At 60.7% G+C, this 56,705-nt stretch carries 55 protein-coding genes and 2 pseudogenes (1 of these 57 running past the window's edge); 35 read left to right on the top strand and 22 right to left on the bottom strand.

The genetic code is table 11. The features are described from left to right. Together EKD05_RS07695 and EKD05_RS07690 are read right to left on the bottom strand one after the other, a co-directional pair. On the bottom strand, nt 1-1,170 hold the 5' portion of the coding sequence (locus EKD05_RS07695) for an alpha/beta fold hydrolase (protein WP_129671858.1). It extends 804 nt beyond the left edge of the window; the window shows 1,170 of its 1,974 coding nt (coding positions 1-1,170); the start codon lies at nt 1,168-1,170; its stop codon lies beyond the left edge, outside the window. Then, nucleotides 1,079-2,356 (bottom strand): serine hydrolase, encoded by a 1,278-nt coding sequence (locus EKD05_RS07690; RefSeq protein WP_165360637.1) that lies wholly within the window; start codon nt 2,354-2,356, stop codon nt 1,079-1,081. Before EKD05_RS07690 ends, EKD05_RS07695 begins: the two co-directional genes overlap by 92 nt. Nucleotides 2,357-2,368: 12 nt before the next feature. Here EKD05_RS07690 and EKD05_RS07685 point away from each other — a divergent pair, with 12 nt between their 5' ends. Continuing rightward, nucleotides 2,369-3,043, top strand: a complete 675-nt coding sequence (locus EKD05_RS07685) for a LuxR C-terminal-related transcriptional regulator (RefSeq protein ID WP_165360636.1) — start codon at nt 2,369-2,371, stop codon at nt 3,041-3,043. A gap of 46 nt (nt 3,044-3,089) precedes the next feature. Here the strand turns inward: EKD05_RS07685 and EKD05_RS07680 are convergent, their stop codons facing one another. The 5 genes from EKD05_RS07680 to EKD05_RS07660 form a co-directional block, all read right to left on the bottom strand. After that, on the bottom strand, nt 3,090-3,431 hold the full coding sequence (locus EKD05_RS07680; RefSeq protein ID WP_129671855.1) for a response regulator transcription factor: 342 nt from the start codon (nt 3,429-3,431) through the stop codon (nt 3,090-3,092). 12 nt (nt 3,432-3,443) lie between these two features. After that, entirely contained in the window at nt 3,444-3,749 is a 306-nt protein-coding gene (locus tag EKD05_RS07675; protein WP_165360635.1) for a response regulator transcription factor, read from the bottom strand. A 202-nt stretch (nt 3,750-3,951) separates the two neighbouring features. Further along, nucleotides 3,952-6,588, bottom strand: a complete 2,637-nt coding sequence (locus EKD05_RS07670; protein ID WP_165360634.1) for a histidine kinase — start codon at nt 6,586-6,588, stop codon at nt 3,952-3,954. 572 nt (nt 6,589-7,160) lie between these two features. After that, the gene (locus tag EKD05_RS07665) at nt 7,161-7,421 is read right to left on the bottom strand and encodes a GlsB/YeaQ/YmgE family stress response membrane protein (RefSeq protein WP_129671852.1); all 261 of its coding nucleotides are present in this window, start codon (nt 7,419-7,421) and stop codon (nt 7,161-7,163) included. A 16-nt stretch (nt 7,422-7,437) separates the two neighbouring features. Then, complete coding sequence (locus tag EKD05_RS07660) at nt 7,438-7,896, bottom strand: SRPBCC family protein (RefSeq protein WP_129671851.1); 459 nt, start codon at nt 7,894-7,896, stop codon at nt 7,438-7,440. Nucleotides 7,897-8,304: 408 nt separating this feature from the next. On the opposite strand from EKD05_RS07660, the gene EKD05_RS07655 reads away from it, so the two are divergent. Both EKD05_RS07655 and EKD05_RS07650 read left to right on the top strand, forming a co-directional pair. Beyond that, the gene (locus EKD05_RS07655; protein WP_129671850.1) at nt 8,305-9,027 is read left to right on the top strand and encodes an SDR family NAD(P)-dependent oxidoreductase; all 723 of its coding nucleotides are present in this window, start codon (nt 8,305-8,307) and stop codon (nt 9,025-9,027) included. 175 nt (nt 9,028-9,202) lie between these two features. Beyond that, a complete protein-coding gene (locus tag EKD05_RS07650; RefSeq protein ID WP_240695680.1) occupies nt 9,203-10,267 on the top strand; it encodes a sigma-70 family RNA polymerase sigma factor in 1,065 nt (354 codons plus the stop codon). Between the two features lie 358 nt (nt 10,268-10,625). Here the strand turns inward: EKD05_RS07650 and EKD05_RS07645 are convergent, their stop codons facing one another. The 3 genes from EKD05_RS07645 to tpx all read right to left on the bottom strand — a co-directional run bounded on the left by EKD05_RS07645 (nt 10,626) and on the right by tpx (nt 11,970). Beyond that, nucleotides 10,626-11,102 carry a Fur family transcriptional regulator gene (locus EKD05_RS07645; protein ID WP_129671849.1) on the bottom strand — a complete coding sequence of 159 codons (477 nt, stop codon included), beginning with the start codon at nt 11,100-11,102 and terminating at the stop codon, nt 10,626-10,628. Nucleotides 11,103-11,128: 26 nt separating this feature from the next. After that, nucleotides 11,129-11,374, bottom strand: coding sequence for an FmdB family zinc ribbon protein (locus EKD05_RS07640; RefSeq protein WP_129671848.1), 246 nt, complete (start codon nt 11,372-11,374; stop codon nt 11,129-11,131). Nucleotides 11,375-11,454: 80 nt separating this feature from the next. Further along, complete coding sequence (tpx, locus tag EKD05_RS07635; RefSeq protein WP_129671847.1) at nt 11,455-11,970, bottom strand: thiol peroxidase; 516 nt, start codon at nt 11,968-11,970, stop codon at nt 11,455-11,457. 342 nt (nt 11,971-12,312) lie between these two features. Here tpx and EKD05_RS07630 point away from each other — a divergent pair, with 342 nt between their 5' ends. Both EKD05_RS07630 and EKD05_RS07625 read left to right on the top strand, forming a co-directional pair. After that, complete coding sequence (locus EKD05_RS07630) at nt 12,313-12,942, top strand: molybdenum cofactor guanylyltransferase (protein WP_129671846.1); 630 nt, start codon at nt 12,313-12,315, stop codon at nt 12,940-12,942. A 404-nt stretch (nt 12,943-13,346) separates the two neighbouring features. Then, nucleotides 13,347-13,805: an arsenate reductase ArsC gene (locus tag EKD05_RS07625; protein ID WP_129671845.1), complete on the top strand. Its 459-nt coding sequence runs from the start codon at nt 13,347-13,349 to the stop codon at nt 13,803-13,805. A gap of 392 nt (nt 13,806-14,197) precedes the next feature. On the opposite strand, the gene EKD05_RS07620 is transcribed toward EKD05_RS07625, so the two are convergent. From EKD05_RS07620 to EKD05_RS07610, 3 genes are all read right to left on the bottom strand, one after another. Then, complete coding sequence (locus EKD05_RS07620; RefSeq protein ID WP_129671844.1) at nt 14,198-14,863, bottom strand: hemolysin III family protein; 666 nt, start codon at nt 14,861-14,863, stop codon at nt 14,198-14,200. 457 nt (nt 14,864-15,320) lie between these two features. Beyond that, nucleotides 15,321-15,623, bottom strand: a complete 303-nt coding sequence (locus EKD05_RS07615) for a DUF3240 family protein (protein WP_129671843.1) — start codon at nt 15,621-15,623, stop codon at nt 15,321-15,323. Nucleotides 15,624-15,743: 120 nt separating this feature from the next. Then, complete coding sequence (locus tag EKD05_RS07610; protein ID WP_129671842.1) at nt 15,744-16,778, bottom strand: sodium-dependent bicarbonate transport family permease; 1,035 nt, start codon at nt 16,776-16,778, stop codon at nt 15,744-15,746. Between the two features lie 55 nt (nt 16,779-16,833). Here EKD05_RS07610 and EKD05_RS27145 point away from each other — a divergent pair, with 55 nt between their 5' ends. Continuing rightward, a complete protein-coding gene (locus tag EKD05_RS27145) occupies nt 16,834-17,007 on the top strand; it encodes a DUF433 domain-containing protein (protein WP_370374887.1) in 174 nt (57 codons plus the stop codon). An 85-nt stretch (nt 17,008-17,092) separates the two neighbouring features. On the opposite strand, the gene EKD05_RS07600 is transcribed toward EKD05_RS27145, so the two are convergent. The 5 genes and pseudogenes from EKD05_RS07600 to EKD05_RS07580 all read right to left on the bottom strand — a co-directional run bounded on the left by EKD05_RS07600 (nt 17,093) and on the right by EKD05_RS07580 (nt 24,592). Next, complete coding sequence (locus EKD05_RS07600) at nt 17,093-18,283, bottom strand: GIY-YIG nuclease family protein (protein WP_129671841.1); 1,191 nt, start codon at nt 18,281-18,283, stop codon at nt 17,093-17,095. Then, nucleotides 18,276-20,336: a DEAD/DEAH box helicase gene (locus EKD05_RS07595; protein ID WP_129671840.1), complete on the bottom strand. Its 2,061-nt coding sequence runs from the start codon at nt 20,334-20,336 to the stop codon at nt 18,276-18,278. Before EKD05_RS07595 ends, EKD05_RS07600 begins: the two co-directional genes overlap by 8 nt. 52 nt (nt 20,337-20,388) lie before the next feature. Beyond that, nucleotides 20,389-21,130: pseudogene (locus EKD05_RS07590) on the bottom strand (macro domain-containing protein). Nucleotides 21,131-21,143: 13 nt separating this feature from the next. After that, nucleotides 21,144-21,794 (bottom strand): annotated as a pseudogene (locus tag EKD05_RS07585) (DUF4433 domain-containing protein). Beyond that, complete coding sequence (locus EKD05_RS07580; protein ID WP_129671839.1) at nt 21,791-24,592, bottom strand: DNA methyltransferase; 2,802 nt, start codon at nt 24,590-24,592, stop codon at nt 21,791-21,793. The pseudogene EKD05_RS07585 and the gene EKD05_RS07580 overlap by 4 nt, the downstream one beginning before the upstream one ends. Nucleotides 24,593-25,123: 531 nt before the next feature. Here EKD05_RS07580 and EKD05_RS07575 point away from each other — a divergent pair. Next, on the top strand, nt 25,124-25,576 hold the full coding sequence (locus EKD05_RS07575; protein ID WP_165360633.1) for a nitroreductase/quinone reductase family protein: 453 nt from the start codon (nt 25,124-25,126) through the stop codon (nt 25,574-25,576). Nucleotides 25,577-25,641: 65 nt separating this feature from the next. Here EKD05_RS07575 and EKD05_RS07570 read toward each other — a convergent pair whose 3' ends face one another. Together EKD05_RS07570 and EKD05_RS07565 are read right to left on the bottom strand one after the other, a co-directional pair. Further along, entirely contained in the window at nt 25,642-25,872 is a 231-nt protein-coding gene (locus tag EKD05_RS07570) for a hypothetical protein (RefSeq protein ID WP_129671837.1), read from the bottom strand. A 5-nt stretch (nt 25,873-25,877) separates the two neighbouring features. Then, nucleotides 25,878-26,165 carry a type II toxin-antitoxin system HigB family toxin gene (locus EKD05_RS07565; RefSeq protein ID WP_129671836.1) on the bottom strand — a complete coding sequence of 96 codons (288 nt, stop codon included), beginning with the start codon at nt 26,163-26,165 and terminating at the stop codon, nt 25,878-25,880. Nucleotides 26,166-27,143: 978 nt separating this feature from the next. Between EKD05_RS07565 and EKD05_RS07560 the strand changes: the two genes are divergently transcribed. After that, nucleotides 27,144-28,994, top strand: coding sequence for an APC family permease (locus EKD05_RS07560; protein WP_129671835.1), 1,851 nt, complete (start codon nt 27,144-27,146; stop codon nt 28,992-28,994). A gap of 118 nt (nt 28,995-29,112) precedes the next feature. On the opposite strand, the gene EKD05_RS07555 is transcribed toward EKD05_RS07560, so the two are convergent. Then, on the bottom strand, nt 29,113-31,887 hold the full coding sequence (locus EKD05_RS07555; protein ID WP_129671834.1) for a sensor histidine kinase KdpD: 2,775 nt from the start codon (nt 31,885-31,887) through the stop codon (nt 29,113-29,115). Between the two features lie 305 nt (nt 31,888-32,192). Here EKD05_RS07555 and kdpF point away from each other — a divergent pair, with 305 nt between their 5' ends. From kdpF to EKD05_RS07490, 13 genes are all read left to right on the top strand, one after another. Continuing rightward, nucleotides 32,193-32,282 (top strand): K(+)-transporting ATPase subunit F, encoded by a 90-nt coding sequence (kdpF, locus tag EKD05_RS07550; RefSeq protein ID WP_129671833.1) that lies wholly within the window; start codon nt 32,193-32,195, stop codon nt 32,280-32,282. Beyond that, complete coding sequence (gene kdpA, locus EKD05_RS07545; protein WP_129671832.1) at nt 32,282-34,057, top strand: potassium-transporting ATPase subunit KdpA; 1,776 nt, start codon at nt 32,282-32,284, stop codon at nt 34,055-34,057. Before kdpF ends, kdpA begins: the two co-directional genes overlap by 1 nt. A gap of 13 nt (nt 34,058-34,070) precedes the next feature. Then, nucleotides 34,071-36,143: a potassium-transporting ATPase subunit KdpB gene (kdpB, locus tag EKD05_RS07540; protein ID WP_129671831.1), complete on the top strand. Its 2,073-nt coding sequence runs from the start codon at nt 34,071-34,073 to the stop codon at nt 36,141-36,143. A gap of 32 nt (nt 36,144-36,175) precedes the next feature. Next, entirely contained in the window at nt 36,176-36,781 is a 606-nt protein-coding gene (gene kdpC / locus EKD05_RS07535; RefSeq protein ID WP_129671830.1) for a potassium-transporting ATPase subunit KdpC, read from the top strand. A 528-nt stretch (nt 36,782-37,309) separates the two neighbouring features. Then, entirely contained in the window at nt 37,310-38,008 is a 699-nt protein-coding gene (locus EKD05_RS07530; RefSeq protein ID WP_370374886.1) for a response regulator, read from the top strand. A 383-nt stretch (nt 38,009-38,391) separates the two neighbouring features. Then, nucleotides 38,392-38,730 carry a DUF4405 domain-containing protein gene (locus EKD05_RS07525; protein ID WP_129671828.1) on the top strand — a complete coding sequence of 113 codons (339 nt, stop codon included), beginning with the start codon at nt 38,392-38,394 and terminating at the stop codon, nt 38,728-38,730. 23 nt (nt 38,731-38,753) lie between these two features. Beyond that, entirely contained in the window at nt 38,754-39,308 is a 555-nt protein-coding gene (locus EKD05_RS07520) for a DUF3267 domain-containing protein (RefSeq protein WP_129671827.1), read from the top strand. A gap of 44 nt (nt 39,309-39,352) precedes the next feature. Continuing rightward, nucleotides 39,353-42,196 (top strand): cation-translocating P-type ATPase, encoded by a 2,844-nt coding sequence (locus EKD05_RS07515; RefSeq protein WP_129671826.1) that lies wholly within the window; start codon nt 39,353-39,355, stop codon nt 42,194-42,196. 350 nt (nt 42,197-42,546) lie between these two features. After that, nucleotides 42,547-42,729, top strand: a complete 183-nt coding sequence (locus tag EKD05_RS07510) for a hypothetical protein (RefSeq protein ID WP_129671825.1) — start codon at nt 42,547-42,549, stop codon at nt 42,727-42,729. A gap of 162 nt (nt 42,730-42,891) precedes the next feature. Continuing rightward, nucleotides 42,892-43,566 carry a GIN domain-containing protein gene (locus EKD05_RS07505; RefSeq protein ID WP_129671824.1) on the top strand — a complete coding sequence of 225 codons (675 nt, stop codon included), beginning with the start codon at nt 42,892-42,894 and terminating at the stop codon, nt 43,564-43,566. Continuing rightward, complete coding sequence (locus EKD05_RS07500; RefSeq protein WP_129671823.1) at nt 43,563-44,648, top strand: CPBP family intramembrane glutamic endopeptidase; 1,086 nt, start codon at nt 43,563-43,565, stop codon at nt 44,646-44,648. Before EKD05_RS07505 ends, EKD05_RS07500 begins: the two co-directional genes overlap by 4 nt. Before the next feature lie 172 nt (nt 44,649-44,820). Next, a complete protein-coding gene (locus EKD05_RS07495; protein ID WP_129671822.1) occupies nt 44,821-45,486 on the top strand; it encodes a BON domain-containing protein in 666 nt (221 codons plus the stop codon). Between the two features lie 211 nt (nt 45,487-45,697). Next, nucleotides 45,698-46,690 carry a 1-phosphofructokinase family hexose kinase gene (locus EKD05_RS07490; RefSeq protein ID WP_205703879.1) on the top strand — a complete coding sequence of 331 codons (993 nt, stop codon included), beginning with the start codon at nt 45,698-45,700 and terminating at the stop codon, nt 46,688-46,690. A gap of 166 nt (nt 46,691-46,856) precedes the next feature. On the opposite strand, the gene EKD05_RS07485 is transcribed toward EKD05_RS07490, so the two are convergent. Further along, nucleotides 46,857-47,597 carry a response regulator transcription factor gene (locus tag EKD05_RS07485; RefSeq protein WP_129671821.1) on the bottom strand — a complete coding sequence of 247 codons (741 nt, stop codon included), beginning with the start codon at nt 47,595-47,597 and terminating at the stop codon, nt 46,857-46,859. Between the two features lie 255 nt (nt 47,598-47,852). Here EKD05_RS07485 and EKD05_RS07480 point away from each other — a divergent pair, with 255 nt between their 5' ends. The 14 genes from EKD05_RS07480 to EKD05_RS07415 all read left to right on the top strand — a co-directional run bounded on the left by EKD05_RS07480 (nt 47,853) and on the right by EKD05_RS07415 (nt 56,533). Further along, a complete protein-coding gene (locus EKD05_RS07480; RefSeq protein WP_129671820.1) occupies nt 47,853-48,038 on the top strand; it encodes a hypothetical protein in 186 nt (61 codons plus the stop codon). Between the two features lie 51 nt (nt 48,039-48,089). Further along, nucleotides 48,090-48,476 (top strand): ester cyclase, encoded by a 387-nt coding sequence (locus tag EKD05_RS07475; RefSeq protein WP_129671819.1) that lies wholly within the window; start codon nt 48,090-48,092, stop codon nt 48,474-48,476. A gap of 156 nt (nt 48,477-48,632) precedes the next feature. Further along, on the top strand, nt 48,633-50,111 hold the full coding sequence (atpD, locus tag EKD05_RS07470) for a F0F1 ATP synthase subunit beta (RefSeq protein WP_129671818.1): 1,479 nt from the start codon (nt 48,633-48,635) through the stop codon (nt 50,109-50,111). Then, nucleotides 50,086-50,490 carry a F0F1 ATP synthase subunit epsilon gene (locus tag EKD05_RS07465; protein WP_205703878.1) on the top strand — a complete coding sequence of 135 codons (405 nt, stop codon included), beginning with the start codon at nt 50,086-50,088 and terminating at the stop codon, nt 50,488-50,490. Before atpD ends, EKD05_RS07465 begins: the two co-directional genes overlap by 26 nt. After that, entirely contained in the window at nt 50,483-50,824 is a 342-nt protein-coding gene (locus EKD05_RS07460; RefSeq protein WP_129671817.1) for an AtpZ/AtpI family protein, read from the top strand. The genes EKD05_RS07465 and EKD05_RS07460 overlap by 8 nt, the downstream gene beginning before the upstream one ends. After that, nucleotides 50,814-51,128, top strand: a complete 315-nt coding sequence (locus EKD05_RS07455; protein WP_205703877.1) for an ATP synthase subunit I — start codon at nt 50,814-50,816, stop codon at nt 51,126-51,128. The genes EKD05_RS07460 and EKD05_RS07455 overlap by 11 nt, the downstream gene beginning before the upstream one ends. Next, nucleotides 51,118-51,813: a F0F1 ATP synthase subunit A gene (locus EKD05_RS07450; RefSeq protein ID WP_129671816.1), complete on the top strand. Its 696-nt coding sequence runs from the start codon at nt 51,118-51,120 to the stop codon at nt 51,811-51,813. The genes EKD05_RS07455 and EKD05_RS07450 overlap by 11 nt, the downstream gene beginning before the upstream one ends. A gap of 30 nt (nt 51,814-51,843) precedes the next feature. Continuing rightward, entirely contained in the window at nt 51,844-52,125 is a 282-nt protein-coding gene (locus EKD05_RS07445) for a F0F1 ATP synthase subunit C (RefSeq protein ID WP_129671815.1), read from the top strand. Between the two features lie 3 nt (nt 52,126-52,128). Then, a complete protein-coding gene (locus EKD05_RS07440) occupies nt 52,129-52,938 on the top strand; it encodes a F0F1 ATP synthase subunit B (protein WP_129671814.1) in 810 nt (269 codons plus the stop codon). Between the two features lie 6 nt (nt 52,939-52,944). After that, nucleotides 52,945-54,498, top strand: coding sequence for an alternate F1F0 ATPase, F1 subunit alpha (locus EKD05_RS07435; RefSeq protein ID WP_370374884.1), 1,554 nt, complete (start codon nt 52,945-52,947; stop codon nt 54,496-54,498). Continuing rightward, nucleotides 54,495-55,400, top strand: coding sequence for a F0F1 ATP synthase subunit gamma (locus tag EKD05_RS07430; RefSeq protein ID WP_129671812.1), 906 nt, complete (start codon nt 54,495-54,497; stop codon nt 55,398-55,400). The genes EKD05_RS07435 and EKD05_RS07430 overlap by 4 nt, the downstream gene beginning before the upstream one ends. Before the next feature lie 64 nt (nt 55,401-55,464). After that, complete coding sequence (locus EKD05_RS07425) at nt 55,465-55,665, top strand: hypothetical protein (RefSeq protein ID WP_129671811.1); 201 nt, start codon at nt 55,465-55,467, stop codon at nt 55,663-55,665. 121 nt (nt 55,666-55,786) lie between these two features. Beyond that, nucleotides 55,787-56,062: a GlsB/YeaQ/YmgE family stress response membrane protein gene (locus EKD05_RS07420; RefSeq protein ID WP_129671810.1), complete on the top strand. Its 276-nt coding sequence runs from the start codon at nt 55,787-55,789 to the stop codon at nt 56,060-56,062. 171 nt (nt 56,063-56,233) lie between these two features. Beyond that, nucleotides 56,234-56,533, top strand: a complete 300-nt coding sequence (locus tag EKD05_RS07415) for a CsbD family protein (protein WP_129671809.1) — start codon at nt 56,234-56,236, stop codon at nt 56,531-56,533. The last annotated feature ends 172 nt before the right edge of the window (nt 56,534-56,705 follow it).

The raw sequence follows: 56,705 nt of genomic DNA, 5'->3' as shown, positions 1-56,705 counted from the left end.
GCCCCACTGCGCATCCAGCGCCCGATCTTCGATCCAACTCTTGCGCGCCAGCGTCGCGGCACCGTCCAGCACCACAGCTTCCAGGATATCGGGAAAGTCGCGCATGACGTGCTGGCCAAGCTGGGAGCCGTAGGAAGCGCCGTAGTAGATGATCTGGTCGTAGCCCAACGCCTCACGGACGGCATTCACGTCGGCGGCGTTCTCCACACTGTTGAAGTTGTCGAAGTTCAGTCCCTGTTCCTTGAATCGGTCGATGCAATCCTGAATGATTCCGGTTTCGTAGTCGACAGCATCGTCGCCGGTCAGTCCCTTCTCGTAGGCGGTCCACAGGGCAGAGTTAGCCTCTGGACAATTCAGGAAGGGATCGGTGTGCTCGGTGCCGCGCTGCTCGACGACCACGATGTCGCGCTCGGCCAGAATGCCGCCCAGCAGATCGGGCTGGAACAGGCTGAAGTATTCAGGGCTGGCCTCCGTCTGGCCAGGGCCGCCCGCCAGCATGAACAGAGGCGAGTTGGCGGTTCCCTGCCCGGAGTTGAGGCGCGTGATGCCCAGTTTCACCTCGCGGTCGCTGCCGCCGTTGCGCGATTCCGGCACCACCACGTAACCGCAGTCCAGGTTGAGATCGACCGGAAGACCCTCCGGGGGGTCGGCGAAGCATTTATCCAGCGGCTCGAAGCGCGGCAGGGCAGCTTGCCCGGCCTGCCCGGCCTGCCCGGTTGCTGCGGCCCCCGTTACGACGCCGGCGATTTGGGGCACGATGGTGCGAACGACATTGCTTGAGGCAGCGTTGCTCCACATCACGATGGTCACGTCCTTGTCGGGGACGTAACCGCCGTCACTCTCGAAGCCCAGGGTCTGGCCGCCGTGGCCCAGCACGCCGTTGTTGTCCAGCATGCCGTGCGCATAGATGGTGCCCGCCCCCAGTGCATCCACGCCGGCCGGAGCGTGCTGCTCCATCAGTTCAAGGGTCCCCGGCTGCGTGAAGAGCTGGCCGGCGAACAGGGCCTTGAGGAAGACGGCGAACTCTTCGGGTGTAGACACCACGGCGCCAGCCGACCAGCCCTGGCTGGCGTTCCATTCACTCGTGGTGTAGGCAAAGGGTGTGGTGTAGTAGGCCTGGGGCAGCGCACCCGCCTCTGGCTGGCCCGTCTGCAGGTAGGTCTGCTGCAAGGCCCAGCGGCTCGAAGACGCGCGCCTGCAGATTCTCCTCGTACGACCGGCCAGTGGCCTTTTCGATGATGAGGCCGAGCAGGATATAGCCGGTGTTGCTGTATTTCCATCGTCCTTCCGCGCCCGGCTCGAAGTCGCTAAGGCCCGAGTCGGCGACCACCTGCACCAATTCTTCCGGGGTGAAGGTGCGGGTGAGCATGGCCTTGTCCTTGGTGCCATTCTCAATCGTTGCGCCGTCCTCGGTCGGCAGGTCGAAGTAGTCGTGCAGACCGCTGGTGTGGGTCAGCAGCATGTCGATGGTGATCTGGTCGCCGTTGGGTAACGCGGCGGCCAGCTCAGGGAGCCACTTGCTCAGCAGATCACTGGTGGCAAGCACCCCTTCTTCCTGGAGTTGGAAGATCATGGCGGAAGTCATCATCTTCGTGTTGCTGCCGATCTGGTAGGGGGAATCGGTCGGCAGTGGCTCGCAGGTGGTCACGTCGGCAACCCCGGTGGACTTGAAGTAACGTCCCTCGGGCGTGATGATCAGCATGGAGGCGCCAGGCCCGGGGTGTGCCCCCTCCTGCACGAGACTTACCAATCCCTGGTCGAGCATGGCGCTGATCTCAGGGGCCAGCGTGTCCTCGACTGTGTTGATCGCAAGCGCCTGTTCGCCGCACAGATCGACGACCGTGGTGATCACGGCTTCAAACATCATCGTGCTACCTTCGGTTTTTGAAGGAGCGAACAGTTGGCCTTCGAGCGGAAGCACGCTTGCGGTGTCGCCCAGCAGTTGCAGGAACTGCTCACTGCGGGAATCGCCCGCACAGGCGGCCAGTGTTGCTGGCTCGATCGCGATGGAGACGTTCGCGCCATCCAGGGTGTAGGTGCCGGAGGCGTCGTTGCAGTCAGCCTTGATGTCGAGCGTGCCGTCTTCGTTGAAGGTCACCGTGTAGCTGGCGGGGTCTTCGACAGTGACTTGTTCGTCTGCGCTGCCGAACGAAGTCCACTTCCACGGGTTGGCCTTGATCCCGGCCACCATGGCCGCCAACTGGGCCGCTTCGGCTGCTGCTACAGCATCGGCATCCGGGACGTCAGCCGTCTCGCCGGCCGGGCCAAGCCGGATGACGCCCGCGTCATCTATCAGGTTGATGTACAACTGGTTGTCAACCATGAAATAATTGGCGGCGCTGCTCAAGAGCTGCACAAAGTATCTGCTGTGCCGGTGCTCCCCGGTACCCTGCGCCTGCGTGTCAGCCTTCAGATTACGCTGCTGCTGCGCACGCAGCGCTACGATGAGGCCTGGCACCTGGCGAGCGGCCTTGGCGTCGATCTAGAGAGCGACCCGGCCAGCAAGTCCCACAGCTTGCTCATACCATTTCTACAGGCCTATATCGCACGTGGCCTCAATCTGGCCGCCATAAGCCCGCTGCTCAAGCGGGGGCTCCAGTGGTACAGCCAGACTGGAGACTGCTTTAATGAGCTATGGTTGCTGACTTTTCGCGCCTGGCAGCAACTTAGGCTCGGCCGACGGCGCGATGCGCTCGTCGCGCTGGATCAGGCGCTCCAGTTGGCAAACGCGACCGGCTATACCCAGGTTGTCCGCGAGATCCCTGAACTCTTGCCGCTCGTCGACCAGGGCGTCGCTCAGTTGCTGCGCGTGCATGATAGCATCGGTTCCGACAGCACCGCGCCAACTGCGGCTTGGCTAACGCACCAAGAGCAGGCCGTGCTGCGCCTGCTCGCCGAGGACTACCGCTACGAGCAGATCGCCCACGTGTTGACGATCAGCGTCAACACGGTGCGAACCCACATCCGCAACTCCTATGCGAAACTGGGCGTGAACCGGCGGGCGGGGGCGATCGCCCGCGCCCGCAAACTGGGGTTGCTGTAGAGGCAGGGCGGATGCGTTGCAACCGCCCTTGGTTGTAAAACGATGCTCACTCCTCATCGCCCTTGCGCTCAACCAGGCCGCTGGCCCAGGCATGGGCAATGGCCTCGGAACGGCTGTCGACATTCAGCTTGCTCAGGATGGTCCTGATGTGGCCCTTGACGGTGGCCGGGCTAATGAAAAGTTGCTCGGCGATCTGGCCGTTCGAATGCCCGCGGGCCATCAGCTGCAGCACGCCCCGCTCGCGCTCGGTTAACTCTATCTGTGGCTGGCTAACACGCTGGATCTGCTCGACCAGCACCTGCATCGCCTCGGGCGCCAGAGTCGCCTTGCCCTGGAAGGCGCGCCGGATGGCCTCGGCCAGTTCGAGCGCTGAGACATTTTTGAGCACATAGCTGATCGCTCAGGCCTGCAGGGCGCGCTTGATCAGGTCGTGGTCGTCGAAGCTGCTCAGGGCGATGATCTTCACTGTTGGCAGGTGGCTGCGCAGGGCGGCCGCCACTTTGGGTCCATCCTGGTCGGGCAGGCGCATATCGAGCAGTACCACATCGGGAGCCTGGGCCACACAGAGATTGACTCCATCAACGCCGCTCTCGGCCTCGCCGAGCAGCGTGATGTCGGGGAAGGTTTTGAGCATAAAGGAGAGGCCCATGCGGGTCATGGCGTGATCGTCGATGATCACGACCCGGATCTTGCGCTCATCGCTCAAGGCTCCCTCCTTTCCAGAAAAGCACGACGCTGGTGCCTTCGTTGGGCGCATTGACGATGCTGAGTCGCACAGCTGCAAACCCCCAGGCAAGTTGCTTGAGAGTATAATCGGTCGTGTACGATCCAGGTAGCACTCACAGGGGAGCCTACCCCCACCCACAGGTGTGGACAAACTGCGCCCGTGGGCGGATGAGGGCGTAGGCTTACGCTACACCGGCACTGCCACACCAGATCAGCGTCACTTGGGTGCCCACGCCAGTCTGGCTGAGCAACTCAAGCTCGGCACCAATCGCCGTCGCACGCTCGCGCATGATCTCAAGCCCGAAACGGCCGACGCCGACCTGATCGATTGCGAAGCCACGCCCATTATCGCGCACCTGGATGTCGATCGTCCCCGACCAAGATACTTCGCTGTCGCCCACCAAAGGCGTGACCTCCATCCGCACATGGGCCGTACGGGCATAGGCGTGCTTGATCACATTGCTCAGACTCTCCTGGACGATCCGGTATAGTGCGATCTGCACCTCGGGCGGCAGCACCGGCGCCGGGTCGAGCTCGGTCTTGATCGTGATGCCGCGTCGTCCGCCGAATGCCTGGGCCAGATGGTTAATCGCCTGGTGCAGCGGGGCTGCGGCCAGCGCCGCCGGTCGCAACTCAATCAGCAGGGCGCGCATCTCGGCTAGGGCGCTGCGGGTGAGTTGGTGCAACTGGCGCAACCCTTCGTTCGCATCGTCGGGGCTAAGCTGCATCATCTCGGGCAGCCGCTCGGCAATCAGGCTCGCTGAGAAGAGGCTCTGGTTGACCGAGTCGTGCAGGTCGCGGGCTAGGCGGCTGCGCTCCTCGTCGATCGCGTCGCGGCGCCGCTGCTGCGCCCGGCGCACGTTCTGGATCGCCGTCGCCGCATGCACGCTCAGTAGCTCCAGGATGGTCAGATCCTCATCGCTGTAGACCCCCGGCAGGTAGCACTGACTAAAGAGGATGCCGTAGACCCCATCACTGGTGCGCAATGAGGCGGCGACCGCAGAGCGCGTGTCTTGCTCGTCGCCATAGACATGGAACTTCACCTCGGGGTGCTGCTGGTAGAATTGCCTAAAATCATCCACGCGCAGGGTCGAACCGTGCTGGCGCATATAGCCGACGAAGCTCTGCTCCAGCCCAAAGCGGTAGGTTCCCTGCTCCAGGCCGGCCAGGTCGTATGCGTACACCGTCTCGGCCACGGCGCTGCCCGCCTCGACCAAGGTAATCACAAAGGCCTCAACCGGCATCAGGTGGGCGACGGCGCAATGAATGGCACCGTAGAGCGCCTGCGGGTCGAGGCCAGATTCATTGATCATGCGGCTGGCAGCGTTCAGCCGCTCCAGGCGCTCGCGGCTCTGCACAGCCCGCACGTAGAGCTGGGCTCCAACAGCAGCGCCAGCGATCGCACCAGCGACGGTCTGGGCCAGCGAGATGATCTCACCGGACAGATGGGCGTCAGCCTGAGCGACACAGATCAGCAACAGTCCGATCGGCATATCCTGCGCCGCCAGCGCCACGGCGAGCACCACATAGCCCGGAGGGGTCGGCCCTTCAACCCAGGTCACGCCGTTGTCGGCACCCAAGCTGGCCTCGATCCTGGCGAGCATCGTCGGCGACAGAAGATCGTCGACGTCCATGGCAGCGGCGCGCGCAACCATCTTCAGATCACGAGCGGGCAGGTCGCGCAGTGCCACCAACACCTCGCTGGCGTTGAACATGGCGCAGATCAGCCTGCAGACAACCGACAGGGTCGTGGACGTGTTGGTCATGCCGCCGAGATGCTGGGCGATCTGGTTGAACAGCACCAGCTGATCGATGCGCCGACGCAGATTCTGGTTGGCCTGGCGCAGCGACTCCTGGAGCTGCTGATAGTCGGTAATATCGGTGGCCAGGCCGCTCCAAAGCCGACGTCCATCGGACGTAACCCGCGGCGAGGAGTGCCAGCGCATCCAACGGATGCTGCCATCTGTGGTGGTATAGCGATGCTCAAACTTGTAGGGGGTGTTGTTTTTCTGGGCATATTGCTTGGCCGCCTCGTAAGCAGAGACATCATCCGGATGCATTCTGGTAGGCAAGAGGTCGAAATCATGCAGCGCCAGATCAACGCTGATTCCGCTACGCTGCTCCAAGCTGCGGCTCAGGTAGGTTCGTCGCGAGGTGCCGTCAGGCTGCTCCTCAATCTGGTAAAGAAACGCATCGGGCAGACTATCGCTGAGCCCCTCGAGCATCGCCTCGCGTGCGCGCAGCGCAGCCACTTCGCGGTTGCGCTGGAGGAACATGCCAATCATCGCGGCGGCGGCGCGCATCAACTGAACTTCAGAGTCTCTCCACGATTGGGGCTCGCGGTGGCTGAGCCCGAGGTGGCCCCACCACTGCCCGCTGAACATGATCGGGAACATGTGCAGGGTGCCGATGCCAAGCTCATCGAGGTCAGCGCACATCAGCGGCGCGTCGGCGAAGCGCTGCGCGATTGAGCCGCCAATCGGCTCGCCAGCCGCCATCGCCATGCGGTCGGCGTCGGTCATCTTGGACCATATGAGGGTGCGCTCGAGCCCATAGATCTCGGTCAGCGAGCGCTCGCTCGGCGCCCAGACTTCGACCAGCAACCGCGCAGCTGGGCCAACCGTGGGCAGGGTGATGTTCTCATACAGAACCGCCCGCAGCGCCCCGGCACTCTCGCGCAGCGTGACGAGCACCTCCGCCAGAACCTCGCGCTCCTCAACCGCACCGACCGGATCGGCGGCCAGGCGCTGGGCACACACCGCCAGCGCGACCGACAGCCGCCCGTGTGGATCAGAGGCAAGGCCAGGTTCAGGTGTCATGCGCGGCGGCTGAGGATGAAGCGTCATAAAGTTGATTGGTCTGTCAACGAAGTTTTCCGGTGTTTCACGAACCTGTTGTCCCCCTCCCCAGTCCTCCTCCACTGGGGCAGGAAGCCGGACACCTCCCCAGCGGGGGCGAGGTTGGGAAGGGGGCGGAAAGTCGGAAAACGTATTTCACAGCCTTAGGTTATTTCAGTATACCATTGTAGGGGCACCCGCCAGGGGTGCCCCTACCGTCCGGGGGCCGAATCCGGTGTAGGGGCACCCGCCAGGGGTGCGCCTACCGTCCGGGGGCCAAATCCGGTGTAGGGGCACCCGCCAGGGGTGCGCCTACCGTCCGGGGGCCAAATCCGGTGTAGGGGCACCCGCCAGGGGTGCATCCTACCGGCCCGGGGGCCGAATCCGGTGTAGGGGCACCCCTTGCGGGTGCCCCTACCGGCCCAGGGGCCGAATCCGGTGTACGGGCACCCCTTGCGGGTGCCCTGGCGGGGTGCCTACACGGAAGATGCAATAAACCGGATCGAAGCAGTGCTGATTGTGGGCCAGGGCGGTCAGGGCAACAGTCGTAGCTGTCAGAGCGACGATCGTCCGCGGAAGACTAGGCGCACGATCGCGACCACGATCACCGCGCCGACAACCGCTGTAACCAGGCTGGTTAGGTTGAAACCACCGCTCAGATCGACGCCCAGGAACACCGTGCTTAACCAACCGCCGACCGCCGAGCCGACGATGCCCAGCAGCAGGTCGATGTACCAGGGGTAACTGCTCTTCATCAGAAAGCCGGTTATCGCGCCGACAATCAGGCCCATGATGATCCAAACGATAAAGCTCATGCTGCCTTCCCTTCTGCTAGTGCGTGCGACTCAACGACTCGGCCAGTTGCTTGAGCTTGTGCAGGGTGTTTTTCACCCGCAGGCTATCTGCGGGGTTGCCACCGACCACAAAGTCGCCCAACATGCCGCCGGGCGGATCAAAGCTGTAGGTATAGCGTACCCGCGCATCATTCCCACCGATGCCCAGGAAGCCGCCCGACTTATCGACATCAAAAGTGTGGGTGCGCTCATCGTCGCCGATGCGGGTGGCGAGCTTGAGCACAAAGCGTCCCGCATCCAACTCGATCACGGCACCACTGCCACGCTCGTCGCCATGCCGCCAAGCAAACGCGGCCCCCGGCGCCAGCGACCCGATCCCGTCCACTTCCTCCATCTGCTCGATCCAAAGCGGCCACTTCGCCGGGTCGCAGACCAACTCCCAGACCTGCGGCCCCGGCGCGTCGATATCGACGTGCTGATTGAAGCTCACCGCCATATGCCCTGCTCCTTTCTCATCTGCCTGTGTGGGGTAGGGCGTAACCGCCCTTGCAGATCCGCTTGCTAGCACGGATACAAAAACGAAGTGCAACGCACGCTCCACTACCTGCTTAGTGTAGTTGAGCGACGGGCCAAGGTGTAGCGTCCAGGGGAGCAACGGCTCTTACCCACAGGTGGGCATGGCCTCCGCCTACAGGCGGGGGTGATGCGCGCCAAGTCGTCGGCTGTGAGCTTGAGTGTCTATCATGTTGCTCTACCTGAATTGCTAGCCACCGTCAAAGCTCTCGGGTATGATGATGATGAAAGACTTCTCATTTTTTGGCAAAGGTCTAGCGAAAGCTGTGCAAATATGGTACAAATAGGTGTGCACAATGCACACCTATTGCACAGCTTAAAGGACTGACCGATGCAATTGGCGAAGAAGATAGCGTTGGTAACCGGAGGCGGGCGCGGGCTTGGCCGGTCGATGGCGATGGCCCTGGCGCACGAAGGTGCGACCGTTGTCGTAGCTGCACGCAGCGCCGACGAAATCGCCGAGACCGCCTGGTTGATCGAAGAGCAGGGCGGAGAGGCGTTCGCCCTCCCCGTTGATGTGCGCGACTCTGCACAGGTTGCAGGCCTCGTTGCACAGGTTTACGAGCAACTCGGGACCATCAAGATCCTGATCAATAGCGCAGGCGTTGGTCTGCGGGCACCCATCACCGAAACGAGTGAGGCACAGTGGGATCTTGTGGTCGATACCCTGCTCAAAGGGACTTTTCTCGTCTCCAGCGCAGTGCTCCCGCAGATGATCGCAGCTGGCGGCGGCAATATTATCAATGTCGGGGCGCCCCTCGAACGCATCGTGACCCCTGGTTTTGCGGCTTATTACGCGGCAAAATGTGGCGTAGATGGCCTCACGCGCATTATGGCGAAAGATCTCCGTCGTCACGGGGTAAATGTCAATACCCTGCACCCCGGCGGTTTTGTTGATACCCAGATGGTACGCGCAACCGTGCCTGAAGTCCGTACTGGTCTGCTGTCACCCGATGAAATTGGCCGGGTTGCGGTGGCCCTGGCAAGCCTGCCTCCCCGGAGCCAGACGGGGCAGACAGTGGACGCACATACCTGGCAAACCGAAAAAGATTAAAATTGGGGCAAACAAAGGCTTGACAAATCCTGTGCAAAGTATAGAATAGATGTATACCAATTGTTGAAACCCCGATATCGGCCACATCAACCAACCAGGGGGTGACAACAAACGCGAACGCACCAGATAGCAACAGGATGTATAAGCTCCGCCCATTGACTCAGGAGAAGATGCTGTGGGTACCTTCCAAAAAATGAATGAGCGTACAGAAGTTCTTGAGCAGAACTTTTCCGAAGATGTGCAGGAAGATGGCGGGGCATGGGGAACCGAGCCGGAAGAGCTCGAACTCGAAGAGGTTGAACTCGAAGAAGCCGAGAGTAGTGATAACGAGCCCGTCGAAGACTCAATTCAGCTTTATCTGCATGAGATCGGGCAGGTTGCCCTGCTGACTGCAATCGAAGAGCGTGAGCTTGCCATGCAGATTACCCGGGGCAAAGAAGCCCGGATGCGCATTAATAATGAAGATTATCGCAACGGACGTGAACGTTTTCAACTTGAGCAGGACGTTGCGCGTGGCGAAGATGCCCGCCGTAAGCTGATCCAGGCTAATTTGCGCCTTGTGGTCAGTGTGGCGAAAAAATATATTGGGAGTCCGATGGCCTTTATGGATCTTGTCCAGGAGGGCAACATCGGGTTGATGCGGGCCGTAGAAAAGTTTGATTATACCAAAGGTAACCGTTTCAGCACCTACGCAACCTGGTGGATCCGTCAGGCCGTCACCCGCTCGATCGCCGAGCAGAGCAGGCTCATTCGCCTGCCTGTCCACCTGAGCGAGTCGATTGTCCATCTGCGGCGGGCGATCTACCGGCTCGAACAGCAACTCGAGCGCGAACCGACCGCCGACGAACTGGCTCATGCCCTGGGGATGAGCCTGCGCAAGGTCAAGCGACTACTCCAGGCTTCCACCCAACCAGTCTCGCTCGAGCAACCGTTGAATAACGAGAGTGAAGGCCGGGTCAGTGAAGTGCTGGCTGACGAAAGCCTTGAGACACCAATGGAGATTGCGGCGCAAAATATGCTGCACGCAGAACTCAATGCAGCGCTGAACGACCTTCCCGAACGCGAGCGCAAGATCCTCCAGTTGCGGTATGGCCTGCTTGATGGGCAGCGACGCACGCTGGAAGAGGTCGGGGTTGCCTTTGGCATCACCCGCGAACGCACGCGTCAGATCGAAGCCGAAGCAATGCGCCGCCTGCGCCACCCCAGCGTTGGCATGCGGCTCCACGGCTATCTGGATTAGGCTTTGACGCAAAGGCGCAGAGGGTTTGATGGATGTGCATCCACACCCTTTGCGCCTTTGTGGCAATACGGTTGGGCACCTGGGTGCAGCAACATCAGAAATTTTTAGTCTGTAACAAAAGTTTCCCGGTCGCACCGCCGACCACGAATACTGATCACGAATATACGAATAGGGACTGTTCCACGCACGTATTCGTTTATACGAATAGGGACTGTTCCACGCACGTATTCGTTTATACGAATAGGGACTGTTCCACGCACGTATTCGTTTATTCGTGGCCCCCATTCGTGGTCGGCCAACGACCCCCGAAAACTTACGTGACACACTATTGAGGCATGGGCGAGTTGCTGCTGCGCCCCTACTTTTGTGCTTTGCAGGTTGCACAGAGGCCAAAAAGCTCGACAATATGCCCTTGCACCTGGAACCCCTGAGCTTCTAACATGCTGGTCAAGCTGTCGATCATCGCGCAGCCTTCAAACATCAAGAGAGCGCCACAGCGGGTACAGACCGCATGGTGGTGATGGCCCGGCAAGGTGCGCGCATAGGTATAATCGCCCCGCTCGGTCTGAACGCGCGCCAACCAGCCCTGGTCGCGTAGCCATTCGACCGCACGATAGGCGGTCGCCCGACCAACGCTGGCCGGTTGGGGACTCAGCGCTGCCGTCAAGGCCTCGGCGCTAAACGGCGTATGCTGCGCGGCAATCCAGCGCACAATGGCCTGACGCGGCGCCGTCAGACGTTGCCCATCAACCTGCAACGCGGCCAGCACCTGCTGTTGCCACTCGTGCTCACTCAACTCAATGACGGCACCATCTTCATGGCAAGGATCACTCATCGTGGTACGCTTATCGCATGCCTGGCCTACGAGCGGCGACGTGGACGACAGCAACTGCACGCGGGGCCGTGCATTGCCCGTGCGACCTGCTCAGGCGAGGCATAGCGGATAGGGGCTGGCGTTTGGCGGGCAGGGGAAGCAATGTTTGCGACCTGACGCAGACACAGCCCATGACAGATAGGACACTCAACAGGATCGTCGGCGCGCCACGCGGCGCGTAATTCTTCGAGTTCGATGTCACATTCGGGGCAGAGGTAGATATACAGTGGCATATGTTTGTTGGGGCCGATCCCAGACCCTGTTATTGGTTCCGTGTTGGCGACGAAGCCACCAACACGGAAGCCTTGCACGCTTACGCGACGAGCTTGTGAAGCGCCTCAAGGGCGGCGTCATAGTTTGGCTCGGTGCCGGCAGCCGGTACATATTCAACATACTGGATCACGCCAGCGCTGTCAACGACAAACACGGCCCGACTCTCAAGGCGGAAGGCCTGCAGGTAGGTGCCATAGCTCTGCGCGAAGCTCATTGCCTGGTGATCCGAGAGCGTCTGGATCGTGTCGGCCCCAGCACTGCTGCACCAACGCGCCTGCGCAAAGGGCAGATCGGCGCTAACCGTGATAAAGTTGACTTTGTCGCCAAGCGTCGCGGCAGCTTCGTTGAAGCGCAACGTCTGCTTGTTGCAGACACCGGTATCAAGCGACGGTACCACACTGATGACAAGCGGCTTGCCAGCAAAAGCGGCCATCGTCACTGGCTTGAGTTTGGCATTCAGCAAACTGAAATCAGGCGCAGCATCACCCGGCTTCAACTCGGGGCCAAACAGACTTTGCAAACCAAAAAAATTAAAAGCCTCGGGACGTTCGATCATAGCAGTGCTCCTTAGATACCTAACACGTAGCTTTCGTTACACTCCTGATTGTAGATGCTATGCACAGGTTTTGTCAACTGGCAAAGGCTTGGATGGTAGGGCGATTGCATCATACGAAACCGGAGACAACAAGACGCGCTCTCAGGGCACCCGCAAGGGGTGCCCCTACGGGCTACAGGCCGACCGGGCCGTCGTGGTGGTGTGCGCGGCCCCGGCGCAACCCGGCGGGGGCCGGGCCCGGTGTACGAGCACCCCTTGCGGGTGCCCTGGCGGGGTGCATACACGGAAGACGCAATCGCCCTGGCTTGGATGGTACATGTTTTCGCAATCCGGTGAACACCTATGAACATCTTAGATCCAACGGTAACGGCAGTTGTGCTGGCTGGAGGAGCGAGCAGGCGCCTGGGCACCGACAAGCGGCGGTTGCGGTTGTGGGGTGACGCTGGGCCAACCCTGCTCGAGCATACGCTCGCGGTGGTGGCACCGTTGTGTGCCGAGGTTGTCGTGGTCTTGAACGATGCCTCGGCCTGGCCTGACCTGAAGGTGCGCACGGTATCTGACATCTATTCTGATGGTGGTGCGCTGGGTGGCATCTACAGCGGTCTGCAGGCCATCACCACACCCTACGCACTCGTCGTGGCCTGTGATATGCCCTTGCTCAACCAGACGCTGCTTGCCGCCATGCTGGCCTGGCCGCGCAATTATGATCTGCTCGTGCCGCGCCACGCCACCTCAACCACGACGCGCAACCTGGCCGGCTTCGAACCACTCCACGCGATCTATCGCCGTACCTGCCTTGAGCCAATGCGCCAGGTGCTTGAAGCAGGGCAACGGCGCATTATCGATGTCTATCCTCGGCTTGACGTTATCTGCATCGAACCAGCGTTCTGGCAGCGCTATGACCCCGCTGGACAGAGCCTGCGGAGCCTCAATACACCACCCGACCTCGCCGAGCTTCAGGCCCTTATATGATTTTACATCAAATGTAGTTGATTTATAGTTGCCGTCGCCGTGAACGGCTCGGCTTCACCTGCAAAGGCCACCTTCGTGGCCTGAGAGGCTGGCTGAAAAGGGTGTCAGCATTAGTTTTCTGACATTCCTGGGTGCGCGGGCGGCTCGCCCGCTGGTGGTCGCGAAGCGGGCGGGACGACCGCGTACCCAGGGTGTAGCAACATCAGAAACTTACGTTACAGACTACTTAGTAGTGTGTCAACGAAGGTTTCTGCTCTGCGCAAGGTCTTGTCATGCTGAGCGTCGCGAAGCATCTCTGCCGGAATATGCAAGCGCCCTAGCGCCTGCACCTCCCCCTATACAAAAGCCCGAGCAGCCTGTATAATATCAATATCAGTTGATGTAAGTCTTACAGGAGGCACAACATGCACTACCCTTTGCGCATTCTCTTTCTCTGCACGCACAATTCGGCGCGTTCGCAAATGGCCGAGGCGCTGACCCGCACGATGGGCAAAGGTGATTTCGAGGCGCATAGTGCAGGCAATGAACCAAGCGGCATCCATCCCCTTGCAATCAAGGCGATGCAAGAAGTAAACATTGAGCTCATCGGGCAACGGAGCAAGCACGTCAGCGAGTATGCCGATCAACTGTTTGATGTCATCATCACCGTCTGTGATCGTGCGCGTGAAACCTGCCCGACGTTCCCTGGCGAACCCGAGTTGGTTCACTGGAGCTTTGAAGATCCGTCGTCAGTCGAAGGCGACGAAGAGACGCAACTCCGCGCTTTTCGCAATGCCCGTAACTTTATCCGTGACCGCCTGAGCCTCTGGCTCTTGAATAAGCGCAAGCTTTTGCGGGAAGCAGGGTATAACGTGGTTGTGTGATCCTACGGTTTGCTTCGGAGTGCCGGCTTTAGCCAGCTCATAGCTTTTACGCATGACATCAGGGAGTGCTAGGGCGATTGCATCATACGAAACCGGATACAAAAATACGCTCTATCAGGGCACCCGCAAGGGGTGCCCCTACCTATCAGGGCACCCGCAAGGGGTGCCCCTACCTATCAGGGCACCCGCAAGGGGTGCCCCTACAGGCCGGACGGGCCGTCGTGGTGGTGTGCGCGGCCCCGGCGCAACCCGGTGGGGGCCACGCCCGATGTACGGGCACCCCTTGCGGGTGCCCTTGGCGGGGTGCATACACGGAAGATGCAAGCGCCCTCCCCCCGCTGGGCAGGCGCGCCGGAGCGAAAGATCTGTGAGGTCTGGTCAAGCGGATTCATTTACGCCAAAGGCAGCACCCAGATCCAGATCGTGGTCGCAATCGCCACCGTCCCGGCGATGACCAGCAGGTGGAAGATCTCGTGAAAGCCAAAGATCGTAGGAAGCGGGTTGGGCCAGCGGAAGGCGTAGATCAGCGCGCCAATGGTGTAGGACAAGCCCCCGGCGATCAAGAGCAGGACCGGCTGAAAGGAGATGGCCTGCACTATTTGGGGAAGGAGAATCAGGGAGATCCAGCCCATGCCGATGTAGAGTAAGATTAACCCCCAACGCGGCATACGGAGGGTGAAGAATGACGCCGCCGCCCCCACGAGCGCCAGAGTCCAGATGAGCACCAGCATAGCAATACGCATTGTGCCATCAAGCACGATAACCGCAATCGGCGTATAGGCACCAGCGATGAAGATAAAGATATTCGCGTGATCAAACGTGCGCCAAAAGATGCGCTGGCGCTCAGGCCAGTTGCCGATATGATAGATGGCGCTGACGGCATAGAGTAGGATCATGCTCAGCCCAAAGACCAGCAGCGCAAAAAAGCGTGGGTAATCGCCAAATGTCTGGATCAAGAGGATGACCGTGGCAATCAAGGCGGCGACGGCGCCGGCGGCATGCGACCATCCGCGCAATAATGGCTTGGGTGAAGATAGCAGTGATTCTCGTGATGACATAGTTCTTTCCAACACAACAGCGAAGCAACGAACACGCTTACATTGTAGCAGTCATCGTGGTGGGAGCAAGGGCGCATTGCCCTCAGAGGTGTGCGGAAGGCGGAAGCCGAAGGCATCGTGACCAGCCTGTTCAATGAACGTTACATTGCGCCAGACGTGCCTGCAGTGCGGGTGCCCGCACAAACCACGCGGCAGACGGTATGTCTGTGAGGCTGTCTGAAAAGGGTGGCAGCATTGTTCGCCACCACGTGGTGTGCCCGTGGAGTGCCGGCTTTAGCCGGCTAAAGCCGGCACTCCAGAGCAACCCGTCGAGTTTTCAGACAGCCTCTGTGGGCCGTGTGGTTTGTGCCGGCATCGCGACGGGGTGGGCGCGGTCAATATCCTGTCGGTGCAGCAGCACGGGGAACCGGGGCGAAGCAGAGTGTCACAAACACATATCCCTATGCTGAAACCTTGCCTACCGATATTTCTCGGCCCGTACAATCGTCGCATCGAGGACGTAGGCAATCACCGAGTATGTGTTGAAGTAGCGTTCCTGCAAATGCTGAAGAATGCGGGCGGCCACATCATCGGCCACGAGCGTTTCGATCCGCACTTGCGGGCCATCCTTGAATTGCTCGCTGATCCCGGTGGAGCCATGACCGTGGACTTCACTGATCGTGTAGCCTTTCGCCCCCAGTTTGAGGAGATCATCGATGATGCGATTACGTAGGAGTCCTTCAGCCACGATCGTCACAAGCTTGATGGTAACGGTATTCATGCGATATCCCTCACGCTTATACTAGTCAGACATAATCGCCACTACAGTAACAGGCCGTTCAATATGTACAAACCTTCCCACGAGAGATGATGATACCAAAGACTGAGCTCTCTTTGAGCTTTAGCCACTCAAAGCCTGAGCAAGTCCGATGAAGAGTGGTATTGCCAAGGCCAAGGCAATTGGTGTGCCGATACCTGTCGATGCGCCAATGTAGGCAGAGGGATTAGCCGAGGGGATACCGCCTCGTAACGTGGGTGGCCCTGAGATATCTGAACTAGAGGCGGCAATGACAGCCAGAACGACAACCCCGCCAAGGCTGAAGCCTGTTGTGTAGTGGGCAATCATGCCAAGACCGAAAGCGATGAACCCATGCAAGAGTGGTGCGACAGCAGCATACAGGACATACCACTGACCCACCTTGCGCAACTCGCCGAGCCTTGCCATGGCGTCCATACCCATGATCAGCATCAGGATCGCAAGCAGACCGCGAAAGAGGGGATCAAAGAAACTCTCATAGACACTTTGCGGTTGGGTGAAGAGCCCCAAGGCAAGGCCAAGCAATAGTGCTGATAGGGCAGAGCCTTGCAGGCTTTCCTTGATGATAGGCCAAATCTGAACAGGCTCGCCCTCGACGCCACTGGGCTGATCCTGTGCGGCACCGGGGCTCTTCTGCTTGCTGATATGCATGCGAGCCAGGACGATCGCCGTCACGAGCGCTGGAATATCCATAAAGGGATAGAGTGCGGCAGCCCAAGGTTCATATGCTATGTTTTCCGATTCTAGTAGTGTCAGGGCGGCGGCAAGGGTAGAGCCACTCACAGCACCGAACAAGCCAGAAGTCGCAATCGCGTCTACGACTTTGACGTTCGGCAGCAGGGCCAAGGTGTAGCGCCCGATGAACACGATCAGGATGCCCATTAGCATGGCAAACAGCGCGGGCAACACCATCTGCGCCAGATCGGCATTGCGGATCGCAAGGCCGCCACTTAGGCCGACCTTAAGCAGCAGCATGAAGACGATGAACTTATAGATCGCATCTGGAATTTCCAATCGGCTCTTGAAGGCAGCAAGCACCATACCACCAATGAGAAAACCGAGGGTCGGCGACTGTAACTTTTCCAGAAAGAGCGCCAAAAAATCCGACAAAAAATTCACGCTATTCTTCCTCCTTATCGGGATCATGTACCTGCCGCTGCCGTAATATACGAATATAATATTACGAAATAAATATCGTATAAACCGTGCAACGGGTAGTCATTTCCTACCCCTTCGGAGAGGTTCAAGCAGACGAGTCATCCGTGGTTTGCGTCTAACCGTGTATGATGTTCTGTTATATCTTGCCGCAGGTATGAGTATTTCAAATGACAGTTTGCGCCCTACGTAGTGGGAGTGCCGACTTCAGTCGGCTGAGGCCGACTGAAGTCGGCACTCCCACTGTCATGCTCAAAAGCTCTTTTTGAAACCTTGTCTTAGCGTCGAGTGAGGCTCGCTGTCGTCGGATCATAGCGGAATTGATCGATGGTGCCTGCTTTGATTTTTTCCAGAGTTGCTTCGATCACGTCCAAGGGCACAAGAAACCATTCGCGTGGTTTCACGGGCAAACCGAAGCGATCGTGCAATTCGAGATCTAGGCGGGCATTGCCGAAAAACTGGTGCAGCAGCGCTTCAAGGTGCGTGGGTTTGAGGTTTATCAGGGTGAAGGTTGCGACGATTTCGACGTCCGCGAGCAGGTAGGTTGGGTCGTGCCTGGCATTGGCGAGCCGGCTTTTCACGTCGCCTCCGGTCACGCCGATTTTGTGAATGACTGCCCGGTTTTGCGCAATGAAGGGATGCTCCGATTTGCTTCTGAGCACATAGATTGAGCCGGTCGGGGCGTCGTCGGTCGAGGCAATGCTTGCGAAGAGCGGGCCGAAATCTGGTTCGGTAATGCGTCGGCTGGCCTTGTCTTTGTTCAAGGCTCGTTGCAGGGAGCGCAGCAAGAGATCGCTTTCGGTGGCGTTGTCGTAGATCACCCGTAGCCTGCGGTCTGGGCGGCCATGATCACCAACAAATAATTCGCCCATCGCGGCGACGATCAGCTTCTGCCCGTCGAGGATAAAGAGTTGGCCTTGCTGAACGGTCGCGTTGTCCTGATATTTCACCGTTTGTCGTTCGCCGGTCGCTAATTGTTGTTGCACCTGGTCGAAGATCGGCTTGAATTGCGCAAAGTCTGCGCAGGCCGTGCGTTGGGCAATTTCCTCGGCACTTTTGATCTCTTCCCGCGTGCGCACGTGTACGAGGCGCGTGATGTCGCTCGCTGTGGCTGTCTCAATGGCCAGGGAAGCCAGAAGTTCTTCATCGCTCAGTGCTGCTGTTGGCGTCAGGTTGGCCCCCTCGCCGGCAGCTAACAGCCCGCGTGAGTCGCGTGCTTGCAAAAGTGCGCGGCATTCCGCTAATTCGCGCAACCGGTCGAGCCGCACCGCGTAGAGCCGCTCGAAGATATCGCGGTCTTCGCCGTGCTGCGGCAGCCTGCCATGGGTTGCCACAAAGCGCTCGATCTCTTCGAAGCCCGCGATGATGCGCTCTTCGCGGGCAGAGTGTACGTTGCCTTGTTCGGGCGCAGTGTCTATGCCCAGTTCGCCTAACAACGCCAGATCTTCATCTGTGATCTGTTCAGGCATTGCTGCCCTCTTTTGCTTTGCGTTGGAGCAAGGCGACCCCTTCGGCCATGCGTTTTTCCCAGGGATCGGCCGCTGTCAGCGAGGGCAACCGACCGCGCTCCTGTTTGAAACGAAGGGCTCGCTGTGCCAATGCCCGTGCTTCGTCCAACGTAAGGTTGATGCGTCTGGCGGCGATGACTTCGGCGACTTGCTTGAGCCGTTCTTCGCTCATGGATTTGGCCAGGATCGCATAGGCTTCGCCAAATGGATTGATATGATCGATTAAATCGATATCGAGTTCAGTGACGGATAAGGCGAACTTGCGCACGCCGTCGATCAGTGCGGTATTGCGCGCTGCCTCGCCGGGTTCGCCGGGGTCGTTGTTCAAGGTGTTTTTGGCTTGTTGCACGACGTTGAGCGCGGCAACCGCGTGCTGGCGGATGGCTTCTTGATCGTACTCTTCAAGATGCGCGTACCGTTCTTTGATGATTTTGCCCATGCGCACCTGGGTTAGTTCTTCCGGCACCACTTCCTCATCAAACAGGCCACGTTCAATCGTTGGCTTGTCCTGCACAAAAGCGGTGATCAGTTCGGTCAGATCCTCGCGGCAGATGCGGGTGGCCTCTGGGCTTTTTGGTTCAGCCAGCCCCTTGATCTCAATTTGAATGAGACCTTGTTCGGCATTGATGCCCACATTCGCTTGATCAGGGTTATAGCCGCCTTGCCCGTAGTCGAAGCCAGGCGTCGGCTCATTGCTCGGATGTTTGGGTTTGAACTCGAAGCGCGGCGCGAGCACCTGTTCCATCAGCAGGCTGGCCGCAATTGCTTTGAGCGTATCGTTCACCGCTTCGGTAACGTCCGTTTCGGTCGCATCCGGCTCGGCAATCAGGTTGGTGAACCGCGCGCGCGCTTTGCCGGGCGCGTCGCGGGTGGCGCGCCCGATGATTTGGATAATTTCGGTCAGGCTCGAACGGTAGCCGACCGTCAGGGCGTGTTCGCACCAGATCCAATCAAAGCCTTCCTTTGCCATGCCGAGCGCAATAATAAGATCGACGTGATCGCGATTGTTTTTCTGGGCGGGATCTTTGAGCGCAGCGGCGACTTTGTCGCGCTTGGTTGGATCATCATCCACGAGGTCGGCGATCTTCAGGAGCGTACCGGCGGCAGTTTTGACGATCTGAAATCCGGTCGTTGGATCGACGCCCTGCCACGCCCCTAGTTCGTTGATGATGTGCTCGACCTCGCGAATTTTATCCTTGGTGCTTTCACGCGAGTTGACGTTGGGAATGTGTACGATGGTCTTCTCACCGGGGTTCAGCACCTGCAAGATTTCGTCCGTATAGCTGCCCGCGTAAAAGAAGTAGCCAAGGTCGAGTTGCTTGAGGTATTGGTAGCCGTTGAGTTGCTCATAATAGGTGTAGGTCACGGTCTCGAATTGAGCTTCGTCTTCGGGATGCAGCACAGCCTCGGCATCGCCGCGAAAGTATGAGCCGGTCATGGCGACGATATGGGCTTTGTTGCGCGCCATGAGCTGACGTACCTGATCGCCGAGCTTATTATCGGGGTTAGCGGAAACGTGGTGAAATTCATCTACGGCGATCAGCCGTTCGTCGAAGGCAGCGACACCGAACTTGTCGAGGGCAAAGCGGAAGGTGGCGTGGGTACAGACCAAGACGTTGTCTGCGCTCGTGAGGAAGGCGTTGACTGCCTGCACTTTGCCGCCGTTGTCGCCGCCGGGCGCATCGCACAGGTTCCAGCGCGGTTCGACGCGCCAATCGGCCCAAAACCCAAACTGACTCAATGGCTCGTCGTGGAAACTGGCCCCAATAGCTTTTTCGGGCACAACAATGATCGCCTGCTTGAGCCCTTGGTTTTCCAGCTTGTCGAGCGCGATAAACATCAGCGCCCGGCTCTTGCCCGAGGCCGGGGGCGATTTGATCAGCAGATACTGTTCGCCGCGTTTTTGGTACGCGCGTTCCTGCATCGGGCGCATCCCGAGCGCATTTGGGCGGACAGACGAGCCAGCCTGGGCGTACGTGACCGCAACCGAGGGGATCGCGATTGGTTTGCTCATCGGGTCAAACCTTGTGCTGCTATGCGAGGCGCAGCGCGCACCTCGTTGTTTGTCAGAGCCATCCCGCCTCATGCAGCCGCTGCCAGGCTAGGTGGATATGCCGTGGATCGAACATGTGTTTGCGGTTATTCCAGGTATGCACCTTCGTAACGGCTTCTGCTGCGCTCGTTGCTTGTTCGCGTGTCGCTACCCAATGGACTGTCGAGAGCAACTCCATCCCAAATGTCGTTTCAAAGCCTTGGATGATCTCGGCAACCCGGTCGAACCGCTGTTGGGTTGCATTGTGCGCTGCGAGAAATGTTTCGGCTTGCTCAGCAGCATTGGGGTGCAGCTCTAGGTGTTCCAGCAGGCTCAAAGAGCAGCACATCAACTTCTGGCAGCGGCTGAAACGCCTCGATAATCAGTGGCCGCACATCCTCCCAATGCAAGCCGCCGAGTCCACAACCCAACGGAGGGACTGCGATCGAGCGTATCTGCTCTTGCCGAATAAACCGGATCAGGTCTACCAGTCCTGCTTGAATATCTTCAATCCGACTACGACTTTTCCAGTGATTCTTGGTCGGAAAATTAATAATAAAGCGTGGATTACACAGGTGATTGAGTTGATACACAAACATTTTGCCCAATTGAACCTGATGATTCTTGCAGGCAACCGCATATGCTGTAAAGTTAGCGGGAAAGGCTTTGCGGAATTGTAGCGCAACACCGCGCCCCATGACGCCAACACAGTTCACAGTGTTGACGAGCGCTTCAGTATCAGCTTTGAGGAGATCGCCCTGGGTCAGTGTAATCATGCAGCGCCTCCAATTAAAAGTACCAGGTAGGCTCGACCGCTATCGCGGGGCGATGCACACTATTCGCCAAGGCAGCCTGTACTTGCACAGCCATGCTCTGATGAATTATACCAATTTTCTCGATGAGTACCCACGGAAATGCGTCGAACATGAGAAACTCGGCTTGCTTACCGTCTTTGATCTGGGCATCCCGGAAATCGGTAGCGGCAACAGCTTGCCAGTCAATGTCGCTAAGCCGGACGGGATCGCTGTAGAAACTGGTAAGGTAGGAGCTAGCATTGCTTGTGCTGAAGGCCCAAGGGACTGCATGTGCATCTGCCCAAGCGGTGACTCGATGAAAGTCCGCTTGCAGATGGATGATCGGCTGCTGCCCGCCTCGGTAACTAACATCTGGATGATTGCCCATGCGCAGAATGTAGAGCATGATCGAGCGTGGGCAGAAGTAAAACGGTACGTATTGGCCGACGGTCGTGCCAGGGTGTCAGGTGACCCCGATCTCCCGCAGGCGGCGCTGCTTGATCGAGGACATACCGACCAATGCACACGAGAGATTGCTGGCAAGCCGCTTGGCATCAGAGACCAATTCTGCGCTGGTGGCAATGCTGGCGAGGTTGTCAATATGGGTTATGTGATAGATCTTGGGCTCATTAGGTATCGGTGTCATCCCCCTTCACCCCTCGTCGAGTGTTTTGCCTGCCTGAGCCCCCCGGTCTGCCGTGCGGTCATTTTGGTGTACAGGTCAAAGAGTTTTTCGAGCCGCTCGGTGTCGTTTTTGAAGCGGCGACCAATGTAGATCCGTTCCAGCACTTCGTCGTTGCGCTCGTGGGCCTCGCGTACCAGTGGAAATTCGCTATCCATGCGCTCAGGATCGTACATGTCGGCGATCGTCGCCGGGAAATAGTGCTCGCGGGCCAGCAGAATCTCTTCGGCGCAACGGGTCAGGTCGGCTTTGTTTTGCTCCGTCAGCGTCGGCACCGGGAAGGTGTTCCAACCCAGGGTGTTGGAGTAGCGGTATCGGGTCTCTAGCTTGCCACAGACGGTTGCAATCCAGACTAGGTGCAGGCGTGAGGCGATCAGGGCCATGTTCCAGAGCGGCGCGTCGTAAAGGGCGAAGGCTTCGCTTGTTACTGTACTGTGACTATCAATAAGTCCATTTGGCAAGAATGGACGGTTTTCGGAAGATGTGCGAGGAACAATTATTGTCCAGCATTTCCCAATATTCATCTCACGCATTTGGTGGGCACGGGCAGCCATTGTGTTCGCACTCTTGTCACGACTCGCCAGTCGCATTGTGCGCACGCCTTCAATGCGCTGACGGATCGGCTCGATGGCTAATGCCGGATCAAGATGTGCTTCATCAATCCACAGGCAATACCGGGGTAGACCTCGAATAAATTCGGCTGATCCATAAATCCGCCGAATCAAACTTTCGCGTTGTTCTTTGGTAAGGCCAAGCATCTTCACCTCATCAGTGGAGAGAAGCAAGTTTCCACCATCAACGGGTTTGTTGCCAAAGCTCATTTCAAAGAGAGCACTCAACGGCTTCGACGCTTTTTCAACAATAATGTTGGGTCCAGCTACCAAATAAGCGTTTATGTTCGGGGCTTCCTTGGCAATCGCCTCACCGTTGTCCGCAATGGAAATCAACCGCCGCATCTTCTCGGCGTGATTGGAAATGCCCACGATCACCACCGTCACCCCAGCATTGTGACTCGCAAGATTCGCCCATTTAAAACTGGTATGCGCGAACGCGATTTTATGTCCCATCGCAAAAATCAGCGGCCAGAGGATTGGCACCTGTTGCCCTTGACAGATCGAGTTGGTAGACACAAACGCCGCAGCAGATTGGGTCTGTGTACCATAATCTACTGCTTTCATAAACCAGCCTGCCACATAATCGAGTGATTTCCACGTTTTTGTGCGCCCATCAAAAATACGTTTTAAATCTTCCTTTTGCTCTTTCGATTGCCATGTTGAGCCAACATACGGCGGATTCCCACAGATATACGTCTCGCCGCCCTCATTTTCAAAATCAATCTCGACCTGGTCGAGCGGTGTGCTGAAGAGATCGTTCGCATAGAGCTTCACGCCGGTGCCGGTGGGTGGGCAGAGGCTCAGCCAGTCTAGGCGCAGCGCATTGCCGCAGGTGATCCAGTTTTCGGCTTTCAGCGGCAAAAACTCAGCCAGCGCCAAGGTTGGCCCGCGATACAAAACATCGCACTGATATTCGGCAATGATCAGCGCCAGGCGAGCGATTTCGGTGGCAAAGTGGCGCAGCTCAATACCGCGAAAATTGGTCAGCGGAAGGTCAGACCGGCGCGCGGGTTCGCCACGACGACGGTTGATCTCCGCCTCGATCGCACGCAGCTCCTTGTATGCAATCACGAGGAAATTGCCCGAGCCGCAGGCCGGATCGAACACACGAATGCGCGCGATACGCTGCCGCAGATTCAACAGCTTGCGACTGTTATCCCCAGCCGCCTCCAACTGTTCGCGCACATCATCGAGGAAGAGCGGATGCAGCACCTTGAGAATATTCGGCACGCTCGTATAGTGCATGCCCAGCGCGCCACGCTCCTCATCGTCGGCCACGGCCTGAATCATCGAGCCAAAGATATCGGGGTTGATCCTGGTCCAATCGAGCGTACCGACATGCAGCAGATACGAGCGCGCAATCTTGCTAAAGCGAGGCACCTCCACGCTCCCCGAAAAGAGACCACCATTCACATACGGGAACGCATTGGCCCAGGGGCGAAAGTTGCCAGCCGCCCGGTCAATGCGCGACGTACTCATCGCACGGAACAACTCAGAGAGCACCCAGTCCGTATTGGAAGAATCGCTGGCGCTCATCTGCTCAATAGTCTTGGTAAACAACTGCGCGCCCTGAAAAATCGTAGTATCTTCGGCAAAAAAGCAGAAGATCAACCGGGCCATGAAGTGATTGAAATCCTCGCGGCGCGCGGCTTGTTCCCATTCTGGATTTTCCTGTAGCAGTTTGACGTAAAGTTTATTGAGGCGACCAGTAGCCTGAATATCAAAGGCGCTTTCACGAATCTGCTTGACCGTCGTAATGCCCGCCAGCGGCAAGAAAAACCCGAAATGCTCGTGAAAATCGGGGTAAGCGCACGCGACCGTCTCGCCATCAACGAGATTTTCGGCTTCAAAGCTTGCGCCGTCGGTAGCGAGAATAAACTTAACCTTATAGCGAGCATTCGCCGGACTATTGCGCAAAGCGGCCAGCGTCGCAGGCACCGCGCCTTCGGGGCACACCATCACATGAATATTATTGCGCTGAAGCACGCCCCCAGGCAGATCGGACTGATTCGAATTGCCACTCTGGAGCTTCTTCAGGGTCGTCTCCTTATTGCCAAACGCTTCGAGAAACGCAAACGGAAACGTTTGCGGATCAAAAGGCGCTTCAGCGAGCCGCGAAACGGCTTCTTCGATTTCAACTGCATTCATAGGCTACGAAGTTTGCTCTGCCCCCGATATCGTGGAGGCAAAGGCATAAGACGGGTAGTTTGACGCAAAGGCGCAAAGGCGCGAAGACACAAAGACGCAAAGGCTTGATGGATTATAGTCCGCGAAGGTGGGCTTGGCAAACCCTGGCGGAGATGTACGTGTTCACATGTGGGGTGCCTGGGAGCGAGGGCGTCCCGCCCTCGCTCCCAGGACACCAGTGAGCCGTTCACAAACGCTTGCTGTATACTTGCACCAAGGCATGTTTCAAACGAGCTTGACCGTTCGCAGCGAAGGTAGCCCCGGCTTCCAGCCGGTGGGGTTTCCTGACCGGCTGGAAGCCGGTGCAGCGAAGGTAGCCCCGGCTTCCAGCCGGTGGGGTTTCCTGACCGGCTGGAAGCCGGTGCTACCAAACGGTCAAGCTGGAAGGCCCGATTCTGAAACATGCCCAAGGCAGAAAAAGAAGCCTGGGATGCAAAGCACGGGTCGGGCGAGGGTTCGGAACGCGCCAGACCGGGGTTGAGGAAAAACAACATGACCAAAACGATCTTCCACCGCATGAAGGCGCTCAATGTCCGTATGGCGGCCAACTATCGGCGCGGCATCGGCCCCACGCGCGTGGTGCTGCTCTTGACTACCACTGGTCGCACCTCTGGATTGCCACGCGTGACTCCGTTGCAATATGAGAAGGTAGACGAGATTTTTTATATTGCCTCAGCGCGCGGCGTCGAAGCGGACTGGTACAAGAACATCCTTGCCAATCCTCGCGTTCATGTGCAAATGCGAGAAGAGGCATTCGATGCCATAGCCGAGCCTGTTACCGACCCGACGCGGATCGCCAATTTCATCGAACTGCGTCTGCGCCGCCATCCGGTGATGATCCGCCTGATCATGCACCTCTTCGATCGGTTACCGTTACGTTTCGACCGCACTGACCTAGAAAGATTGTGCCAGCACAAGGCGATGGTGGTTCTTCACCCTCTGTAGCGGCATGATCGGCGACCCGATCCGCCGCGCTGAGTAGGTGTATGCACCCCCTCGGCGGAATGGGCTTAGTCCGTATCCAACTCCGGCACATGCACGGCCTCATAGTGCTCGACCACCACACCTACAATATCCATCAAGGAGGCCAGGGGATGGCCTTCATCCTCCCCCACGACATCAATCAACGCATCCAGAATCGCCACTAGGCGATCATAATCCTGAACCGTCTGTGGGACAAACAGGAACGGGGCGACCTGGGGCCACACCTGTTCCACGGTGATCAGTTCGCTGGTGGTCATCTAGCTTACTCCTTCCATCGGTCGGCATCATAGTCATCGTGGGTTAGCACCGCCCGAATGTAGATTTTCTGCCGGTTGTAATGGATCGCGGCGATGAGCCGGACGTTGTTCCCAGCAATATTGAACACCGTCAGTTTCCCGACCTGATCGGCACTGGGAAAGAGCGCCCGGAGTTCGACGAACAAGCGCACCGTCGCGGGTTTTAACGTCTGATACCAATGCGCCAAACTGGCCTTCGCCGTGGGATGCTTGGCCGCAAACTCGTTCAACCGCTTGCGGGTAATAATATGCATATACGCCCGTTCTGATCACGCACCAAGCCCTCCCGGATCATCCGGTCGCCATCTTCATTGTAGCCGAGCCGCACCGGTTATGCAACGGCACACCCTGGATGTGGGCAGTGTGGCAGGCATGGGCATGGACATGGGATGAACGCCGCCCAACGCTGAAATAGCCTGCAACTCCGCGATCCAAACCTCTCACATAAGACCAATTCCCGTTGAGGAGGTCGCATTGTCACCCTGAGCGAAGCGAAGGGTCTCGGGCGTCCCGACGGCACAGATGCTTCGCTGCGCTCCTAATGACATCCCTGGATGTTATCGCGGTGCCACTGGCCCGTGGGCCACTTGATACTCAGTATGACAATGCGGGGGTACGAACCGTAATTGGTATAAGGCCATCGCCCACGTAACCGATTGCCTTTGCTGAGGCATTTTCGGTTGCATCGGTGAATGCGAAAAATTCTCTGGTTGGATGTTCGTCTGCGTGCTGCTTTGCGTAGCATAGCACGCACCGAGGTGGTACCTTCATCATAGCTGGGCAACGGTTTACCGCACCATCAGCGGGACATATCAAACCTGCCAGGTGTGCGCCAGGACATCCCTCTGGTAGCCCTAGGATTGTGGCGGCGCACACCTGGCAGGTTTCCAATACCCAATAAGCGGATTATGTACTGAAAAACCATAACGCCTCGGCGACGGCGTGCAAAGGCGGCCTGTTGCGGGGCTATCTCACCTTGGCGCAGTTGAGGCCGAGGCGCGGCCGCCATGCCTGGTGACAGCAGAAAATATATACAGTATTTTTATACGGTGATCCCTTGTGTGGTCAGGCTCTCGGGTGTATGATCGCACGCACGAGGGAGATGCTCACCGGCGAGCGCCATTCATTTTAGGGCGTTCCCATGACAGCCGACCCCTTGTGCCGACTGCCGCGTCGGCGTTTTTTGTTGCCCGCGATTGACCTATCGCTTACGTTGGAGGAGATGTTTTCACATGGCTTCATTGCTCAAACGCCTGTTGATCGGCAAACCAATTGCCACAGAGCACCAGCACCACGAGCGGCTGAACAACATCACCGCCCTGGCGGTCTTCTCCTCCGACGCCCTCTCGTCGGTCGCCTACGCTACCGAGGCCATTCTCGCCGTGCTCATCGTCGGTGGGGCGTCTGCCCTGGGCCTTGGCTTGCCCATCGCAGGTGGCATTAGCTTTCTGCTGCTTGTCGTCGCGATCTCGTACCGGCAGACCATCCACGCCTACCCGAACGGCGGGGGCGCCTACATTGTCGCCCACGAGAACCTCGGCCAGTTGCCCGGCCTCATCGCCGCAGCGGCCCTGCTGATCGACTATGTGCTGACAGTCGCGGTCTCGATCTCGGCCGGCGTCGCCGCGATCACCTCCCTCGCAACCAACTGGGGGGCGCCCTGGCTAGCCCAGTACGCCGTCGAGATTGCGCTGCTCTGCATTCTCGTTGTTGGCCTGGCCAACCTCCGCGGTGTGAAGGAGAGCGGGGCGGTCTTCGCCGTCCCGACCTATCTCTTTATCGTATGCATTCTGGCGATGGTCGCCTGGGGTGTCGGACGTATGTTGCTCGGCACGGCTCAGCCCGTCGTGCAGGCGGTCGCGCCTGAACTCCACGCCGGCGAGGCCCTCGGACTGTGGCTGGTGCTGCGGGCCTTTGCTGCCGGCTGCACTGCCCTCACGGGTGTGGAGGCGATTTCCAACGGCATCCCCGCCTTCAAGCACCCTGAAGCCAAGAACGCCGCGACAACCTTGAGTTGGATGGTTGGCATCCTGGGTACGATGTTCCTCGGCATCACCTGGCTCGCCGACCGGCTGACAGCTGTGCCGAACGAGGTCACGCACGAGACGATCGTCTCGCAGATTGCCCGCACCGTCTTTGGGGTCGGCCCGGTCTACACCATTATCCAGGTGGCGACTGCCCTGATCCTGGTTCTGGCCGCCAATACGGCCTACGCGGACTTCCCGCGCCTGGCTTCACTGCTTGCCAAGGATCGTTTTCTGCCACGCCAGTTCTCGTCGCGCGGTGATCGTCTCGTCTTCTCCAACGGCATTGTGGTGCTCTCGCTCTTTGCGGCCGGCCTTGTGGTTTTCTTTCGTGCCAACGAGATCGCGATGTTGCCGCTCTACGCCATCGGCGTGTTTCTCTCGTTCACGCTGTCGCAAGGTGGGATGGTCATCCACCACCTACGCGAGAAGGAGCCGGGCTGGCGGTTGGGCCTTGGCATCAACGGTCTGGGCGCTGGGTTGACGGCGGTTGTGCTGGTGGTGCTCGTGATGACCAAGTTCACCCACGGGGCCTGGGTGGTTCTTGTGCTCATCCCACTGCTAGTGGTGATTTTCCAGGCGATCCATCGCCACTACGTGCGGGTGGCAGCGCAACTCTCGCTCGCAAATGCGACAAAGCCGAAGCCGGTACGCCGACTGACTGCGGTTGTGCTGGTTAGCGGCCTCCACAAGGGCACCCTGCCAGCGCTGCAGATCGCCAACGCATTAGCGCCCAACAATGTCACAGCGGTGACGGTAAACATGGATGCTGAGTACACCGAGAGGATTCACGCCCGCTGGCAAGACTGGGGCTGCGACGTGCCGCTGGTGGTGCTCGATTCGCCGTACCGCTCACTGATTACCCCACTGCTCAAATACATCGCCGAGGTCGATGGGCGCTATCACGACGATGAGGTCATGGTGATCTTGCCCGAGTTTGTGCCCGCCCACTGGTGGGAGCATCTGCTCCACAACCAGACGGGCCTGATTCTTCGCACCGCCCTGATGTTCCGGGCAGGCAAGATCGTCGTCAGCGTGCCCTACAAGCTCGAGCAATAAGACATTGTAAGGGCGTTCGCCCTTACAATCCGTTTTTCTGGCGCAAAGGCCAGTTGGCCTTTGTGCCAGAAAAGCAGAGCTTGTTGGCGGCCGTAGGCCACCAGTGCAGCGAAACGCGTTAGTGCGAGGCGGTAGCCTCGGGACCCACGGTCGGTGGGTGGCCTTCAAGCGGGATGGTGAAGCGGAACATGGCCCCGCCCTCAGGCTGGTTCTCGGCCCAGATTCGCCCGCCGTGGGCCTCGACCATGCCCTTGCAGATTGCCAGCCCGAGCCCGACATTGCCCCGCCCGCTGTCAGCGCCGCCGCGATAGAACTTGTCGAACACCCGCTGCTCGTCGCCAGGGGCGAGCCCCGGCCCCCGGTCGGTGACCGACACCTCAACAGCGGGCTGCGGTTGCCCTGCGGAGGCCGGGATAAAGCGCGCAGCAAGGCGGATCGGTGTGCCGAGGGGCGTATGCTTCACGGCGTTGTCGAGCAGGTTCACCAGCACCTGCTCGATCAGGATGCCGTCGAGCAGAACCAGGGGCAGGTCGGCTGGTAGCGTGATGTCAAAGGGCCGTGAGCCCGGCAGGAGGCCCGATGGTTCATCACCGTCGGCAACTTGAGCAACCGCCACCCCTACTACTTCTTCCAGGGGCTGCCACTCCTTCCGCACATGGACTGCCCCAGACTCCAGGCGCGTCATCTCTAGCAGGTTCGTCAGCAGCCGTTTGAGGCGCTCGGCCTCGTCGCAGGCCGTCCGAGCAAGATCGGCGCGGGTGTCGCGATCTAGCTCGTCACCGTCTTGCGTGAGACTGGAGAGCGCACCGGTGATAATCGCCAGCGGCGTACGCAGATCGTGGGAGACCGAGGAGAGCAGGGCCGAGCGCAGCCGCTCGGTTTCGGCGGCTAGGGTTGCCTGCTCGGCCTCCACCGCGAGGCCTGCCCGCTCCAAGGCTAGCGCGGTCTGGCTGGCGAAGGTCTCCAGCAAGTGTACCTGCTCAGGGTTCAGCAGTTGCGTCCGTTGCCGGGGGCGCACCCCGAGCACGCCGACGCTGCGCCGTGAGCCGATCAGCGGTAGGTAGAGACCCTCGGCGCTTGGCAGCGTATCTGTGCCTAGCCCGGCCCGCTCGGTGTGGTCAAAGACCCACTGCGCCACCCCCTGCTCGGCCCCGCTCAGGCCAAACAGGTGTGCCGGGTCGATGCCTTCTGACCAGCCGCTCACCTCGCCCCAGGGCCGGAGCATGCGGTCGGCGCAGGGGAGCAAGATAACCACCTGGCTGTCGAACACTTCGGCGATGTGGCGCACCGCCACGCGGAGCAGCTTTTCCGTCCCGCGGGTGCTGGCGAACTCGCGGCTGAGCACATAGAGGGCCGCCGTGCGCCGCTCGCGCTGCCGGGCCGCCTCGGCCTGCTGGCGGAAGCGGATGGTCAAGTTGCTCACCACTAGGGCAACCACGAGCATCACGCCAAAGGTGATCAGGTAGCGCACGTCGGTGACGGTGAAGGTGCTGCGGGGATTGACGAAGAAGAAGTTGAAGCTCAGCACACTGAGCATCGCTGCCAGGGTTGACGGACCACGGCCGCCGGCCAACGCCACGCCGAGCACACCCAGCAGGTAGAGCATAATGATATTTGCTTCGCCGATGCCAAGCTGGTCAACCCCCAGGGCGAGCAGAGTGCATACCGCCACCAGGACTGGCGCAGCCGCGTAGGTCTGCCATGGGCTCGTGAGCTGGAGCGGCGTGCGCAGGAGTGGCTCGGTATCGCCGAAGTCGCCCGAAAGCACGTAGATGTCGATCACGCCGCTCTTGCGGAGCAGATCGTCGGCGACCGAGCCAAAGAGCATATCCTGCCAGCGGGGACGTTCGGGCTTGCCGATCACGATCTTCGAGATATTGCGGGTGCGTGCGTAGGAGAGGAGCTCAGCGGCGGCGTTTGTGGCGCTGAGGGTGAGCGTTTCTGCGCCGAGTTGTTCGGCGAGGCGCAGGGTTTGCACCGCTCGCTCGCGCTCAGCCTCGGGGCGACGCAGTTCCGTGGGCGTCTCAACATAGGCGACAATCCACTCGGCGCGCAGACCGGCGGCCATCTGGCGGGCTGCGCGCACCAGGTGCGCCGCCGATGGCCCCGAGCTAATGCCGACCAGCAGGCGCAGCGCTGTCGGCCAGGGTGTAGAGATCGCATTGTCGCGCCGGTAGAGTTCCATCTGGGCGTCGACGCGGTCGGCGGTGCGCCGCAGGGCCAGTTCACGCAGCGCGATCAGGTTGCCCTTGCGGAAGAAGTTGCCCATTGCCCGCTCGGCGTTCTGCGGCAGGTAGACCTTGCCTTCACGCAGGCGCTGGAGCAGGTCATCGGTGGGCAGGTCGATCAGCTTGACCTCGTCGGCCTGCTCGACCACGGTGTCGGGCACGGTCTCGCGCACAATCACCCCGGTGATCTGGGCCACAACATCGTTGAGGCTTTCAAGATGCTGGACGTTGACCGTGGTGTAGACCTCGATGCCGGCGGTAAGGAGCTCGTGGACATCCTGCCAGCGCTTGGGGTGGCGGGTGCCGGGGGCATTGGTGTGCGCCAACTCGTCCATCAGGATAAGCCGGGGGCAGCGGGCGAGGGCGGCGTCGAGATCGAACTCGCGCAGGGTAACGCCGTGGTAGGACAGCTCCTGGTGCGGCAGTACCTCCAACCCATCGAGCAGCGCCTGGGTCTCTGCACGGCCGTGGGTCTCGACGATGCCCACGACAACGTCCACCCCCTCGGCCTTGCGGGCGTGGGCTGCCTCGAGCATTGCATAGGTCTTGCCGACGCCGGGGGCGGCACCGAAGAAGACCGTCAGGCGCCCTCGGGTAGCGGCGGCTTGCTCGGCCTGCACGCGAGCCAGTAGGGCATCAGGATCGGGCCGGCTCTGGTCGCTCATCACGCTCCTCGTCTACGGTGGGCTGGAGGCGTTGCTTGCATCGTTCAGGCAGCGCCTCAATTGTAGGTCACGGCTCCATTGTAGACCACTGCAGACCAGTAAGGTGCCGTTTATACAGAATTTTTACGCCCCGGTCACTTTTTATACGCCACTTTTATACCCATCAGGATTACAGTATCTACAGGGTTCGTGACCAACCATGAGAGGTAAGAGATGGATCTGGTCTTTCTCGGACTGACGGTGCTGTTCTTCGCCCTGACCTGGGGGCTGATCGCGTACAGTGACCGATTGATGGGAGGCAAGTGATGGATGTGCTGTACCTCGTTGGTGCTACGCTGGCACTGGCGCTGATGGTCTACCTGTTTGTCACCCTATTGCATCCGGAGCGTTTCTGATGACTGCCAACGGATGGGTGCAGATCGTTCTCTACCTCGTCGTGCTGTTCGCGCTGGTCAAGCCGCTGGGTTGGTACATGGCGCGCGTCTACGAGGGCCAGAACGTCGGGCTGAATACCCTGCTCGCCCCGCTCGAGCGGCGCTTGTACCGTCTGCTCGGCACCCGCGAGGACGCGGGGCAGAGTTGGAAGCAGTACGCCATTGCCGTGATCCTCTTCAACGCCCTGGGCATGCTGGCGGTCTACGGGCTTCAGCGGCTCCAGGCCGTGCTGCCACTCAATCCGGCCATGTTGGGTGCGGTGACGCCCGATTCGTCCTTCAACACTGCGGCCTCGTTCGCCTCCAACACCAACTGGCAGGGCTACGGCGGCGAGGTGACGATGAGCTACCTCACCCAGATGCTTGGCCTGAACGTGCAGAACTTCCTTTCGTCCGCCTCGGGCATAGCCGTGCTGGTCGCGCTGATCCGCGGGCTACGCGGGCGCACCACCCAGAGCATCGGCAACTTCTGGGTCGACGTGACCCGCACGACGCTCTACATCCTGTTGCCACTTGCGTTGATCCTGGCCCTGGCCCTTGTCTCACAGGGGGTCGTGCAGAGTTTCAACCCGCCAACCGAGGTGCCGCTGCTGCAGGCGACCACCGACGGTGACGGCAACCCAGTGACGACCCAGACCCTGCCCGTGGGTCCGGCGGCCTCGCAGGTTGCAATCAAGCAGCTAGGCACCAACGGCGGCGGTTTCTTCAACGTCAACTCGGCCCATCCCTTTGAAAACCCGACGCCGCTCACGAACTTCTTGCAGATGCTGAGCATCCTGCTCATCCCGGCGGCGCTCTGCTACACCTTTGGCACGATGGTGGGCGACACCCGACAAGGCTGGGTGGTGCTGGCCGCAATGACGATCATCTTCGTGCCGCTGCTCGTGCTGGCGGTCGTGCAGGAGCAGGCGGGCACGCCGCAACTCGCGCAGCTTGGCGTGAACCTTGTGGCGAGCGACGCCCAGGCTGGCGGCAATATGGAGGGCAAGGAGACCCGCTTCGGCGTGGTGAACTCTGCGCTCTGGGCGGCGGCGACGACGGCGGCCTCCAACGGCTCGGTGAACTCGATGCACGGCAGCTACACGCCGCTCGGTGGGCTGGTGCCGCTCTTCCTGATGCAACTCGGCGAAGTGATCTTCGGCGGCGTGGGCTCGGGACTCTACGGGATGCTGATCTTTGCGATCATCGCGGTGTTCATCGCCGGGCTGATGGTGGGGCGCACGCCCGAGTACCTGGGCAAGAAGATCGAGGCCTTCGAGATGAAGATGGCCTCGCTGTTCATCCTCATCCCCTGCGTGGTGGTGCTCTTCTTCACCGCTCTGGCGGTGTCCACCCCCTGGGGCAAGGGTGCGTTGTACGACCCGAACATCAGCTACACCTCGATCTACAACCCGGGTGCCCACGGCTTCAGCGAGGTGCTCTACGCCTACAGCTCGATGGGCAACAACAACGGTTCGGCCTTTGCCGGCCTGGGGGCGAACAACCCCTTCTACAACACCACCGGCGGCCTGGCGATGCTGATTGCGCGCTTCTGGCTGATGGTGCCCGTGCTGGCGATCGCTGGCTCGCTGGCCGCCAAAAAGACGGTGCCCGTCGGCCCCGGCACGTTGCCGACCGATACGCCGCTCTTTGTCGTGATGCTGATTGGCGTGGTGATCATCGTCGGTGCTCTGACCTTTATCCCAGCCCTGGTGCTCGGCCCGATCGTCGAGCACCTGCTGATGCTGGGGCTGTAGAGGAAACAAGAAAATGACCCTGCAACCGCAGTCGCGCCCACTCTTTGAGGCGGCGATCGTTCGCCAGGCCATCGTGGCCTCGTTCCAGAAGCTGGACCCGCGCATCCAGATCCGCAACCCGGTGATGTTTGTCGTGCTGGTGGGCGCAATGCTGACCAGCGTGCTCTGGCTTCAGGCCCTCGTCGGCCAGGGCGAGGCTCCCGCCAGCTTTATCTTCGCGATCAGCGTGTGGCTTTGGTTCACCGTGCTGTTTGCCAACTTTGCCGAGGCGATGGCTGAGGGCCGCGGCAAGGCCCAGGCCAATACGCTGCGCAAGTCCCGCCGCGATGTGCAGGCCAAGAAGCTCCGCGAGCCGCGCTACGGCGCTCAGTTCAGCCCCGTCTCGTCGGGTGATCTGCGGGCTGGCGATGTCGTGCTGGTCGAGGCCGGCGACGTGGTTCCCTCGGATGGCGAGGTGCTAGAGGGCGTGGCCTCGGTCAATGAGAGCGCGATCACGGGCGAGAGCGCCCCGGTCATCCGCGAAAGCGGCGGCGACCGCTCAGCCGTTACTGGCGGCACCACGGTGCTGAGCGACTGGCTGGTGGTGCGCATCACCGCCAACCCCGGCGAGACCTTCCTCGACCGCATGATCGGCATGGTCGAGGGGGCCAAGCGCCAGAAAACGCCCAACGAGATCGCGCTCAACATCTTGCTGGCCGCGCTGACGATCATCTTCCTGCTGTCTACCACTACGCTGCTGCCCTTCTCGCTCTTTGCGGTGCAGGCCAATGGCACGGGCGCACCGGTCACCGTGGCCGTACTGGTGGCGTTGCTGGTATGTCTCATTCCGACCACGATCGGCGGGTTGCTCTCGGCCATTGGCATCGCAGGCATGGATCGCATGATTCAGGCGAACGTCATCGCGATGTCGGGTCGTGCGGTCGAGGCCGCCGGCGACGTGGATGTGCTGCTGCTCGATAAGACCGGTACCATCACCCTGGGCAACCGGCAGGCGGTGGCCTTCATCCCCGCCAATGGTATCAGCGAGCAACACTTGGCGGATACCGCCCAGCTCTCCTCACTGGCCGACGAGACACCCGAAGGCCGCTCGATCGTCGTGTTGGCCAAAGAGAAGTATGGCATCCGTGAGCGCAATGTCCAGGAGTTAGGGGCAGAGTTCGTGCCCTTCACAGCGCAGACACGCATGAGCGGCGTGAACCTCAGTGGCAGCATGGTGCGCAAAGGAGCGTCCGACGCCATCCAGCGCTACGTCGAAAGCCAGGGCGGCCAGTTTCCCCCCGAGGTACGTTTGACGGTCGAGACCATCGCTCGTCGTGGCGGCACGCCGCTGGTGGTGGCCGACAAAGCGAAGGTGCTGGGCGTGGTGCAGCTCAAGGACATCGTCAAGGGCGGGATGAAAGAGCGCTTTGCCGAGCTGCGGCGCATGGGCATCAAGACGGTGATGATCACCGGCGACAACCCGCTCACGGCCGCCGCCATCGCCGCCGAGGCCGGCGTAGACGACTTCCTGGCCGAGGCCACACCCGAGGCCAAGCTCCAGCTCATCCGCGAGTATCAGACCGGCGGGCGTCTGGTGGCGATGACCGGCGACGGCACCAACGACGCGCCAGCCCTCGCCCAGGCTGACGTGGCCGTGGCGATGAACTCGGGCACCCAGGCGGCCAAAGAGGCCGGCAACATGGTTGACCTGGACTCGAACCCGACCAAGCTGATCGAGGTGGTCGAGATTGGCAAGCAACTGCTGATCACGCGCGGCTCGCTGACGACATTCAGCATTGCCAACGATGTGGCTAAGTATTTTGCGATCATCCCGGCGGCCTTCGCTGTCACCTACCCGCAGCTCAACGCGCTCAACGTGATGGGCCTGACCTCGCCCTCGAGCGCGATTGCCTCGGCGGTCATCTTCAACGCGATCATCATTCCTTTCCTCATCCCGCTGGCCCTACGCGGCGTCAAATACCGCCCGATGGGTGCGGCCCAGCTGCTGCAGCGCAACCTGCTGATCTACGGACTGGGCGGCCTGATCGCCCCGTTCATCGGCATCAAGCTGATCGATGTGATGCTGACCGTGCTCGGCCTAGCGTAGCTAGCTTTCGTGCGCGCAAAGGATTGTCTCCAATGAACCTAATCGGACAACAGTTTCGCCCGGCCCTGGTCAGCCTGCTTGTGCTGACCCTGATCACCGGCATCGGCTACCCGCTGCTGGTTACCGGGATCGCCCAAGTCGTCTTCCCCGCCCAGGCGAACGGCTCGCTGATTGTCGAAGACGGCCAGGTTAGGGGCTCGAACTTGATCGGCCAGCCCTTCGATGACCCACGCTACTTCTGGGGTCGGCTCTCGGCCACGGGGGTGCATCCCTACAACGCCTTCAACGGCGACGCGCTGGTCGGCTCGTCGGGCTCAAACCTTGGCCCGCTCAACCCGGCGCTGGCCGAGGCAGTGCAGGCCCGGATCGACGCCTTGCGCGCTGCCGACCCGCAGGCCACCCCGCCCTACCCTGCCGATCTGGTCACTGCATCGGGCAGCGGGCTCGACCCGCACATCAGCCCAGCGGCGGCAGCGTTTCAGGTGCGGCGGGTGGCCCAGGCCCGCGGCCTGAGCGAGGAACAGGTGCGCGAGCTCGTCGCGCAATACACCGAGGGCCGCGACCTCGGCCTCCTGGGCGAGATGCGGGTGAACGTGCTGCGCCTCAACCTGGCCCTAGACGCAATACCTTTCAAATAAGGCGGTTTTTTTGACGCAAAGGCGCAAAGGTTTTCGTGCAGGTGCGCTCACCCTTCGCGGCTTGGCGTGAGCTTCTTTGAAACGTATTGGCCCTAGACCGGCTGTAGGTGCGCGGCATATGCGCCGCAGGCAACAGAAGGGCGCAATACGTGGCAGCGCCAGGGCAATCGCATCTTCCATGTATGCACCCCACCAGGGCACCCGCAAGGGGTGCCCGTACACCGGACCCGGCCCTGTAGGGGCACCCCTCGCGGGGGCCCACCCCTCGCGGGGGCCCACCCCTCGCGGGGGCCCACCCCGTGGTTGTCGGGTGCGCCTACAGGGCCGGGGGCCGCCGTTTGCGCCGCTGGTTGCATGCACATGCTGCCACAGAGAGCGCATGTTTGTATCCGGTTTCGTATGATGCGATCGACCTAGCGGCAGCACTTATGCCTCTGGCAGATCGGCTGCCGCCATTGGTATAATACAGGTGCTGCCAGCGTCATCGGCACCTGAGCCACGGCGAGCGGGCGGCGAGGGAACAGGATGCTGATGCAGCCACAGCTAGCCATCCTCGTCATCGAGGACGAACTCCAGATCCGACGGTTTCTGCGCACCTCACTGGTGAGCCACGGCTACCGTGTGCTCGAGACAGGTACGGGCCAGGAGGGTGTCGAACAGGCGGCGCAGCTACAACCGGCCTGTGTGATCCTTGACCTCGGCCTACCAGATCTAGATGGTCTGGAGGTGCTCCGCCGCATTAGGAACTGGTCGACCGTGCCGGTGGTCATCCTCACCGCTCGCGGCCAGGAGCAAGACAAGATTGCCTTGCTCGACGCCGGGGCCGACGATTACCTGACCAAGCCCTTTGGTGTCGGCGAGCTCCTTGCGCGCATCCGTGTCGCCCTGCGCCGCACGGCAAGTACAGCGGTCGGCGAGGCACCAGTCGTGAGCTTTGGCGATATCCAGGTGGATCTGGTCCGGCGAACCGTGATGCGGAACGGCGTAGATGTCCATCTCACGCCGATCGAGTACCGCTTGCTCGTCACCCTGGTTCGTAATCTGGGGCGGGTCGTCACACAGCGCCAATTGCTCCACGACGTCTGGGGGCCAGAGTATGCTGACGCTGCGCACTATGTCCGCATCTATATGCAGCACCTCCGCCATAAGCTTGAGGCTGACCCATCGCGGCCCCGCTATTTGATCACCGAGCCGGGAGTTGGTTACCGGCTTCGTGACGAGGGGTAGCCGCACCGCCACGACGTCCGCGTTGCTCGCGTAGCAGCGGCGGCTGAAAGATCATAAGGGCGGAACCTGACATTGTCAGGCAAACCATTGTGCGTTCTTGCCTGCTGATCCCGCTTCCCCGGTTCCTGTACCCGTGCTATGCTGAGGGTAGCGCCACCTCGCCTATCTACGTGCTGGCCCTGTCACCTGCTGGTGAGGGCTAGCCGGACGTGCACTGTCGCCCCAGCACTCTGTCGGTCTGGGCACCAAAAGGCTTGATACATTTCACATACGCACGAGCAGGTCAAGGGTCGCGGGGCGATCCGGCAGCGCACACTGTCGCGCTGGGATCAAGCTTGCCAGTTCGTTTGCCCGCCACCTCGGCGGCGCGAAAGGAAATACCTATGAGTTCTGACCCTCGTGTGCTTGGGCCCGCCCATACCGCTGATCGGCATCGCAAGAGTGGGCAAAAGGCCCGTCTGCGGGCGCTGATTGCCTTGACCCTCATTGTGCTCTGGATCCTCGCCGCCCTTACTGGTTTCCTCCTGTATGTTGCGCCGGCAGGCCCGCACTCGGGGGGGCTCATTATGCTCATCCTGACCAAAGCCCAGTGGGCCAACGTTCACTTCTGGCTCAGCGTTGCGGCAAGCCTGGTCACGATGATGCACATCGTCATCGACTGGAAGGCTCTCACTGGGTGTGTACGCTTTCTGACCAGTGTTGAGCGCAAGCCGATGGCGTAGCGTTTGACGCAGAGGAGCCTGCTATGAACATGAAACAGCAACGCGACCTCTCAGTTTCGATGCTACGCGCCAATGTGGTCGCGCTGGGCATTGGTCTCCCTATCGCGCTAGCGCAGCTCAGCCTCTTTGTCTTGCTGCGCGGCGAGCTCCAGGTGACGGTTACGTTGCCAGGGGCGGTCTTGTTCTTCGCGGTGATGCTTGTCAGCATTGCGGTGCATGAATTGATCCACGGGCTGACCTGGCAGTTTGCGAGCAAGAGCCCAGCCACGCGTGTCACCTATGGCGTCCAATGGAAGATGCTGACGCCCTACGCCCATCTGGAAGGCCCCATTGACATAGGTGCCTACCGGCTCGGCGGGCTGATGCCTGGGCTTGTGCTGGGCCTCATCCCCTACGCGCTGAGCCTCATCATGGACAACGCAGCCCTGCTGCTCTTCGGCGTGATCCATACCCTTGCTGCCGGCGGCGATTGGCTCGTGCTATGGCTGCTGCGCGGGGTCAGGCCAGGGACGCTGGTGGAAGATCACCCGTCGCGGGCGGGGTGCTATGTGCTTGATGTGGAGGGGACGCCAAGCTAAGGCTTGCAGTGACGGCTCCGCTCAATGATCCAAGGAAGCAACCAATGGCCCATCTTGATCCCGCGGTGGCCTATCAGCACCCAGCCGAAACCGTTCTCGTCGCCTTTGACAGTGACGCCATCAATGGCCTCGCCACTGAGGAGGCGCACCGACGCCTTGCCCAGCATGGCCCCAACATGCTCCAGGCCGAAACGCCAACCCCAGCCTGGCGGCGGTTCCTGGCTCAGTTTCAGAACGTGCTGATCGGACTGCTGTTGATTGCTGCCATAACCTCGCTGGCGCTCTGGGCCTATGAAGGTGCCACATCGGTGCCCTACGAAGCCCTGGTGATCTTCGCGATTGTGCTTTTTAACGGGGTGCTGGGCTATGTCCAGGAGGCGCGGGCGGATCGCTCGGTCGCGGCGCTGCGGGCGATGACCGCAGCCGAGGCGTCTGTGCTGCGTGATGGGCAACTCCAGCGCGTGCCGACCCGCGACCTGGTGCCCGGCGATATGATGCAGATCGAAGCGGGCGACACGATCCCCGCCGACGGGCGCTTGACCTCCGCCATCGCGCTCCAGGTCGCCGAAGCCTCGCTCACCGGTGAGAGCCTGCCGGTCGCGAAAGACAGTAACCCGCTGCCCCAGGAACTCAGTATCGGCGATCGCAGCAACAGCGTATTTAGCGGCACAGCCGCCAGCTACGGTCGTGGTCGTGCGGTGGTGACTGCGACGGGTATGCACACTGAAATGGGCAAGATCGCGGGGATGCTGCAGCAGGCCACGCGCGACCCGACGCCGCTTCAGCAGGAACTCGATCGCACAGGCAAGCTGCTGGGCCTGATCGTCGTGGGCATCGCGGCGGTGATGATCGCAATGATCGTCGTGATCGATGGCATCCGTGATCTGAACGGGCTGGTGGATGTGCTCATCCTGGGGGTAGCATTGGCCGTGGCCGCCGTGCCCGAGGGACTGCCCGCCATCGTGACGGCGGTTCTGTCGCTGGGCATGCTGCGCATGGCCAAGCGCGGAGCGATCATCCGCAAGTTGCCCGCAGTCGAGACGCTTGGCTCGGCCAATATCATCGCGTCTGATAAGACTGGGACGCTGACCAAAAACGAGATGACCGTGCGCACGATTGTGACTGCTAGCGGGCGTGTGGAGTTGCGCGGCACAGGCTATGCCCCCGAGGGCGAGTTGTGGCAGCATGATCAGGTTCTGGACGACGATACGCTACGTGCCGAGGTAACGGCCCTCCTCCGCGCGGCCGATCGGGCGAATAATGCTGTCCTTCAGGAGCACGAGGGGCGCTGGGTAATCCAGGGCGATCCCACTGAAGGGGCGCTCATCGTCGCCGCGCGCAAGGCAGGTCTCACCGACACGGCCCTCGACGCACGCTTTCCGCGGGTTGGCGAAATGCCGTTTTCGTCGGAGCGCAAGCTGATGAGCACCGTCCATACTGACGCCGAGCACCCTGACCGTTTGTTTGTTTTCACCAAGGGTGCCCCCGGCATCCTGCTGGCCCGGTGCCAGGAGGAGTGGATGGATGACGGTTCTCATCAGCTGAGCGAGGAACGTCGCGCGCACATCCTTGCGGCCAATGCGGAGCTTGCCGATGCCTCCCTGCGCACGCTGGGGATTGCCTTTCGCACCCTGCCGCCAGATGCGCTTGCCAACCCCGATGCGTTGAACGAGCAGGTTGAGCAGAAGTTGGTCTTTTTGGGACTGGTTGGCATGATCGACCCGCCCCGAGCTGAGGCCGGAGCCGCCATCGCGCTAGCCAAAGGTGCCGGTATCCGCACCATTATGATCACTGGCGATCACCCCCAGACCGCAGCCGCCATTGCGCGTGAGCTCGGCATCGTCACATCGTCTGCTGCAATCACGGGCGCAGAGTTGGAGCGCATGTCAGATGAGAAGCTCAGGACCGTCGTAGACGAGGCGTCGGTCTATGCCCGCGTTGCCCCAGAGCATAAGCTGCGCATCGTCAAAGCCCTGCAACAGAACGGCGCGGTGGTGGCGATGACCGGCGATGGTGTGAATGACGCGCCTGCGCTCAAAGCGGCCAATATCGGGGTGGCGATGGGCATCAGCGGCACGGATGTCTCGAAGGCAGCCGCCGATATGATCCTGACCGACGACAACTTCGCCACCATCGTGGTAGCGGTAGGCGAGGGCCGCTCCATCGTCGCCAATATCCAAAAGTTCCTGCGCTTCCTGTTGTCGAGCAATATCGGCGAGGTCCTGACCATGTTCGGGGGCGTTGTGCTGGCGGATCAACTTGGCCTGACGGCCAGCGGCGATAGCGCGATCATTGCCCCGCTGCTCGCCACCCATATGCTATGGATCAACCTGGTGACCGACGGCGCCCCCGCGCTCGCGCTCGGTCTCGACCCCGCCGACCCTGCGGTGATGCAGCAGCAGCCCCGGGCGCAGGGCAGCGGGGTGATCACGCGCACGATGTGGTTTGGGATCGCCTTTGTCGGCGTCATCATGGCCGTTGGAACGCTTCTGGTACTCGACGCCGCTTTGCCGGGCGGCCTAATCGCCGGCTCGGGCACCATGGCCTATGGCCGGACGATGGCCCTCACAACGCTCGTACTCTTTCAGATGTTCAATGTCTTGAACGCACGCTCGGACACGCACAGCGCCTTCTACCGGCTCTTCCACAATGCCTGGCTGTTTGGTGCCGTCGTCCTATCGCTGGTACTCCAGGTCGCGGTGATCTACGTACCGCTCTTGCAGCGCGCCTTCGATACCGTGCCTTTGCAAGGCAGCGACTGGCTGACCTGTGTACTCGTTGCCAGCAGCGTGCTCTGGCTGCGCGAACTGAGCAAGGCGGTCTGGTATCTGGGCCGCCTGGCTGGGGGCATGGGCAGCAAGCGGAGGACCACAGTTGAAACACCCTGATCTGCGGCGGTTCACCTGACGCTCTATCGCCGCCGCTGCCATTATCGCCAGACGACGAGCCCATCGGAGCCACAGGGTCTCTCCTGACAAGGTCAGGTGAATGGCGCTCAGGGGCGCGGCCTTGCCCGCTAGAACACCCGCGCTGCGCGTGCTATGCTGAATCATACTGCCCGCCTTGCACGATCGCCCCGACCACGTGCGCACTCCCCTTTTCCGTCATGCCCTTCCCCTGAGCTACCGCTGATCCTCTGCCCTGGGGCTGTGTGTCGTGCGGTGGGCGGTGAGCGCTATGCGCTGGACTAGGCATGTAACAAGCTACAAAGAAAGAAGATACCTTGAAAGAGAACTCGATGGGCATAGGCATCGCCATTGGAGTAGGCTTGGGACTCGCTTTGGGGGTTGCAATGAATAATATTGCTATCGGGCTCGCGTTGGGTGTAGCGATTGGCACGGCGATTGGTACGAGCCTCGATCAGAAGCGCAAGCACAGTGACACGGCGAAACATGATGCGCCCGAAGAAACGCCCATCTAGAACCAATACGTGTCAAAGAAGCTCACGCGAAGGCGCGAAGGGTTGCTCACCTACGCGAAAAACGTTGCGCCTTTGCGCCTTTGCGTCAAAATAACCGCCTTCTTTGCAAGGTATTGCATCTAGAAAACTTATCTGGGTTTGATTACAAAAAGGGAGGCTTGTATGCATACGCTACATAGACTCACGCTGCTTGTCTTGCTGGGCCTGGCCTTCAGCGGATGTGTAACGGTTAATCTGGGCCTTGGCCAGCTCCAGGGTTCAGGGAACGTCACGACCGAAACGCGCGTGGTCGGCACCTTCACCGCGATTGATGTCACTGGTGTAGGCGAGGTGGTGGTCACCCAGGGCGACACCGATAGCCTCACGGTCGAGACTGACGACAATCTCCAGGCAATCGTGCTGGGCGACGTGCGCGGCGACACCCTCTACCTGGGCATCAATGCGAACCAGGGCTTTAGTGACGCGACCCGTGTCACCTTCACGGTAACGGTCAAGGAGCTCACGGCGATCAGCTTCGCGGGCGCAGGCACGGTCAGCGTGCGTGATCTCAGCGGCGACCAACTGACCGTGAACCACTCGGGCGCGGGGCCGGTGAGCATCGGGGGCACCGTGGTCGAACAGCATGTGACGCTCAGCGGCGCGGGCAATTACGATGGCGCGGCCCTCGTCAGCGAGCGGGCAACGGTTGATCTCAGCGGGTTCGGCAGCGTGGTGGTGAACGTGAGCGAGCGGCTCGACGCGACGATTAGCGGCGCGGGGAGCATCGCGTACATCGGTAGCCCTGAACTGCACGAACAGGTCACCGGCGTCGGCTCGATCCGGCAGCGCACACCATGAGTGCCACCGCTTCTACCGCACCGCAACTCCGGTCGCTGGTTCAGCGGCACGCGGTGCTTGCCTTTTTCGGCCTGACCTTTGCGCTCTCCTGGAGCATCTGGGGGCTACAGTCTTTGCTTGCCGACGCCGACCCGATCAGCGCCGGCTGGCTCGGCATCATCGCCGCCTATGGCCCAACCCTGGCCGCAATCGCGCTTGCCGGGCTACTCGCCCCCGAGCAGCAGGCACTGGCCTCGCCACGACGCCAGCGCTGGCTGGCGGGCGCGGTGCTCGCAGGAACCGTGTGGCTGAATATCACCGTCGTGTCGAACCCGTTCGAGAGCACACGCCCGGCGGTGGCGGTGCTGCTGTGGCTGGTCATCACGTTGCTACCGGCCTGGATCGTGTGGAACGTCTTCAGCCGCCGTCGCGGCGTACGCGATCTGCTCCGAACGCTCGCCGCCTGGCGGGTGCCGCCGATCTGGTACGGCGTGGCGCTGCTGCTGCCGGTGATCATCAGCCTACTGGGCCTCGCATTGCTTGCCCTGCTGGGGCAGCCGCTGCCGCCCTGGCCGCGCACCGAGCCGGTGCGCGAGCTGCTGCCGCTGCTCGTGACAACATTTGTTGCGACGCTGCTCTACGGCGGACCACTCGGCGAAGAGGCTGGCTGGCGCGGATTTGCGCTGCCACGGCTCCAGGCGCGGTACAGCCCGCTCGTAGCGAGCCTGCTGCTGAGCGTGGTCTGGGGCCTCTGGCACGTGCCGCTCCACCTCCAGGGCGTCTACCACGGCATCTTTCCCGACGGCCTGCCCGGCATTCTGTTGCGCATTGTGATCACTATTCCGACCACGGTGCTCTTCACCTGGTTCTTCAACCGCACGAAGGGCAACCTCTGGCTCGTCGTATTATTGCACACCGCCGTCAACAACACCGCCGGGTTCTGGCTACCGGTCACGGTAGGCGTGTACGCTGCAATGTTCATCATGACGGTGACGCTGATCATCACGGATCGCATGTGGCGCCTGCGGCCATCCGAGGGCGTAACGCTGCCAGCAGAACGGCAGGCTGAAGGAGTCAATTTCAGCGGAGGGGAAACACGATGAATCAGGACAACGGCCTGCCGGCGTCGGTGCAGCACTACTTTCGCGGTTTTTCCACTGCTCCAGGCGCGCAACCTAAACGGGCGCACGCTATACGAACCAACCCGCAATTGGCGATCCTGACTTTGGTAGGGGCGCATGCCTCTTCATACATGACATAACGAGGAGTACTTCTATGCCAAGCTTCAAGTCCGACCGACAGATCCAGGACGACGTACGCGACGAACTCACATGGGATCCGGAGGTCACCATCACCGATATCGGCGTCACGGTGAAGGATGGCGTCGTGACGCTGCGCGGGGCCGTCGTACTGTCTAGCGAGAAATGGGCCGCCGAGCGCGACGCGTTGCGGATCGTCGGGGTGCGCGGCTTGATGAATGAGCTCACGATCGCGCCCGTCACAAGCCAGCGCTACGCCGACGATGAGATCGCGCGTCATCTCACCGACGCACTGCAGTTCGACTCGTCGGTGCTGAGCGACCGCATCCAGATCACCGTCGAAGATGGCTGGGTGACGCTGCGTGGCACCACCGACTGGTACTACCAGCGCAGCGCCGCCGAGGCCGACGCCTGGCGGGTCGCGGACGTCAAGGGCGTGGACAACGACATCACGATCGTGCAGCCGCATGTATCGGCGAGCGATATCGAAGCGGGGATCAGGAAGGCGCTGGATCGCAGCGCCGCGATTGATGCGAGCGCGATTGCTATTTTCGTCGAGGGCTCGCATGTGACGCTGGTCGGCACGGTCCAATCCTGGGCCGAGTTCGACACCGCCAGAGATGTGGCCTGGCGCGCAAAAGGCGTGACGACGGTCGCCAATGATATCGTCATTCGGGAGTGATGGGGAACGATCATGAGCAACGATACAACGCTTGTGCCGCATGCGCAGCCAACGAGCCCGGCGTGGCGCTCTGTGTGGTGGTGCTTGCGCTCGGCTACTGGTGGCTGCGGCGCGACCAGACCACAGACGCGCCTGCGGCCACGCAGGTAGCCCCCGCCGGCTAACCCTATCGCCGACGTGAGCGTGACAGCAGCAAGACAAGGAGCAAAATGTGGTCAAGGGTTCTACACTCGGCGCAGGCATCCCCGTGAGCGCCCCGGAAGGCGCGGTGCCGGTCATTGTCACACTGACGATGAACCCCTCGGTTGACGTGAACACCGGCGTGAATCAGGTTGTGCCCGAGCATAAGCTGCGTTGCAGTGCGGCTCGCTATGAGCCCGGCGGTGGCGGAATCAACGTCTCCAGAGCGCTGCGGAACCTCGGCGAGGAGTCGCTGGCGCTCTACACGGCCGGGGGCAACCGAGGCGTGCTGCTCCAGGAACTGCTTGCGCAGGAAGGACTACGGCACCGCGCGCTCGCTGTCGCCGAGCCGACGCGCGAGAGCTTTGCCGTGCTTGAGGCGCTGAGCGGGCAGCAGTTCCGCTTCAGTCTGCCTGGCCCAGAGCTGAGCGAGCCTGAGTGGCGGGCCTGCCTCGCCGCCCTCGCCGCCCTCAGCCCCACGCCAGCGGTCATCGTCGCGAGCGGCAGTCTGCCCGCCGGCGTGCCTGACGACTTCTACCATCAGGTCGCCGTCCTTGGTCGTGCCGTCGGGGCGCGGGTGATCGTAGACACATCCGGTCCGGCGCTCCAGGCGACGATCAGCGCCTCACTCTTCCTGATCAAACCGAACCTACGCGAGTTGGCGCTCCTGGTGGGGCGTCCGCTCGATGACGAAGAGGCGGTGGAGCAGGCAGCTCTCGAGCTGGTGGGCCTGGGACACACCGCCGTCATCGTTTCACTCGGCGCTGCCGGGGCCTTGCTAGCGACGGGTGACGGGTGCGAGCGGCTGCGGGCGCCGACGGTGCCGATCCGTAGCAAGGTCGGCGCGGGCGACAGCATGGTGGCGGGGATCGTCGCGGGCCTCGCGCGCGGGTTCGAGCTGCGTGAGGCGGCCCGCTTCGGGGTCGCCGCAGGCACCGCTGCAGTGATGACGTCGGGCAGCGAGCTTTGCCGGTGCGATGACGCCGAGCGTCTGTACCGCCGGATGCGAACGGTGAGGGCCTGACTTACGGTAAGGCAATTATCATTCAGCATGGTTATGCTGGCCGAGGAGTGTGTCGGGTCTCATCACCACAGTGGTGGCGGCTGTTGCTGTGCTACCTCTGCCATGCCGTGGCGTTGCACGCCTTTTTGTGCTGCTTGCCGTGTCTGGAAGGAGGGCCGTTGTCGCCCTACGTCGCAGGTGGGTCTGTTTCCGCCGTGGCAACGAAGCGGTAGCCCTGACCGGGGATCGTGGCGATATAGCGTGGGGCACGCCACCCGTTCTGCAGCTTGATCCGCAGATTGCGAATGTGCCGGTCGACCACGTTGCTCTCGGCGATGTAGTCGGTGCCCCACAGCTGATCCATAATTTCATTGCGGGTCAGCAACCGACCGGCGTTGGCCGCCAGCAGATACAGCAGGTTCTGTTCGATCGCGGTGAGGTGCAGATCCTTGCCATGCACGCGCACCAGACAGTTCAAGATATCGATCTCGAGATCGCCGAGTTTCAGCACGGGGGTCAACGTCACTTTCTCGTAATACGTGCGCCGCATGATCACGAGCACCCGCGCGACCAATTCCTCGGGCGAGAAGGGCACAGTCAGGATGTCGTCAACACCGTGGTCAAACGCAGCTAGCTTCGTCTGCAAGTCGCCCCGCCGCGTCAGGGCGATCACCGGGATGTGATCGTTAGAAGGGGCGGTGTAGCCAAGCCGCTCGAGGATCGCGCCGTACGCCAGATCCATATCGACGATCGCAAGATGCGGACGCCACGAGGTGAGCGCGGCCATGGTCTCTTCTGTATTCTGCGCCACCTGCGTAAGGGAGATGCTGTGGTTGAGCGCGAGCGTGACGTATTGGGCGAGCATCGGCTGATCGATCACCAGCAGCACCCGCGGTGATGTCCCTAATTGGTGAATCGTGTCGCTCACGTGGATATGGACTCCCGGTCACCGACGGCCAAACGGCTAACGTCCACCAGTATAGCACCATTTATAGAAGCCTGCTGGTGCGGTGTAGGGCACGGCAGGGCGATTGCATCTTCCGTGTCTGCACCCCGCCAAGGCACCCGCAAGGGGTGCCCGTACACCGGATTCGGCCCCCGCCCCGGTACGGGCACCCCTTGCGGGTGCCCCGTTGTATCCGATTTCGTATGATGCAATCGCCCTGAGGGCACGGCAGGGCTGATGCAACGTCAACTCTCCGGGGTCACCGTCGCCGTCAACGGCTCGGCTCTTGCGTGCCAAGCCCACCTGCGCGGGCTGGATGAGGCCGCGCAGGCGGGCTTTGCGACCCGGAGCCGAGGGCTTCAGCCCGACGGTGCTCTGGTCAGGATGACGAAACTTCATACCACCACGCGTCCGACCGGATAAAATCATGGATGAGCAATAGTGACCGGAGGAGGCACCCCAAGAGGAGGAAGCATGGCAGAAGCGCACAACGCGGTGCTGGTGCGCCGCGCGGTCGAAGAGATCTGGAATCAGGGCGCGCTCGCCGTGGCCGACGTGCTCTTCGCGGCCGACTATATCAACCATGCGGGCCTGATCCCGGATTTCGTCCGTGGCCCGGAGGCAATCAAGATCAGCGTCGCATTCTACCGCACCGCGTTTCCCAACTTCCAGATCACTATCGACGTGCTGACGGCAAAGCGTGATATCGTCCTGCTGCGCTGGACTGCACACAGCCACACACCACAGGGCACGCTGACCGGGCTGCTCATCAGCCGCTGCGCGGGCGGCCACATCGTAGAGAGTTGGATCCATTGGGATCGGGCTGGCGTGCTGGCACAGATGGGACTGAACCATCCTTAGCTGCACCCATTCTTTGGCCTGCCTGCTCAGCCCAATGCGATGATTGCCGGTGCCGCGATATCCGGCAGGTCAGGTTGGTGGTCAATCCGCAAGGCTGCCAGGTATTCAGTGCAAAGAATTGAAATCAATCCGCAAACAGCTGTTGAGGCACCATTTATGAACGATCAGGACAAGCTTGCAAACCTCGGTGCGATCATCGCAGTGCGCGGCAGTGTCGTGGATATTCGATTCGATACGCATTTGCCGCCGATCCATTCGTTGCTCCACGCGCAGGATGGGAAGATTGCCATTGAAGTATTAGCGCAACTCGACGCGCAGCGCGTGCGCGGGATTGCCCTGACGCCTACGCAAGGCCTTGCGCGTGGCATGCCGGTGGAAGACATGGGTGGGCCATTGAAGGCACCGGTCGGCCAGGGCATTCTTTCGCGCATGTTCGATGTGTTCGGGAACGCCATCGACCGCCAAGTGGCACCGACCGATGTCCAATGGCGCAGCATCCATCGCGAGCCGCCGCCGTTAACCCAGCGTTCCACCCGATCCGAGATCTTCGAGACAGGCATCAAGGTCATCGATGTGCTGGTGCCGCTTGAACGCGGCGGCAAGGCGGGCCTGTTCGGCGGCGCGGGCGTGGGCAAGACCGTCTTGCTTACCGAAATGATCCATAACATGATTGGGCACGAAGCAGGCGTCAGCATCTTTTGCGGGATCGGCGAACGCTGCCGCGAAGGCGAGGAGCTGTACCGCGATATGAAAGAGGCTGGTGTACTGCCGCATATGGTGATGGTGTTTGGTCAGATGAACGAGCCGCCGGGCAGCCGGTTCCGCGTGGGTCTAACGGCGCTGACGATGGCTGAGTATTTCCGTGATGACGAACATCGCGATGTACTGCTGCTGATCGATAATATTTTCCGCTTCATCCAGGCCGGCATGGAGGTGTCGGGCTTGATGGGCCAGATGCCGTCGCGGCTGGGCTATCAGCCGACCCTGGGCACGGAATTGTCGCGGCTGGAGGAGCGTATTGCCAACACCGAGGCCGGGGCAATTACGTCTATTCAGGCGGTGTATGTGCCAGCGGACGACTTGACCGACCCGGCGGCGGTGCATACGTTTTCACATCTTTCGGCGTCGATCGTGCTTTCGCGCAAGCGGGCGAGTGAAGGACTGTATCCAGCGATCGATCTGCTGCAATCTAGCTCCAAGATGGCCACGCCCGGCATCGTCGGCGAACGGCATTATCTGCTGGCGCAAGAAATCCGGCGGACGCTCGCGCAATATGAAGATCTCAAGGACGTGATCGCCATGCTCGGCCTGGAGCAACTCGCGCCGGACGACCGCAAGGTGGTTGCGCGCGCCCGACGGCTGGAGCGCTTCCTGACGCAGCCGTTTTTCACTACCGAGCAATTTAGCGGCATCACGGGCAAACTTGTCAGTCTCAGCGACTCGCTCGATGGCTGTGAACGCATTCTGAACGATGAATTCAAAGACTATCCCGAAAGCGCACTCTATATGATCGGTGCGATCGACGAGGCGCGCAAGAAGGCTCCCCCCAACAAACCAGAGGCCAAGGCCAAGCCTGCGGCGAAGCCCGAGCCACAACCGGAGGTCGCTCATGCTACCGACGCGCATGAATCTTAAGATACTTCTGCCGTTTGGCATCTTTGCCGAGAAAACCGGCGTTGCACGCATCGTCGCAGAGACTCGCACTGGCTCATTCGGACTCTTGCCACACCGGCTCGACTGCGTCGCGGCGCTCGCACCCGGGATTCTGGTCTACGAAAACGAAGCCGAGGGCGAAGTATGCGTGGCCGTCGATGAAGGGGTGCTGGTCAAGACCGGCTTGGATGTGCTGGTCTCTGTGCGCAACGCCATTGGTGGAACGGATCTCGGCCAGTTGCGTGTGGCGATAGAGCGGGAGTTCCTGACTCTGAACGCGCAAGAGCAGAGCCTCCGCGCAGTGATGGCAAAAGTGGAGAGCGGCTTCATCCGCCGCTTAGCAGAGTTTGATCATGCGTGAAACACCGGAAAACAAGCCCACGAAAGACCAGACTGCATTCAGTCGCAAGGTCGGCGCGCAGGAAACCCGCAAACTCAAGGCGCGGCATAACGCAAGGCAGAGCGTCTGGTTTGGACTCGGCATGACCGGGCTGATCGGCTGGTCGGTCGTAGTGCCGACGCTGCTCGGCGTCGCGCTCGGCATCTGGCTGGATAGCCGCTACTCAGGAGGCTATTCCTGGGCGCTCATGCTGCTGATACTTGGCCTAGTGATCGGCTGTGCGAATGCCTGGCATTGGGTAACTCATGAAGACCAGGCAATGCACGAGAAATTCGAGGACACCAATGATGAATGAACAAGTGATTCTGGTGCTGGCGCTGGTAACGGGCATGTTGCTCGGTGCGATTTTCTTCGGTGGCCTGTGGTGGACGGCTCAGCAACTGGTTTCGTCCAGACAGCCAGCGCGGTGGTTCTTCGGCAGCCTAGTGCTGCGGACGAGCATTGTACTGGTCGGGTTTTATGTTATCTCTCATGGCCATTGGGAGCGGATGCTGGCGTGCATGCTTGGATTTGTCATTGCGCGGCTGATGGTGTTTCGGCTTACCCGAGCAGCGGAAACACCAGCGCATGTCGACCACGAGGCCAACCATGCATCTTAGCCCTGATCAGATCATCTTCTGGCAATACGGTTTTTTCAAGCTGAATGCCACAATTGTGTTCACGTGGGGGCTGATGTTTGTGCTGGCCGTTGGCGCAAAGCTGATCACGCGCACACTTTCCACAGAGCTGCAACGTACCCGTTGGCAGAATTTACTCGAAATTGTCGTCACTGGCATTGTGCAGCAAATCGAAGAGGTCGGCCTGAGACAGCCGCGAAAGTATCTCGACTTTCTCGGCACGCTCTTCTTGTTCATTGCCGCCGCCAGCCTGTGTACCATCATGCCCGGCTACGAACCGCCGACTGGCTCGCTCTCGACCACGACGGCGCTGGCGCTGTGTGTGTTTGTGGCCGTGCCGTTCTTCGGCATTGCAGAAGAAGGGGTAGGCGAGTACCTCAAATCGTATCTCAAGCCGACCTTGATCATGCTGCCGTTTAATATCATCAGTGAAATCTCGCGCACACTGGCCTTGGCCATCCGTCTGTTCGGCAACATGATGAGCGGGGCGATGATTATCGCGATCCTGCTCACGATTACGCCGCTCGTCTTCCCAATCATCATGACGGTGCTTGGTCTGCTTACTGGCATGGTACAGGCCTACATCTTTAGCATTCTGGCAGCCGTGTACATCGCTGCCGCCACCCAAGTTCGTCCGCCCAAAACGGAACTCGATGGGCAACCTTGAAGTATGACAATACCAATAAAAGGAGAGAATATGGATGGCATAACGATTATTGCAATCGCCTCGATTGTCATGGCCGGCATCACCACCAGCTTCGGCTGCCTAGGGCCGGCGTTGTCCGAGGGGCGGGCGGTCGGGACGGCGCTGAGCTCGCTGGCCCAACAGCCGGACGCCTCCGCCACGATCACCCGCACCCTCTTTGTCGGCCTGGCTATGATCGAATCCACAGCGATCTACTGCTTCGTAGTCTCCATGATCCTGATCTTCGCCAACCCCTTTTGGAACGCGGCCATCGCTCAGGTCGTAGGGAAGTGAGCTATGCTTATTGATTGGTTCACGGTCGGGGCACAAGTGCTCAACTTTCTCATCCTGGTGTGGTTGATGCGGCGCTTTCTGTATCAGCCCATCCTCAACGCGATCGACGCACGCGAGAAGCTGATCGCCACCAAGCTCGCGAGCGCCGCTGCCAAGGAGACTGATGCCCAAAAGGAACATGACGAATTCCAGCACAAGAACGCGGAGTTCGACCAGCAGCGCGCCGCGCTCTTGCGCAACGCGACCGACGCGGCGCAGGCCGAACGACAGCGGCTGCTCGACGAAGCGGGTAAAGCCGCCGCAGCGCTGCGTGCAAAATGGCAGAAAGCATTGCGCAACGAAGCAGATGCCTTGCATCACGCCATCAGTCGCCGAACCCAGCAGGAGGTGTTCGCCATCGCCCGCAAGGCGCTGAGTGATCTCGCCGGGGCGAGCCTGGAGGAACGCATGGTCGAAGTGTTCACGCGCCGCTTGCATGCGCTGAACAGCTCGGCCAAAGCCGGTCTCGGCGAGGCGCTGACGACTACAGCTGATCCTGTGCTCGTACGCAGCACGTTTGACTTACCTGCAGAGCCACGTGCGGCGATACAACAGGCGCTCAACGCAACGTTCTCGGCGGACATTCCCGTTCGGTTTGAGACCGCGCCCGACCTGATTAGCGGCATCGAGCTGACCACAAATGGACAGAAGGTGGCGTGGAACATCGCGGAATATCTGGACTCACTGGAAAAGGGCGTCGATGAATTCCTGAAAACACAGGGCAAACCTGAGGCCAAAGCTGCACGCAAGCCCGAAGAAGCTATGATCAAATAAAGGCCAATGCCCATGGAACTTGAGCTCCTCCAGGATGTTTTCGACAGCACATTTGCTGCCTTACGCCAGGTGCGGGAGGCATTCGTACCGCACCTGACGCCACAGGAGGTGGGCACGATCACCAGTGTCGCCACCGGCATCGCTACGGTGGCGGGTCTCCCCGGCGTGGGCTTTGATGAGTTGGTGACGTTTCCCGGCGGGGTGCTCGGCATTGCGTTCAACGTGGACGCGGACGAGATTGGCGTCGTTTTGCTCGGTAGCTATTGGCAGCTCCAGGCGGGCGATGAGGTTCAGCGCACGGGCCGAGTCATGGACGTCGCCGTGGGCGATGGGTTGCTCGGGCGCGTGATCGACCCGCTTGGTCGGCCACTCGATGGCCACGGGCCGGTGGCCGCCAGCACGCGCCTGCCCGTCGAGCGTCCCGCCGCGTACATTATGGATCGGGCACCTGTTACGGTGCCGCTCCAGACCGGCATCAAAGTTATTGATGCGCTGATTCCGGTTGGGCGCGGCCAGCGCGAGTTGATTCTCGGCGACCGTCAGACCGGCAAGACCGCGATTGCGATTGACAGCATCCTCAACCAGCGCGGCCAGGATGTCCTGTGCGTATACTGCGCTATCGGTCAGCGTGCGTCCGCCGTCGCGAAAGCCGTAGCAACCCTGCGGGAAAAGGGCGCGCTGGAGTATACCGTCGTCGTCGTAACCGAGGGCAACGACTCGCCAGGTCTTACCTACATTGCGCCGTACGCAGCGACCAGCATTGCGGAGGCGTTCATGGAAGCGGGCCACGATGTGTTGATCGTATACGATGATCTCACCCATCACGCACGGGCCTATCGTGAACTCTCGCTCTTGCTGCGCCGCCCGCCCGGCCGCGAAGCCTTCCCCGGCGACATCTTTTATATTCACTCGCGGCTGCTCGAACGGGCGACACACATGCGTAAGGATCTCGGCGGCGGCTCGCTCACCGCGCTGCCGATCATCGAAACCGAAGCGCAGGACATTTCCGCCTATATTCCGACCAACTTGATTTCGATCACCGATGGGCAGATTTACCTTTCGCCGTCGCTGTTCGAATTGGGCGTGCTGCCGGCGATCGATGTCGGAAAATCTGTCTCGCGGGTTGGTGGCAAGGCGCAACGCGCAGCCTACCGCGCAGTGGCGGGCGACCTCAAGCTCGCCTACGCGCAGTTTGAGGAACTCGAAACCTTTTCCCGGTTCGGCGCACGCCTTGATGAAGCCACCCGTACGATCATTGAGCACGGACGGCGCATTCGTGCCTGCCTCAAGCAGCCGGAGTTCGCCCCGGTGTCGGTGCCCGCGCAAATTGCTGTGCTGCTGGCGTTGACCGCAGCACTCTTCGACCATGTGCCGCTTGCGCAGATGACGGACGCCGAGCGCATCCTGCGTGAGGCGGCGGAGACTATTCCGCTGGACGTGCGCGAGCGATTGGATACCGCTGACACATTGAGCGCGGCGGATCGCGAAACAATCATCCAGATCGCTCGCATAGCACTGGCGCGCTTCCAGCCCACGCCGGAACCCAAGGCACAGTCATGAGCGACACTACGGCGACCCTGCGCCGAAAGATCAGCGGGGCCGAGGATCTCCAATCAGTCGTCCGCACGATGAAGGCCGTGGCCGCCTCAAGCATCGGACAATACGAGCAATCGGTGCGCGCATTGGCCGACTATTATCGCACGGTAGAGCTCGGATTGGGCGCATGCTTCCGGGAAAGCGCGCTGAAGCTCCTAATTGCTGAGCGGGAAAACCCAGCCGCTGCGGGTGCGATTGGTGCGGGTGCGATTGGTGCGGTCGTGTTCGGTTCAGACCAGGGACTGGTGGGCCAGTTTAACGATCTGGTGGCCGATTATGCGGTCAAGACGCTGGCGACGCTGCCAGCCAAACCTGCAGTATGGGCCGTCGGTGAACGGGTGCAGGCACGCCTGGTGGACGCGGGCCTGCCGCTGATCGGGGTCTTCGCCGTGCCGAGCTCTGTCAAGGCCGTTGCCCCACTCGTCGGGCAGATTCTGGTGGAAACCGAGACGCCCCAGAGCCAAGCTGAGGTCACCGAACTCCACCTGTTCTACAACCGCCCATCCAGTGGAGCGGGATATACGCCTGTTGGTCAGCGGCTGCTGCCGCTGGACGAAACCTGGCGACGCACGCTGGCCGAACGCCCCTGGCCGACAGATAGCTTACCAGAAGTCCTGGTAGGCGGCAGCACGACGTTGCGCGCATTCATCCGCGAATATTTGTTCGTTTCGCTCTTCCGGGCGTGCGCTGAATCCCTTGCGAGCGAGAACGCGAGCCGCCTGGCGGCCATGCAACGCGCCGACAAAAATATCGACGAATTGCGGGAAAAGCTCAGCCAGACATTCCACCGCTTGCGCCAGAGTGGCATTGATGAGGAACTGTTCGATGTCATCGCCGGCTTCGAAGCGCTAAGCGATGAGGAATAATGATCTACCTTGGCAGAGCAGCGCCCCGTCTGTGCTGGCTAAGTGACGCACCGTGGCGCTGCCCATGGCGTTCCCCGAACTCCTGATCACGATCAATGCGCTGACCGCGAAGCGCGACGCCGTATTGCTGCGCCAGACCGCGCGAAGCGGCACCCAGCAGAACAAGCTATCCGGGCTGATCGTCAGCCGTATCGCTGGCGGCCAGATCGCCGAGAACTGGACGCACTGGAAGGAAGCCGAGCGGGCGGCAGTGGCCCAGCACTAGCCTGGCACCGCATCCTGACAATGACAGGGTAATCCTGACCTGCTAAACACACTTCGCCTGCTACCTGCATGCTGTTTCGATCACTATACTGAAGTAGTACCACTAAGAAAGGAGCATAATCATGCTTAACTTCTTCCTATGGCTGCTGTTCGGAGCGATCGTTGGGTGGCTGGCAAGTCTGGTAATGCGAACGAATGCTCAGCAGGGTCTGTTGCTGAACATCGTCGTCGGCATCGTCGGCGCGTTCCTCGGCGGGCTGGTCTTCAACTTTATGGGGATCGGCGGCAGCAACATTAACAACACCGACTTCAGCCTGGGCGCACTCCTCGTCTCGTTCATCGGGGCGATCATTCTGCTGGCGATCGTCAATCTGGTGCGCCGCGGGAGTGTTCGCTAGCTCTGTGCGGCCCACGCCCACGCTTTGTCGATACGGGGTGGGCAGTGAGCGGCCAGATTTTAAAGGTAAGCAACTACGAGCACGCAGGCGCTTGTGCGCATGATCGGCGCAACAGGCAGTAGAGGTGTGACAATAGGGTGTGTGCAGCAATTGGATGAAAGGATTCGAATCATGGGTAATGAAACTGAGCGGGCAAAGGGCAAGGTAACGGAGATCAAAGGGGCGGTGAAGGAAGGCCTTGGCGATCTGATCGGCAACGAGCAGATGCAGGCGGAAGGCCACGTTGAGAAGGTCGAAGGCCAGGCCCGCCAGGCCGTCGCGAAGGCGGGGGAGCAGGCCAAAGGCATCAGCGAGGAGATCAGTGGCAAGGCCGAAGGCGCGGTCGGCACCCTGATCGGCAACGAGCAGATGCAGGCGGAAGGCAAGGCAAAAGAATTGAAGGGCGAGGCCCGCCAGAAGGCGAACCAGTAGAAGCGTACGGTGGAGGCGCAGAACGGCAGGCGCATCGTCCCAGGGGCCGTCTGGGCGGTTATAGCAGTGCCGGAATCAGCAGAGACCGCAGGGCGGCGACCGTTACGACTTGGGGACTACTTCTGCCAGCCCCTCTGGGGGCCAGCCGAGCAACTGCCCCCGACAGAGCTGG

The organism is Candidatus Chloroploca sp. Khr17 (assembly GCF_004138165.1).
GTDB lineage: Bacteria > Chloroflexota > Chloroflexia > Chloroflexales > Chloroflexaceae > Chloroploca.
Note: the sequence above shows the minus strand (reverse complement) of the source record. Positions and strands in the feature narration are given on the sequence as shown.

Excerpts from the sequence above, each read along its gene's own strand:
- EKD05_RS07580 (WP_129671839.1), bottom strand. The coding sequence starts at position 24,592 with ATGAATGCAGTTGAAATCGAAGAAGCCGTTTCGCGGCTCGCTGAAGCG.
- EKD05_RS07455 (WP_205703877.1), top strand. The coding sequence starts at position 50,814 with ATGATGAATGAACAAGTGATTCTGGTGCTGGCGCTGGTAACGGGCATG.
- EKD05_RS07615 (WP_129671843.1), bottom strand. The coding sequence starts at position 15,623 with ATGAATACCGTTACCATCAAGCTTGTGACGATCGTGGCTGAAGGACTC.
- EKD05_RS07510 (WP_129671825.1), top strand. The coding sequence starts at position 42,547 with ATGGGCATAGGCATCGCCATTGGAGTAGGCTTGGGACTCGCTTTGGGG.
- EKD05_RS07660 (WP_129671851.1), bottom strand. The coding sequence starts at position 7,896 with ATGGCGGTGAGCTTCAATCAGCACGTCGATATCGACGCGCCGGGGCCG.
- EKD05_RS07630 (WP_129671846.1), top strand. The coding sequence starts at position 12,313 with ATGAACATCTTAGATCCAACGGTAACGGCAGTTGTGCTGGCTGGAGGA.
- EKD05_RS07565 (WP_129671836.1), bottom strand. The coding sequence starts at position 26,165 with ATGCATATTATTACCCGCAAGCGGTTGAACGAGTTTGCGGCCAAGCAT.
- EKD05_RS07655 (WP_129671850.1), top strand. The coding sequence starts at position 8,305 with ATGCAATTGGCGAAGAAGATAGCGTTGGTAACCGGAGGCGGGCGCGGG.
- kdpF (WP_129671833.1), top strand. The coding sequence starts at position 32,193 with ATGGATGTGCTGTACCTCGTTGGTGCTACGCTGGCACTGGCGCTGATG.
- EKD05_RS07415 (WP_129671809.1), top strand. The coding sequence starts at position 56,234 with ATGGGTAATGAAACTGAGCGGGCAAAGGGCAAGGTAACGGAGATCAAA.
- EKD05_RS07515 (WP_129671826.1), top strand. The coding sequence starts at position 39,353 with ATGGCCCATCTTGATCCCGCGGTGGCCTATCAGCACCCAGCCGAAACC.
- kdpA (WP_129671832.1), top strand. The coding sequence starts at position 32,282 with ATGACTGCCAACGGATGGGTGCAGATCGTTCTCTACCTCGTCGTGCTG.
- EKD05_RS07430 (WP_129671812.1), top strand. The coding sequence starts at position 54,495 with ATGAGCGACACTACGGCGACCCTGCGCCGAAAGATCAGCGGGGCCGAG.
- EKD05_RS07435 (WP_370374884.1), top strand. The coding sequence starts at position 52,945 with ATGCCCATGGAACTTGAGCTCCTCCAGGATGTTTTCGACAGCACATTT.
- EKD05_RS07495 (WP_129671822.1), top strand. The coding sequence starts at position 44,821 with ATGCCAAGCTTCAAGTCCGACCGACAGATCCAGGACGACGTACGCGAC.
- EKD05_RS07595 (WP_129671840.1), bottom strand. The coding sequence starts at position 20,336 with ATGAGCAAACCAATCGCGATCCCCTCGGTTGCGGTCACGTACGCCCAG.
- EKD05_RS07440 (WP_129671814.1), top strand. The coding sequence starts at position 52,129 with ATGCTTATTGATTGGTTCACGGTCGGGGCACAAGTGCTCAACTTTCTC.
- EKD05_RS07620 (WP_129671844.1), bottom strand. The coding sequence starts at position 14,863 with ATGTCATCACGAGAATCACTGCTATCTTCACCCAAGCCATTATTGCGC.
- EKD05_RS07520 (WP_129671827.1), top strand. The coding sequence starts at position 38,754 with ATGAACATGAAACAGCAACGCGACCTCTCAGTTTCGATGCTACGCGCC.
- EKD05_RS07555 (WP_129671834.1), bottom strand. The coding sequence starts at position 31,887 with ATGAGCGACCAGAGCCGGCCCGATCCTGATGCCCTACTGGCTCGCGTG.
- EKD05_RS07560 (WP_129671835.1), top strand. The coding sequence starts at position 27,144 with ATGGCTTCATTGCTCAAACGCCTGTTGATCGGCAAACCAATTGCCACA.
- EKD05_RS07465 (WP_205703878.1), top strand. The coding sequence starts at position 50,086 with ATGCTACCGACGCGCATGAATCTTAAGATACTTCTGCCGTTTGGCATC.
- EKD05_RS07570 (WP_129671837.1), bottom strand. The coding sequence starts at position 25,872 with ATGACCACCAGCGAACTGATCACCGTGGAACAGGTGTGGCCCCAGGTC.
- EKD05_RS07575 (WP_165360633.1), top strand. The coding sequence starts at position 25,124 with ATGACCAAAACGATCTTCCACCGCATGAAGGCGCTCAATGTCCGTATG.
- EKD05_RS07625 (WP_129671845.1), top strand. The coding sequence starts at position 13,347 with ATGCACTACCCTTTGCGCATTCTCTTTCTCTGCACGCACAATTCGGCG.
- EKD05_RS07505 (WP_129671824.1), top strand. The coding sequence starts at position 42,892 with ATGCATACGCTACATAGACTCACGCTGCTTGTCTTGCTGGGCCTGGCC.
- EKD05_RS07670 (WP_165360634.1), bottom strand. The coding sequence starts at position 6,588 with ATGACACCTGAACCTGGCCTTGCCTCTGATCCACACGGGCGGCTGTCG.
- EKD05_RS07640 (WP_129671848.1), bottom strand. The coding sequence starts at position 11,374 with ATGCCACTGTATATCTACCTCTGCCCCGAATGTGACATCGAACTCGAA.
- EKD05_RS07525 (WP_129671828.1), top strand. The coding sequence starts at position 38,392 with ATGAGTTCTGACCCTCGTGTGCTTGGGCCCGCCCATACCGCTGATCGG.
- EKD05_RS07420 (WP_129671810.1), top strand. The coding sequence starts at position 55,787 with ATGCTTAACTTCTTCCTATGGCTGCTGTTCGGAGCGATCGTTGGGTGG.
- kdpC (WP_129671830.1), top strand. The coding sequence starts at position 36,176 with ATGAACCTAATCGGACAACAGTTTCGCCCGGCCCTGGTCAGCCTGCTT.
- EKD05_RS07425 (WP_129671811.1), top strand. The coding sequence starts at position 55,465 with ATGGCGTTCCCCGAACTCCTGATCACGATCAATGCGCTGACCGCGAAG.
- tpx (WP_129671847.1), bottom strand. The coding sequence starts at position 11,970 with ATGATCGAACGTCCCGAGGCTTTTAATTTTTTTGGTTTGCAAAGTCTG.
- EKD05_RS07500 (WP_129671823.1), top strand. The coding sequence starts at position 43,563 with ATGAGTGCCACCGCTTCTACCGCACCGCAACTCCGGTCGCTGGTTCAG.
- kdpB (WP_129671831.1), top strand. The coding sequence starts at position 34,071 with ATGACCCTGCAACCGCAGTCGCGCCCACTCTTTGAGGCGGCGATCGTT.
- EKD05_RS07475 (WP_129671819.1), top strand. The coding sequence starts at position 48,090 with ATGGCAGAAGCGCACAACGCGGTGCTGGTGCGCCGCGCGGTCGAAGAG.
- EKD05_RS07665 (WP_129671852.1), bottom strand. The coding sequence starts at position 7,421 with ATGAGCTTTATCGTTTGGATCATCATGGGCCTGATTGTCGGCGCGATA.
- EKD05_RS07600 (WP_129671841.1), bottom strand. The coding sequence starts at position 18,283 with ATGCCTGAACAGATCACAGATGAAGATCTGGCGTTGTTAGGCGAACTG.
- atpD (WP_129671818.1), top strand. The coding sequence starts at position 48,633 with ATGAACGATCAGGACAAGCTTGCAAACCTCGGTGCGATCATCGCAGTG.
- EKD05_RS07645 (WP_129671849.1), bottom strand. The coding sequence starts at position 11,102 with ATGAGTGATCCTTGCCATGAAGATGGTGCCGTCATTGAGTTGAGTGAG.
- EKD05_RS07480 (WP_129671820.1), top strand. The coding sequence starts at position 47,853 with ATGCAACGTCAACTCTCCGGGGTCACCGTCGCCGTCAACGGCTCGGCT.
- EKD05_RS07450 (WP_129671816.1), top strand. The coding sequence starts at position 51,118 with ATGCATCTTAGCCCTGATCAGATCATCTTCTGGCAATACGGTTTTTTC.
- EKD05_RS07445 (WP_129671815.1), top strand. The coding sequence starts at position 51,844 with ATGGATGGCATAACGATTATTGCAATCGCCTCGATTGTCATGGCCGGC.
- EKD05_RS07460 (WP_129671817.1), top strand. The coding sequence starts at position 50,483 with ATGCGTGAAACACCGGAAAACAAGCCCACGAAAGACCAGACTGCATTC.